This window comes from Chitinophaga sp. H8, assembly GCF_040567655.1.
In the GTDB taxonomy this organism is placed as follows: domain Bacteria; phylum Bacteroidota; class Bacteroidia; order Chitinophagales; family Chitinophagaceae; genus Chitinophaga; species Chitinophaga defluvii.
The window spans coordinates 346,029-403,699 of record NZ_JBEXAC010000002.1 but is presented as its reverse complement, the minus strand read 5'-3'; the positions used below and the strand labels follow the sequence as shown (position 1 = coordinate 403,699).

45 protein-coding genes, 1 tRNA gene, 1 pseudogene and 1 riboswitch (1 of these 48 only partly in view) are annotated in these 57,671 nt (G+C 40.8%); of the genes and pseudogenes, 30 read left to right on the top strand and 17 right to left on the bottom strand.

Translation table 11 applies throughout. From position 1 onward, the window contains the following. From ABR189_RS15420 to ABR189_RS15390, 7 genes are all read left to right on the top strand, one after another. Positions 1 to 2,207, top strand: the 3' portion of a protein-coding gene (locus tag ABR189_RS15420; protein ID WP_354661412.1) for a methylmalonyl-CoA mutase family protein. Its footprint begins 1,207 nt before the window's first position; 2,207 of the gene's 3,414 nt are visible here — the last part of the coding sequence; its start codon lies off the left edge, out of view; its stop codon occupies positions 2,205 to 2,207. Between the two features lie 600 nt (positions 2,208 to 2,807). Further along, the gene (locus tag ABR189_RS15415; RefSeq protein WP_354661411.1) at positions 2,808 to 4,238 is read left to right on the top strand and encodes a glycoside hydrolase family 125 protein; all 1,431 of its coding nucleotides are present in this window, start codon (positions 2,808 to 2,810) and stop codon (positions 4,236 to 4,238) included. Positions 4,239 to 4,260: 22 nt separating this feature from the next. Further along, positions 4,261 to 6,042: a MutS-related protein gene (locus ABR189_RS15410; RefSeq protein ID WP_354661410.1), complete on the top strand. Its 1,782-nt coding sequence runs from the start codon at positions 4,261 to 4,263 to the stop codon at positions 6,040 to 6,042. Between the two features lie 26 nt (positions 6,043 to 6,068). Beyond that, a complete protein-coding gene (locus ABR189_RS15405) occupies positions 6,069 to 7,850 on the top strand; it encodes a MutS-related protein (RefSeq protein ID WP_354661409.1) in 1,782 nt (593 codons plus the stop codon). Positions 7,851 to 7,976: 126 nt separating this feature from the next. Beyond that, entirely contained in the window at positions 7,977 to 9,071 is a 1,095-nt protein-coding gene (locus ABR189_RS15400) for a PA0069 family radical SAM protein (RefSeq protein WP_354661408.1), read from the top strand. Positions 9,072 to 9,746: 675 nt separating this feature from the next. Further along, positions 9,747 to 10,313, top strand: coding sequence for a DinB family protein (locus ABR189_RS15395; RefSeq protein ID WP_354661407.1), 567 nt, complete (start codon positions 9,747 to 9,749; stop codon positions 10,311 to 10,313). 302 nt (positions 10,314 to 10,615) lie between these two features. Continuing rightward, the gene (locus ABR189_RS15390; RefSeq protein WP_354661406.1) at positions 10,616 to 11,830 is read left to right on the top strand and encodes a sterol desaturase family protein; all 1,215 of its coding nucleotides are present in this window, start codon (positions 10,616 to 10,618) and stop codon (positions 11,828 to 11,830) included. 95 nt (positions 11,831 to 11,925) lie between these two features. On the opposite strand, the gene ABR189_RS15385 is transcribed toward ABR189_RS15390, so the two are convergent. Both ABR189_RS15385 and ABR189_RS15380 read right to left on the bottom strand, forming a co-directional pair. After that, positions 11,926 to 13,053 (bottom strand): acyltransferase family protein, encoded by a 1,128-nt coding sequence (locus ABR189_RS15385; protein ID WP_354661405.1) that lies wholly within the window; start codon positions 13,051 to 13,053, stop codon positions 11,926 to 11,928. Positions 13,054 to 13,145: 92 nt separating this feature from the next. Continuing rightward, positions 13,146 to 13,646, bottom strand: a complete 501-nt coding sequence (locus ABR189_RS15380) for an RNA polymerase sigma factor (protein WP_354661404.1) — start codon at positions 13,644 to 13,646, stop codon at positions 13,146 to 13,148. A gap of 681 nt (positions 13,647 to 14,327) precedes the next feature. Between ABR189_RS15380 and ABR189_RS15375 the strand changes: the two genes are divergently transcribed. The 14 genes and pseudogenes from ABR189_RS15375 (at position 14,328) to ABR189_RS15310 (ending at position 34,879) form a co-directional block, all read left to right on the top strand. Further along, the gene (locus ABR189_RS15375; RefSeq protein WP_354661403.1) at positions 14,328 to 16,805 is read left to right on the top strand and encodes an SLBB domain-containing protein; all 2,478 of its coding nucleotides are present in this window, start codon (positions 14,328 to 14,330) and stop codon (positions 16,803 to 16,805) included. A 24-nt stretch (positions 16,806 to 16,829) separates the two neighbouring features. After that, positions 16,830 to 17,909 carry a Wzz/FepE/Etk N-terminal domain-containing protein gene (locus tag ABR189_RS15370; protein WP_354661402.1) on the top strand — a complete coding sequence of 360 codons (1,080 nt, stop codon included), beginning with the start codon at positions 16,830 to 16,832 and terminating at the stop codon, positions 17,907 to 17,909. Positions 17,910 to 18,020: 111 nt separating this feature from the next. Further along, positions 18,021 to 19,061: an NAD-dependent epimerase/dehydratase family protein gene (locus tag ABR189_RS15365; protein ID WP_354661401.1), complete on the top strand. Its 1,041-nt coding sequence runs from the start codon at positions 18,021 to 18,023 to the stop codon at positions 19,059 to 19,061. Beyond that, positions 19,058 to 20,599 carry a lipid II flippase MurJ gene (locus tag ABR189_RS15360; RefSeq protein WP_354661400.1) on the top strand — a complete coding sequence of 514 codons (1,542 nt, stop codon included), beginning with the start codon at positions 19,058 to 19,060 and terminating at the stop codon, positions 20,597 to 20,599. Before ABR189_RS15365 ends, ABR189_RS15360 begins: the two co-directional genes overlap by 4 nt. Beyond that, positions 20,580 to 21,518 (top strand): glycosyltransferase family 2 protein, encoded by a 939-nt coding sequence (locus ABR189_RS15355; RefSeq protein ID WP_354661399.1) that lies wholly within the window; start codon positions 20,580 to 20,582, stop codon positions 21,516 to 21,518. Before ABR189_RS15360 ends, ABR189_RS15355 begins: the two co-directional genes overlap by 20 nt. A 61-nt stretch (positions 21,519 to 21,579) precedes the next feature. Then, a pseudogene (locus ABR189_RS15350) lies at positions 21,580 to 22,575 on the top strand (glycosyltransferase family 2 protein); the annotation flags it as partial. Next, the gene (locus ABR189_RS15345) at positions 22,575 to 23,846 is read left to right on the top strand and encodes a hypothetical protein (RefSeq protein ID WP_354661397.1); all 1,272 of its coding nucleotides are present in this window, start codon (positions 22,575 to 22,577) and stop codon (positions 23,844 to 23,846) included. The pseudogene ABR189_RS15350 and the gene ABR189_RS15345, both read left to right, overlap by 1 nt. Before the next feature lie 22 nt (positions 23,847 to 23,868). Then, the gene (locus ABR189_RS15340) at positions 23,869 to 25,080 is read left to right on the top strand and encodes a glycosyltransferase family 4 protein (RefSeq protein ID WP_354661396.1); all 1,212 of its coding nucleotides are present in this window, start codon (positions 23,869 to 23,871) and stop codon (positions 25,078 to 25,080) included. Positions 25,081 to 25,201: 121 nt separating this feature from the next. Beyond that, positions 25,202 to 26,803 carry a right-handed parallel beta-helix repeat-containing protein gene (locus ABR189_RS15335; RefSeq protein WP_354661395.1) on the top strand — a complete coding sequence of 534 codons (1,602 nt, stop codon included), beginning with the start codon at positions 25,202 to 25,204 and terminating at the stop codon, positions 26,801 to 26,803. 171 nt (positions 26,804 to 26,974) lie between these two features. Next, on the top strand, positions 26,975 to 27,781 hold the full coding sequence (locus tag ABR189_RS15330; RefSeq protein WP_354661394.1) for a glycosyltransferase family 2 protein: 807 nt from the start codon (positions 26,975 to 26,977) through the stop codon (positions 27,779 to 27,781). A 163-nt stretch (positions 27,782 to 27,944) separates the two neighbouring features. Next, the gene (locus ABR189_RS15325; RefSeq protein ID WP_354661393.1) at positions 27,945 to 29,531 is read left to right on the top strand and encodes a hypothetical protein; all 1,587 of its coding nucleotides are present in this window, start codon (positions 27,945 to 27,947) and stop codon (positions 29,529 to 29,531) included. Between the two features lie 484 nt (positions 29,532 to 30,015). Next, on the top strand, positions 30,016 to 31,917 hold the full coding sequence (locus ABR189_RS15320; protein ID WP_354661392.1) for an ABC-F family ATP-binding cassette domain-containing protein: 1,902 nt from the start codon (positions 30,016 to 30,018) through the stop codon (positions 31,915 to 31,917). 272 nt (positions 31,918 to 32,189) lie between these two features. After that, positions 32,190 to 34,241, top strand: coding sequence for a GDSL-type esterase/lipase family protein (locus ABR189_RS15315; protein ID WP_354661391.1), 2,052 nt, complete (start codon positions 32,190 to 32,192; stop codon positions 34,239 to 34,241). A gap of 143 nt (positions 34,242 to 34,384) precedes the next feature. Further along, on the top strand, positions 34,385 to 34,879 hold the full coding sequence (locus ABR189_RS15310) for a SecDF P1 head subdomain-containing protein (protein WP_354661390.1): 495 nt from the start codon (positions 34,385 to 34,387) through the stop codon (positions 34,877 to 34,879). 67 nt (positions 34,880 to 34,946) lie between these two features. Here the strand turns inward: ABR189_RS15310 and gap are convergent, their stop codons facing one another. Next, the gene (gene gap / locus ABR189_RS15305; protein ID WP_354661389.1) at positions 34,947 to 35,954 is read right to left on the bottom strand and encodes a type I glyceraldehyde-3-phosphate dehydrogenase; all 1,008 of its coding nucleotides are present in this window, start codon (positions 35,952 to 35,954) and stop codon (positions 34,947 to 34,949) included. Between the two features lie 166 nt (positions 35,955 to 36,120). Further along, a complete protein-coding gene (locus ABR189_RS15300; RefSeq protein WP_354661388.1) occupies positions 36,121 to 36,645 on the bottom strand; it encodes a nuclear transport factor 2 family protein in 525 nt (174 codons plus the stop codon). Between the two features lie 122 nt (positions 36,646 to 36,767). Between ABR189_RS15300 and ABR189_RS15295 the strand changes: the two genes are divergently transcribed. Next, on the top strand, positions 36,768 to 37,775 hold the full coding sequence (locus ABR189_RS15295; protein WP_354661387.1) for an AraC family transcriptional regulator: 1,008 nt from the start codon (positions 36,768 to 36,770) through the stop codon (positions 37,773 to 37,775). A gap of 61 nt (positions 37,776 to 37,836) precedes the next feature. On the opposite strand, the gene ABR189_RS15290 is transcribed toward ABR189_RS15295, so the two are convergent. After that, on the bottom strand, positions 37,837 to 38,958 hold the full coding sequence (locus ABR189_RS15290; protein ID WP_354661386.1) for a lipid II:glycine glycyltransferase FemX: 1,122 nt from the start codon (positions 38,956 to 38,958) through the stop codon (positions 37,837 to 37,839). Positions 38,959 to 39,187: 229 nt separating this feature from the next. Next, positions 39,188 to 40,210, bottom strand: a complete 1,023-nt coding sequence (locus ABR189_RS15285; RefSeq protein ID WP_354661385.1) for a helix-turn-helix transcriptional regulator — start codon at positions 40,208 to 40,210, stop codon at positions 39,188 to 39,190. A 290-nt stretch (positions 40,211 to 40,500) separates the two neighbouring features. Here ABR189_RS15285 and ABR189_RS15280 point away from each other — a divergent pair, with 290 nt between their 5' ends. The 6 genes from ABR189_RS15280 to ABR189_RS15255 all read left to right on the top strand — a co-directional run bounded on the left by ABR189_RS15280 (position 40,501) and on the right by ABR189_RS15255 (position 45,581). Further along, on the top strand, positions 40,501 to 41,931 hold the full coding sequence (locus ABR189_RS15280; RefSeq protein ID WP_354661384.1) for an RtcB family protein: 1,431 nt from the start codon (positions 40,501 to 40,503) through the stop codon (positions 41,929 to 41,931). Between the two features lie 123 nt (positions 41,932 to 42,054). Then, on the top strand, positions 42,055 to 43,152 hold the full coding sequence (locus tag ABR189_RS15275) for a fatty acid desaturase family protein (protein WP_354661383.1): 1,098 nt from the start codon (positions 42,055 to 42,057) through the stop codon (positions 43,150 to 43,152). Further along, positions 43,142 to 44,218: a fatty acid desaturase family protein gene (locus ABR189_RS15270; protein ID WP_354661382.1), complete on the top strand. Its 1,077-nt coding sequence runs from the start codon at positions 43,142 to 43,144 to the stop codon at positions 44,216 to 44,218. Before ABR189_RS15275 ends, ABR189_RS15270 begins: the two co-directional genes overlap by 11 nt. 47 nt (positions 44,219 to 44,265) lie before the next feature. After that, positions 44,266 to 44,463, top strand: coding sequence for a KTSC domain-containing protein (locus ABR189_RS15265; RefSeq protein WP_354661381.1), 198 nt, complete (start codon positions 44,266 to 44,268; stop codon positions 44,461 to 44,463). A gap of 453 nt (positions 44,464 to 44,916) precedes the next feature. Beyond that, a complete protein-coding gene (locus tag ABR189_RS15260; RefSeq protein WP_354661380.1) occupies positions 44,917 to 45,132 on the top strand; it encodes a GDCCVxC domain-containing (seleno)protein in 216 nt (71 codons plus the stop codon). Positions 45,133 to 45,167: 35 nt separating this feature from the next. Next, complete coding sequence (locus ABR189_RS15255) at positions 45,168 to 45,581, top strand: bleomycin resistance protein (RefSeq protein WP_354661379.1); 414 nt, start codon at positions 45,168 to 45,170, stop codon at positions 45,579 to 45,581. Positions 45,582 to 45,638: 57 nt separating this feature from the next. Here ABR189_RS15255 and ABR189_RS15250 read toward each other — a convergent pair. Together ABR189_RS15250 and ABR189_RS15245 are read right to left on the bottom strand one after the other, a co-directional pair. Continuing rightward, positions 45,639 to 45,710, bottom strand: a tRNA-Arg gene (locus ABR189_RS15250). 112 nt (positions 45,711 to 45,822) lie between these two features. Beyond that, positions 45,823 to 46,389, bottom strand: a complete 567-nt coding sequence (locus ABR189_RS15245; protein ID WP_354661378.1) for a MarC family protein — start codon at positions 46,387 to 46,389, stop codon at positions 45,823 to 45,825. Positions 46,390 to 46,517: 128 nt separating this feature from the next. Here ABR189_RS15245 and ABR189_RS15240 point away from each other — a divergent pair, with 128 nt between their 5' ends. Together ABR189_RS15240 and ABR189_RS15235 are read left to right on the top strand one after the other, a co-directional pair. Next, on the top strand, positions 46,518 to 47,102 hold the full coding sequence (locus ABR189_RS15240; RefSeq protein ID WP_354661377.1) for a helix-turn-helix domain-containing protein: 585 nt from the start codon (positions 46,518 to 46,520) through the stop codon (positions 47,100 to 47,102). Positions 47,103 to 47,297: 195 nt separating this feature from the next. After that, a complete protein-coding gene (locus ABR189_RS15235) occupies positions 47,298 to 48,599 on the top strand; it encodes a DUF5690 family protein (protein WP_354661376.1) in 1,302 nt (433 codons plus the stop codon). 20 nt (positions 48,600 to 48,619) lie between these two features. Here the strand turns inward: ABR189_RS15235 and cobC are convergent, their stop codons facing one another. The 9 genes from cobC to ABR189_RS15190 all read right to left on the bottom strand — a co-directional run bounded on the left by cobC (position 48,620) and on the right by ABR189_RS15190 (position 57,653). Continuing rightward, on the bottom strand, positions 48,620 to 49,177 hold the full coding sequence (cobC, locus tag ABR189_RS15230; RefSeq protein ID WP_354661375.1) for an alpha-ribazole phosphatase: 558 nt from the start codon (positions 49,175 to 49,177) through the stop codon (positions 48,620 to 48,622). Further along, on the bottom strand, positions 49,162 to 49,938 hold the full coding sequence (locus tag ABR189_RS15225) for an adenosylcobinamide-GDP ribazoletransferase (RefSeq protein ID WP_354661374.1): 777 nt from the start codon (positions 49,936 to 49,938) through the stop codon (positions 49,162 to 49,164). The genes cobC and ABR189_RS15225 overlap by 16 nt, the downstream gene beginning before the upstream one ends. Positions 49,939 to 49,955: 17 nt before the next feature. Then, positions 49,956 to 51,008, bottom strand: coding sequence for a nicotinate-nucleotide--dimethylbenzimidazole phosphoribosyltransferase (cobT, locus tag ABR189_RS15220; protein WP_354661373.1), 1,053 nt, complete (start codon positions 51,006 to 51,008; stop codon positions 49,956 to 49,958). Beyond that, positions 51,005 to 51,520 (bottom strand): bifunctional adenosylcobinamide kinase/adenosylcobinamide-phosphate guanylyltransferase, encoded by a 516-nt coding sequence (locus ABR189_RS15215; RefSeq protein ID WP_354661372.1) that lies wholly within the window; start codon positions 51,518 to 51,520, stop codon positions 51,005 to 51,007. Before ABR189_RS15215 ends, cobT begins: the two co-directional genes overlap by 4 nt. Beyond that, positions 51,517 to 52,113, bottom strand: a complete 597-nt coding sequence (locus tag ABR189_RS15210; protein ID WP_354661371.1) for a DUF6580 family putative transport protein — start codon at positions 52,111 to 52,113, stop codon at positions 51,517 to 51,519. The genes ABR189_RS15215 and ABR189_RS15210 overlap by 4 nt, the downstream gene beginning before the upstream one ends. A 32-nt stretch (positions 52,114 to 52,145) precedes the next feature. After that, positions 52,146 to 54,098, bottom strand: coding sequence for a TonB-dependent receptor plug domain-containing protein (locus ABR189_RS15205; RefSeq protein WP_354661370.1), 1,953 nt, complete (start codon positions 54,096 to 54,098; stop codon positions 52,146 to 52,148). Positions 54,099 to 54,212: 114 nt separating this feature from the next. Further along, positions 54,213 to 54,433: riboswitch (cobalamin riboswitch) on the bottom strand. Positions 54,434 to 54,585: 152 nt separating this feature from the next. Continuing rightward, positions 54,586 to 55,236 carry a tetratricopeptide repeat protein gene (locus tag ABR189_RS15200; RefSeq protein WP_354661369.1) on the bottom strand — a complete coding sequence of 217 codons (651 nt, stop codon included), beginning with the start codon at positions 55,234 to 55,236 and terminating at the stop codon, positions 54,586 to 54,588. 172 nt (positions 55,237 to 55,408) lie between these two features. Then, on the bottom strand, positions 55,409 to 56,290 hold the full coding sequence (locus ABR189_RS15195) for an EamA family transporter (RefSeq protein ID WP_354661368.1): 882 nt from the start codon (positions 56,288 to 56,290) through the stop codon (positions 55,409 to 55,411). Positions 56,291 to 56,420: 130 nt separating this feature from the next. Next, entirely contained in the window at positions 56,421 to 57,653 is a 1,233-nt protein-coding gene (locus ABR189_RS15190; protein ID WP_354661367.1) for an MFS transporter, read from the bottom strand. Between the last annotated feature and the right edge of the window lie 18 nt (positions 57,654 to 57,671).

Sequence of the window (57,671 nt, the reverse complement as noted above, 5' to 3'; positions counted from 1 at the left end):
CCCAGTTTAATGATGCGGGTATTAACCTGCTGTTTGAACGGGTGATGGAAAAAATAATAGCAAAGACTGGTGTTGCATTTGGTACACTGGCACATGAAAGTATTAAATCTACCACTACCAAATCACAGATCATTCCACCTGCACGGGTACGCTATCTGGCAGAAATAACAGAAGCTATTGCAGATTACAGCAAATGGGTAAATGAACAATGCGCCCTGGCTTCCAAGCTGTATCAGCTGGAGGGGGTGATGAAGATGCCGGGTGTGCCGGAAGCACCACTGGCTGATATCAAAAAACACCTGGAGCAGGAACTGCATACAGATTGCAAAGCCCTGATAACAGGATGGCCTGCGCTGGTGAAAAAGTTTACCGCCGATTTTTATGAATTCCAGGTGCGGGATAAAGTAATCAAACTGCCTTTGTTTTCTGAAAGCTTATCGCACTCCCGTATTCCTAAAGTAAGCCTGCCTAAATACCAGGATTGGGGAGATATACTACGCTGGCAGCTTACAGAAAACCTGCCGGGAGAGTTCCCATATGCGGCTGGGGTATTTCCGTTGAAACGGGAGGGCGAAGACCCTACCCGCATGTTTGCCGGAGAAGGCGGACCGGAAAGGACCAATAAGCGCTTTCACTATGTGTCATTGGATCAGCCGGCAAAACGCTTGTCTACCGCTTTTGACAGCGTAACCCTTTATGGAGAAGACCCTGCTTACCGCCCCGATATTTATGGCAAGGTGGGCAACTCCGGGGTGAGCATTGCCACAGTGGATGATGCTAAGAAATTGTACAGCGGTTTTGATCTCTGTGATCCTAAAACATCGGTGTCCATGACCATTAATGGTCCGGCACCTATACTGCTGGCATTTTTTATGAATGCAGCCATTGATCAGCAATGCGAAAAATATATTGCAGCGAATGACCTTACCGAAAAAGTAGCCGCTACCATAAAAGAGAAATTTAAGAACGAGGCGTTACCGCACTATAATGGTGAGCTGCCAGCTGGCAATGATGGCCTGGGCTTACAGTTGCTGGGTATTTCCGGTGATGAGGTGCTGGACAAGGCAGTGTATGAAAAGATAAAAGCACAGGCGCTGAGCACCGTGCGCGGTACTGTTCAGGCAGACATCCTGAAAGAAGACCAGGCGCAGAATACCTGTATCTTTTCTACAGAATTTGCCCTGAAATTAATGGGCGATGTACAGGAATATTTTATTCACCAGCAGGTAAGGAATTTCTATTCTGTAAGTATCTCCGGCTATCATATTGCAGAGGCAGGTGCTAATCCGATTACCCAACTGGCGTTTACCTTGTCTAATGGGTTCACGTACGTGGAGTATTACCTGAGCCGGGGTATGCATATAGACGATTTTGCGCCTAACCTGTCTTTCTTTTTCAGCAATGGGATGGATCCCGAATATGCGGTGATAGGCCGGGTAGCCAGAAGGATCTGGGCCAAGGCAATCAAGTACAAGTATAAAGGAAATGACCGCTCCCAAAAACTGAAATACCATATCCAGACATCCGGACGCAGCCTGCACGCACAGGAGATCGACTTTAATGATATCCGTACTACGCTACAGGCATTGTACGCGATTTATGATAACTGTAATTCCCTGCATACCAATGCTTATGATGAGGCTATCACCACTCCTACAGAAGAAAGTGTAAGGAGGGCCATGGCTATACAGCTGATCATTAACCGTGAACTGGGTACCGCGAAAAATGAGAACCCGGTACAGGGATCTTTCTTTATTGAAGAGCTGACAGACCTGGTGGAAGAAGCGGTGTTAATGGAGTTTAACCGTATTACAGAACGGGGTGGGGTACTGGGAGCAATGGAACGTATGTACCAGCGGAATAAGATCCAGGAAGAAAGCCTCTACTACGAATCCTTAAAGCATACCGGCGCATTTCCGATTGTAGGGGTAAACACCTTCCTCAATAAGAATGGTTCTCCCACCATTATACCAGCAGAGGTGATCCGCTCTACCAGGGAAGAAAAAGAGTTCCAGATCAGTACCTTAACGGCTTTCCAGCAACGACATGGGCATAAAAGTGCCGCAGCCTTGAAAAAACTACAGCAGGTAGCCATTAACAATGGCAACTTATTTGCCGAGCTGATGGAAACAGTGAAACATTGTTCGCTGGGGCAGATTACACACGCATTATACGAAGTAGGCGGACAATACCGCCGCAATATGTAATTACCGCATTATAAGGCCTTAAAAACGCTGATATGCTCATTTAGACAAAACCTCCAGTCTGTTTAAATACAGGCTGGAGGTTTTTTTTAAGCGGTTAGCTATTAGCGGGTTAGCTGTTAGCTCAAATGCAGCGAAGGAGAGAAGCGGTTAACCCTTAGTCTTTAGCCCTTAGTCTGTTTATCTATTTGTGTAAAGTCATAATAGTATCTAAAGGTTAGCATGTAAAGTGCTTTCTGGAGAAGAAAAAGGCAAGCCAAGCCTACCTTAGAGCATGGTTAAAGCATAGTTAGAGCATAGTAAAAGCATAGATAGAGCATGGATAAAGCATAAAAGGCTATAAAAAAGGGTATCACAAAAACCGTAACCTGGTACAATTTTAACCCATAGGCGAGCAACTCATTAAAGCTCCTTCATCCGCTGCATTTAAGTTAAAAGCTAATCGCTCCTCCATCCACTGCATTGAGCTAAAAACTAACCGTTCCTCACCTTCGCTGCATTTGAGCTAACAGCTAATAGCTTACTAAATGGTCCATTTTCTTTATTTTACACCCCTGTTAGCAGCGGAAGGATAAAACAGCATCGTAAATTTTAATACTTGTTATGACATCGAGAAGAGATTTTTTACGCAACAGCAGTGTGCTGGCGGGAGCCGTAGGGCTAGGACTGCCAAAGGTGGTTTTTGGGAAGAGTAATTATACCTCACAACGGCCTCCGTTGTCCCAGCGTAAATTTACCAGTGAAGCGGTAGAAAAAACCATTGTAAACATCAAAAAACAAATAGCAGACCCTAAGCTGGCCTGGATGTTTGAAAACTGTTTTCCCAATACACTGGATACCACCGTCAATTTTAAAATGATAGATGGCCGTCCGGATACCTTTGTGATCACAGGGGATATAAATGCGATGTGGCTGAGGGATTCTTCTGCACAGGTATGGCCTTACCTGCCTTTGGTAAAGGATGATGCCAAACTGCAGCAAATGGTGGCAGGGGTGATTAACCGTCAGACGAAATGCATCCTGATAGATCCTTATGCCAATGCTTTCAATGATGGTCCTACCGGTAGTGAATGGGAAAAGGACCTGACAGATATGAAGCCGGAACTGCATGAGCGCAAGTGGGAAATAGATTCATTGTGTTATCCGGTGCGCCTGGCCTATCATTACTGGAAAATAAGCGGAGATACCAAGGTGTTTGATGATAATTACCGTAAAGCAGCGCGCCTGATCGTAAAAACATTTAAGGAGCAGCAGCGCAAGGAAGGGAAAGGACCTTATAAATTTCAGCGGGTTACTGCCTGGCAGTCAGATACGGTGCCTAATTCCGGTTATGGGGCGCCTATGTTGCCGGTAGGGCTGATTGTATCTATCTTCCGCCCGTCTGATGATGCTACGGTATTCCCTTTCCTGATCCCTTCCAACATGTTTGCGGTAGTATCCCTGCAGCAATTGGCTGAGATCAGTGATAACGTGCTGCAGGACGCTGCCTTTGCCAAAGAATGTGCTATGCTGGCCGATGAAGTGGACAGGGCCATTAAAGCTTATGCTATTGTAGAACACCCTAAGCTGGGCAATATGTATGGATTTGAGGTAGATGGATATGGGAATCGCTTATTTATAGATGATACTAATGTACCTAGTTTGCTATCCATCCCTTACCTGGGATATACTACTGCTGCTGATCCTTTATACCAGGCTTCCCGTCATTTTGTATGGAGCAGCTTTCATCCCTGGTTTTACCGGGGGAAATATGGTGATGGTGTAGGTAGCCCACACACCGGCGAAGATTACATATGGCCTATGAGCGTTATTATGCGGGCGCTTACTTCCAATGATAAGGAAGAGATTGCAGAATGCCTGCATGCGCTGCGTAATACCGATGGCGATACCGGTTTTATCCATGAATCTTATCATAAAAATGACCCTACGAAATTTACCCGGAAATGGTTTGCCTGGGCTAATACCCTCTTTGGCGAACTGTTGATGAAGGTAAGCCAGGATCATCCTGAACTGTTGAAAAGACAATATAGCTGATAGCAGGCACTAAGAAAATACTATGCAACCCGGAAATGTTTACCAGCAGAGAATCGTTCAGTTTCAGGCACAGATTGCAACCGCCAAAGGAGTATCCTCCTGGTTGGCGCTGGGTAGATTGGTATGTTTTCTGGCAGCCCTGTGCTGTGGATACCTCTATTTTTGGTACAATATGGAGTGGAGCTGGCTGCTGGGGGTACTGGCTTTTTTGGCCGGCTTTGCTTTTTTTGTAGCACGTTATCAAAAAGCGCAGGATCATCTGAGGCTGCTGCAGGTATTGCTCCAATTGAACGAAAAAGAGCTGTTGCAGGTAACTACGCACCAGGCTACTTTTGAAGATGGTAGCCGTTTTATAGATGAACAGCATGATTTTTCCGGGGACCTGGATGTGTTTGGGCCATCCTCCCTGTATCAATATGTCAACCGTACGGGCAGCCTTTCCGGAAGTGAGCAACTGGCACAGGCACTGCAATTTCCTTTGCAGCAGGCCGGCGCAATTAGTGCTACGCAGGAGGTGATCAAAACCTTGTCAGGTAAAGTCGATTTCCGCCAGTTACTTACCGCACAGGCTACACTGTCTGATGAACGGGCCGGGGATAAACAGGCTATCCGCCACTGGCTGCAGGTACCATTGGAATTTTTACCCAATAAATTATTATATGCTTTAAGCTGGGGACTGCCTGTTTTGCTATGGGGCGCCATTTTGTTTTATGTCTATGGAGGAAGCTACTACCCCGCACTTTTTTTGGTAGTGGTAAATCTGTTGCTGCTAAGGAAGCATAGCAAAAAAGTCAGTAAACAGCATGAGTGGATTTCCGGTAAGGAAAAGATCCTGCAAAAATTTTCCCAGCTGTTGCAGTTAGTAAAAAAAGAATCTTTTGGCAACAGCACTTTATTACTGGAGCAGCAAGCCTTAGCCGTGGCTGCAGCAGCACCGCTGGCACGGCTGTCCCGCATTAGCAATGCCCTGAACCAACGGAATAATATGGCAGTAGGATTTGTATTAAATACCTTCTTCCTTTATGAACTGCATTGTATGTTTAGCCTGGAAAAATGGAAACAGCAGTATGAACACCAGGTAGATAGCTGGCTGGATGTAGTGGCCCGGCTGGAAGTGTGGAACAGCTTTGCAACATTTTCGTTTAATCACCCGCAGTATACGTTTCCGGTAGTAAGTGAGCAGGATACGGCATTGAAGGCAACCGGGCTGGGACATCCGCTGATAGCTGCTGAAGAATGTGTTACCAATGACTGTACCATCGGACAGCAGGCGAATTTCCTTATCATTACAGGCTCTAATATGTCAGGGAAAAGTACTTTTCTACGTAGTGTAGGCAGTAATTTGTTGCTGGCATTATGTGGGGCACCGGTATGTGCTGTTACTTTTACATGCAGCCCAATGCATATTATGACTTCCATGCGGATCAAGGACTCCATTGCCCGGCATACTTCTTACTTTCAGGCAGAACTGCTGCGGTTGCAGCATATTGTACAGGTACTTAAAAGCGGTCGCCGCGTTTTTATTATATTGGATGAGATCCTGAAAGGAACAAATTCAGAAGACAAACTATCCGGTTCCCGTAGTCTGATAGAACATTTCCTGCACTATAACTGTCTGGGTATGATTGCCACGCACGACCTGGAACTGGGGCATCTGGAAACAGTGCATCCGGGGCGGATCAGGAATTATTGTTTTGAAAGCACGATCCAGCATGATCAGCTGTATTTCGATTACCGTATCCGCGAAGGGGTGGCGCGTAATAAAAATGCTACTTTCCTGATGAAGCAAATGAGAATTATTTAACTGTTGACCCGGAACAAAATTACCTTATGCATCCCAAGGAAGTATATCAGCAAAAAATAGCACAATTACAGGTACAGGTAGCTGCAGCCAGGCGTAAGTCCGTCTGGTTGTCCTGGGGCCGCCTGGCAGCTTTTCTGTTGGCCGCAATTTGCGGATACTTTTATTTTCATTGGAACCTGCCATTAGCATGGTCGCTTCCATGTCTGGCAGGATTGGGATTATTCGTTTATTCCATTGCGCAATATCAAAAGAATGAAGATGATCTGAATCTGCTGAAAACATTATTAGACCTGAATGAGAAAGAACTGTTGCAGGCTACTACCTATAGATCCACTTTTGAAGATGGCAGCGATTTTATAGATGATCAGCATGACTTTGCTGGCGACCTGGATGTATTTGGTCCTGCTTCCTTGTATCAATATATCAACAGGACCGGTACACTCAGCGGGCGGGAATTATTGGCGGCTACCCTGCGTAAACCTATGGCAGAAGTAACGGCTATTGTCAGCACTCAGCAGGTAGTGCAGGAGCTGACAGGTAAAGTTGAATTTCGCCAGCTACTTACCGCACAGGCAATACTCGCGAAGGAGGGTAAAGAAGATAAACCTTCTCTCCTCTACTGGTTAGATCTGCCATTGGAGTTTTTACAGCAAAAAGGATTGCATTTACTGATATGGGCAAGCCCTGCATTACTGCTGGTGAGTCTTATACTTTTCATGTACACCGGCAATTTTATGCCGGCTTTTATTTTCCTGGTCATTAACTGGGCAGTGCTGCTATGGAACATTAAGAAGGTGAATAATCAGCATCAATGGATGTCCAACAAGGAGAAGATCCTGCATAAGTTTGCAGTGCTATTGAAATTGATAGAGAAAGAACCAGTGGGTAATATCACACTCCTGAAACAGCAGCAGGAAATAGCAGCAGAGGCAGGTCATGCCCTGCACCGGCTGGGACGGATCAGTAATGCGCTGGATCAGCGGGTAAATGTGCTGGTAGCGATCGTTCTCAACTCCATCTTTTTGTATGACCTGCACACCATTTTTAACCTGGAAAGGTGGAAAGTACGTTACCAGCATAAAGCAGTGGGCTGGTTTGATGTTATTGCACAGCTGGAAGTATGGAACAGCCTGGCAACTTTCGCCTTTAATCATCCGCAGTACACCTTTCCTGTATTACAGGAATCACCGGCTATGCTGGAAGCTACCAGTCTGGGGCATCCCTTGATACCGGAAAATGAATGTGTGAAGAATCATGCAACGATCGGGCAAAAGGCACAGTTCCTGATTATTACCGGTTCCAATATGTCCGGCAAGAGTACTTTCCAGCGGAGTGTAGGTACTAACCTGCTGCTGGCCATGTGTGGCGCCCCGGTATGTGCGGCCTCATTTACATGTAGCCCGGTGCGGATGATGACCTCTATGCGTATCAAGGATTCTATTGCCAAACATACCTCTTATTTTCAGGCAGAACTACAGCGTTTGCAACGTATTATTGAAGTATTGCAAAGTGGCGAACGCGTGTTTATTATCCTTGATGAAATTCTGAAGGGCACTAATTCTGAAGATAAATTGTCCGGCTCCCGCAGTCTGATAGAACATTTCCTGCAATATAACTGCCTGGGTATGATCGCTACACACGATCTGGAGTTGGGCAGCCTGGAAACGGCCTACCCCGCGCAGATCAGAAATTATTGCTTTGAGAGCACTATCCGTGAGGATCACCTGTATTTTGATTACCTGATCCGGGAAGGCATTGCCCGGAATAAGAATGCCACCTTCCTGATGAAACAGATGGATATTATCTGATGAGGTAATGCCGCAGGCACGTGGCGGAGGTTCATACCTTCCCTGGGCATGTATTCTTTTTTTATCGGTAAACTATTATTTTAAAATACTAATATATTTAGCTAGTTTTACTAAAAATATTAGTGTATGACTTTGCCTTTCCAGGAAGGTGTACCAGAGAACCCATATTATAAAGGCCGGGGTGCACAGCTGAATCCTAAAAATAAATACCTGAAAGGGGAATATACCCAGGAATATACAGAGGGCATAGATGAATGGTGGCAGGCAGATGTCCCCACTGCCATCCTGGAAGAACATGCTAAAACACTGGTGAATAAGGTAGAAAGCCCGGATGTAGGGATGTGGTATTCTATGAATCCTTACCAGGGCTGTGAGCATGGCTGTATTTATTGTTATGCGCGTAATGCGCACCAGTATTGGGGCTTCAGTGCAGGGCTGGATTTTGAACGGAAGGTAATTGTAAAGCAAAATGCGCCGGAACTGCTGCGTAAATTCCTGGATAATAAAAACTGGGTACCCAAGCCTATCTCGCTTTCTGGTAATACAGACTGCTACCAGCCAGTGGAGCGGAAAATGTGGATCACCCGTCAGTTGCTGGATATAGCGCTGCAATACAAACAACCGGTTGGGATTATCACCAAAAACTCATTAGTACTTCGGGATAAATACCTGTTGCAGCAGCTGGCGCAGCATAACCTGGTATGTGTGTATGTATCCCTGACGACCATGCAGGAAGACCTGCGTCAGAAAATGGAGCCACGGACTACCACAGGCGCACAGCGTTTAAAGGTGGTGAAGGAGCTGAGTGAACTGGGCGTACCAGTAGGAGTGATGACGGCGCCGCTGATACCAGGCCTGAATGATCATGAAGTGCCCCATCTGCTGGAGCTGGCAGCCCAAAATGGCGCTAAATACGCTGGTTATACTGTAGTACGATTGAATGATGCGGTGAAGATTATTTTTAATGACTGGTTATATAAGAATTTCCCGGACCGGGCGGATAAGGTATGGCACCTGATAGAAGGGATGCATGGGGGGCAGGTAAATGATAGTGAATTTGGCAGGAGAATGCGGGGGACAGGTAATGTAGCAGACATTATCCGGCAGCAGTTCCGGGTCCATACCAAGAAAAATGGCCTGAACCAGGAACGTTTTGAGTTCAATACGGAACTGTTCCGGCGGCCACAGGTACAGCTAAGTTTGTTTGATAATCAGGCATAAGAGTACTGCAGCAGATGATAGTAACCAGTGTCCTGAGAAAGTAAGAAGGAGTACTGCAGGAGGTATGGGGAGTAGGGAATGAGAAGTAGTGTCGGAAAAAGTAAATAAATTGTTAAGTCCACAAAAAATGTAGGATAGAATGTTGTGTAATCAGAAAAATAAAAATTATCTTTGCAACAGTTATAGATAAAAAAATGCAACATCATTCAACATATATTATTTATGCGAAGTCCTGTAAGCAAAAGAAGCAGGTCAGAGGAGCGTTGCGGGCATGTTGCACCAATTGTTAACAAAAGAAGTTATCAAGCGATAAAAACAAAAGGTCCCGCAGGAATTGCCGGGACCTTTTGCTTTATAGCAAACTGAAATGATAATAGTAAAAGAAATCAGAGAGAGAGCTAGTATACGTATATACTTATCACGAAAGAGTGATAACAGTATGCGAAAGGATTGCTTTGTATTAAAGAAGTATCCTGGGCATGGTATGTAGTAAAACAAGTATAAAAAGACTTGCGTTTATTTAAAACCCGGCCCTTACAATGGCGCCGGGTTTTTTTATTAGAGAAAAAGCAAAGCCGGCACAAAAATGGATCAGGAAACAATCATTTTTTAATAAGTTATGTACCAACCCACCCATTAAAGCAGGTAAAGTGCATAACCCCAAATAGAAGTACCATGAGGAATGTTATTAAAGTAGTCAGAGAGGCTTTGCTGAACAACTTCAAAGAATTAGACCAATGGTTTGAAAAGGATGCCGCATTGCTGCATTTTAAACCGGAGCGTGATCAATGGAGCGTAAGGGAAGTATTGGAGCATATTACGCTTACCAACTATTTCCTGCTGCTGATCATTAATAAAAGCACCCGGAGGGCATTAGATCGTAAAAGTGCCGGACACAATGTGATTGTGCCTGGAGACTACGAAGATAAATTCCGGCAGATAGACGTAATAGGCAGCAAATCCTTTGGCTGGATCAGAGCGGAACATATGGAGCCTACCGGCTTCAAGGAAATGGCTGAAATAAAAGCATTGCTGAAACAGCAGTACGCACAATGTATGTATAACCTGTCTTTGCTGAAAAATGGAGAAGGAAGACTGGTATTTACCAATATGTCTGTCAATCACCTGGGTAAACTGGATATATACCAGTATATCTATTTCCTGACCAAACATATTGAACGGCATATTCACCAGATGGAAAGACTGGAAAAACAATTCGAGGAAAGTATGATATTGATATAAATGGGTCGACCAATCACATCCATCATTGTTAGTCCTTTTTTAGTTTGATTACATTAGTAAGCCGGTAGTATTCACTGCCGGCTTTTTTATTGGAGGCCATCACTAATTAATTAGTCTACAAAAATAGTAGGATAAGTAAAATTTTATACTTAATATTGCTTTTGTTTACCACCACCATTTTATACCCGGTCAGTAGTACAGGCATACCATTACATGGGTGTTGTGCATACTGATACTGCCATCATTACTGTATACAGACAGCATAAGCATACTATTCATTCGAAGATTCAAAACATTCTAAAGTGCAGTTAAATTATCTGGCATTGGCTGTTCCCTTGTTCCTGGCCTTCATGGGACTTGAGTATGTAATAGCACGCAAAACGGGGAAGAACTATTTTAGTTTTACCCATTCGGTCACCAGTATTAATACCGGGATTGCTGAGCGGTTACTGGATACGTTTACGGTAGGCATCTTTTATTTTGTGTATGATTATTTGTATCATCATTTTGCTATCTGGCATATACAGCCCAGTATACTGTTGTGGATAGCCTTATTGCTTTGTACGGATTTCATCTGGTATTGGTATCACCGGTTAGCACACGAAGTAAATGTGCTTTGGTGTGCGCATGTAGTACATCACCAGAGCGAAGATTTTAATTATACCGTATCAGCCCGTATTACTGTTTTTCAGGCATTTGCACGTACTGGATTCTGGGCAGTGCTGCCCATCCTTGGTTTTCCACCAGCAATGATCACCAGTGTATTATTAGTGCATGGCCTGTATCCTTTTTTTATACATACCCGTACCATAGGGAAATTGGGGATATTGGAATATGTCCTGGTAACGCCTTCTCATCACCGGGTACATCATGCTTCGAACCCCCAGTACCTTGACAGAAACTATGGAGATGTGCTGATCGTATGGGATAAGTTGTTCGGTACTTTTGCGGTAGAGGAAGAAGAACCCGTGTATGGATTAACCAAACCACTGGACAGTAATAGTTTTTTGTGGCAGCATTTTCATTTCATCCTGGAATTAATGTATGCCGTCCGGCGGGAACGGGGATGGAAGCAAAAGCTGAAGCTGGTCTTTGGCAAGCCGGATTATATAGACCCGGAAATCCGGAATATCCTGGAGCAAAAGTATTTGCTCCGTAATAGTACGGTACCGGCGGTACGCAGATTGAATGATTATGTGATATGGCAGGTAGCCGTTACATTACTGGTATTGTTTGCCTTCCTTTTGCTGGAATATTATGTACCCGCGATGGTGCAGGTATGTATTACCTTATTGATATTGCTGACATTGGTGAATATAGGTGCCATTCTGGAACAACGTAAATGGGTCTTTTATCTTGAATACAGCAGGATCATCTTATTGTTTATAGCTGTTTTTTATTGGTGGCCCAGTCCGGCATTGTTGTTTATTGCAACATTGGCACAGCTGGTGGCGTTTTTTTTCCGGACCAACATCAAACAACATTACCTGCGCCTGGTATATGGCGCAGCCAGTTAAACTTAGCAGGTTATGTGGCCGAGAGACGAGGTAAAGGTCCGCAAAACCTTGACGACGGTTTGAATCCGTCCGTAACCTGCTGGTTTAATTAGCTTTTACACCCGGATGTATATTTTCTTTTTATCCATCCACCATCCTACCAGCCAGAAGAAGGCAACATGAAAGATGGCAAACAATAAAGAGCCATTCATATTACCGGCCAGGGGCTGGAATATGTGGGTATAAAGCCAGCTATAGAGGTTTTGGCCTTCCGGAAGGCGTGCCAGCAGGTATAACTTGACTACCACACCTGCAAGGAAATAGATAAAGAGCGGATTTTTTCCAAAAGGAGTAAAAAGCACTGTCCAGGCTGTACGGCCTTTAAATTCTACTACATACATCAGCACAGATAGGAGGAGCAGGGCAATACCCACCGTGTAAAGTACGTAGGAGCTGGTCCATATCTTTTTATTGATAGGGAATACAAGATCCCAGCATAAAGCCGTAAAGATCAGGATACATCCGGTAATCATCAGGCGGGAAAGCATTTCGTAGGTTTTACCCTGTTGCTGGATGAATACACCAGCCAGGTAACCAAATATCACATTACAGATCGCAGGGAGGGTACTTAAAATACCTTCAGGATCAAAAGGCACTCCTTCCCCTTTGTACATATGGTTTTCTCCCAGGATGAGCTTATCGAGTGGCAGGCCTGCATATCCTTCCAGGCTGTAAGGATCTCCTGTTCCAAAGGCAATTAATAAAAACCAGTAACCAAGTAATAATATGCCTGCTGCTACAAAAGCACCTTTATCTTTCAGGTAGTGAATAATAAATGCGGCTACGCCATAGCATAGTGCAATACGGGGTAATACTCCCAGTATCCGTAGCCCGGAAAACGGTTTTCCAACGAGTAATCCATCGCTCCATTTGACAAACGGAAACCAGTTGAGCAGTAATCCGATAACAAATATCAGCAGCGTACGTTTGAGTATCTTCTGTATTACGGCACCATTGCCCAGTACTTCATACTTTTTCATGGAGAAGCTCATGGCATTCCCTACTGCAAAGAGAAAAAACGGGAATACCAGGTCGGTAGGCGTGCAGCCATGCCAGGGAGCATGTTCCAGCGGGGAGTATACATAAGACCAGCTGCCTGGATTATTTACCAGGATCATGCCTGCTACAGTAAGTCCTCTGAATACATCCAGCGATAGAAAGCGTTGTGGTGTTTCAGTTTTCATGATGATTGGTACAATTGAGAAATGGCTGAAAGTATTCAGTGAATGTACCAATATAAACCGGAAAATTGATGTGTAGGAAATATGTAGGCGCCTTAGTACCGGCTTACCTGTGCTTTTAACATTCTGCGGGCAAAATGTATCCTGCTTTTAATAGTACCTAGCGGTTCTTTCAGTATGGACGCAATTTCAAAATATTTGAACCCCTCAAAATACAGGAGAAAAGGTTGTTTAAAGATGACCGGTAATTGATATACTGCATACTGGATCTCTTTTATCTGCAGGTTGGTTGCTGCACGGTTTGTGACAGCGGTTTGGTGATGATTCAGGAGATAATCACTGATGGAATGGTCAATGATCAGGTGTTGTTTAGCACGTTGTCTGTAGTTATTAATAAAAATGTTGCGCATAATAGTGTAGAGCCAGGCCCTGATGTTGGTGCCGTCCAGGTATTTCTCCTGGTTGGATAGGGCGCGGAACAAAGTTTCCTGTAACAGGTCTTTAGCCAGTTCCTGATCTTTGGTGAGGTTAATTGCAAAGGGTTTTAAGAAATCAGCATTGTTTAGCAGCAGGGAGTTAAATTCAATAGAGGACATATATTTGAAGTTTTGCTATGATTAGTTAAAACAAAAACCATCCTTCAGCGCATTCCGACAGCATTATTGAGGGCTTTTATAGGGTATTTGGTTGATTAATAAGTACTTATGTGGAAAATTTCTTTAATGAAGACAGGATGCACTTGTAAAATGAAATGGCAGCTGCTGATTGAAACCAATATCAAGTGCACCAGGGCTTGTTAAATTACATAAGTACAGTACCTTAATAAACGGAAATAAGCGTTTAATAGATTTAGGAAGCCGGTAATTCTATAAAGAGGGTAAAATAGTATTAGTTTGATGATCTCAGTAACCAGGAGAAACAAGGATAATAATGATAATAGAAATTTAGGCAAGCTTATTCAGATAACGTGTTTTATTGAATGGACTATTTTTTAATTGATAATCAGTTGTTTGGGTGACTGTTGACAATAGACAGGATAAGCTTACGTTATTATGTGAGGTTATTGAAGGATTATTAATTGTACATTTTCTGTTGGTTTACCAAAACCAAAGTATGATTTATGACGTATTTTCAGCTATTATTTTACTGATTTACATTAACTTAACATTTATATGTTATTTTTAATAGATTTGCACCTGATTTAATGGGACCTTATTTTGAAGTGGTGGGCCCCTGTTTATTTTTCAAAGATTTGTGAAGTTTTATCCAAAAAATACATGTTGAAGAAATTAATACTGATTCAGCTGTTCCTGTTTGTAAGCTTTTGTGTGGTTGCACAGATTCCATCGCTTTCTCAAGAACAATTAAGGCAAGTACAGATAGATAATCTTTCAGATGACCAGATAAGGCAACTTGTAGCAGAGATGAAGCGTAATAACATTGCTTTTTCTCAGATAGATCAGTATGCACAACAGAAGGGGATTCCATCTTCTGAAGCTGCTAAACTGAAAAACAGAATACAGCAGCTGAATCTGGATAAAGAGTTAGATAGTAAATCAGAAAGTACTTCTAAACAAAAAGATCAATATAATAATCGGGAAATTGAAGATGCAACAGATGAGCAAAGTATAGACGCTAAGACTTCTGAAGAGCGGAAGCAGGATATGCGCAAGAAGAAGATATTTGGTTCGGACCTGTTTTCCAATAAAAACCTGACTTTTGAGCCTAATCTCAGAATGGCTACTCCTCCTAATTATAGGTTGGCTGCAAATGATGAGGTAATAATAGATGTGTATGGGTATTCAGAAGTGCAGCACACATTAAAAGTAACGCCGGATGGCTATATACGTATTCCCAATTTGGGACCTGTGTATGTCAATGGACTTACAATGGAAGAAGCTAAGAACAGGATTACCAAGCAACTTTCTTCTATTTATGGTGGCATTAAATCAGGGAATACTTATGTACAGGTATCATTAGGTAGTATCCGGAGTATCCGAGTGCTGTTAATTGGCGAAATAGAGCGACCTGGTTCTTATACAATTCCTTCACTGGCCACAGTAGCTAATGCATTATATGTATCTGGTGGCCCTAATGAAAATGGTTCTTTCCGAAACATACAGGTGATACGTAATGGACAATCCATTGTTACTTTTGATCTGTATGATTTCCTGGCCAATGGTGATTTGACGAATAATATTGTATTGCAGGACCAGGATATTGTAAAAATTAATCCTTATAAAACCAGAGTAGAATTATCCGGTGAGATAAAACGGCCGGCTATTTTTGAAGCAAAAGATAATGAGACCCTGCAAAATATTCTCAACTATGCAGGGGGGTATACAGATGTATCTTTCCGGGATAATATAAAAGCCTACAGAGTTAATAATAAGGAGAGGGAGGTAATTAATATTAGTGCTGCTGAAGTGGCTGGTTTCAAATTGAAATCAGGAGATCAGTTTTTTGTGGATTCCATTTTAAACAGATTTAGTAATCGGGTGACCATCACTGGGGCTGTATTTCATCCGGGGAATTATGCATTGGAGAGTAATATGACAGTGGGAGCGTTGATAGGTAAAGCGGATGGCGTAAAGGAGGTAGCTTCTCTTTCCCGTGGGATTATCCGGAGGTTACAGGCAGATTTTACACCTGCCATTATCAATTTTAATGTACAGGATGCTATAGCCGGTAAGCAAAACTTGCTATTGCAAAAAGAAGATAGTGTAGTAATTTTTTCTAAGCTCGAACTGAGGGAAGAATATCAGGTAAAGATTACTGGTGAAGTTAATCAGGCAGGGTATTTCAATTATGCAGACAGTATGCGGTTGGAGGATCTCATATTGCTTGCGGGCGGATTAAAGGATGCAGCTTCATTAAACCAGGTGGAAGTTTCCAGGAGGATACGTACCGGTGCTTATGATCCCAATGATACGATGAAAGCGATTATTCAGCGGTTTGATATTTCAGCAGACCTTAAGAGTAATCCAGAAGCAGGAGCTTTTGTGCTGCAACCATTCGATGAGATAACTATCCGGAAATCGCCAACTTACTCTGAACAGGCAAATGTGCAGGTGGATGGGGAAGTTGTTTATCCTGGTCTATACACTATTAATACAAAGCGAGAACGTATCTCACAACTGATTCAGCGTACAGGAGGATTAAGACCGGAAGCTTATCCTGAAGGAGCGGTTTTATTGCGTAAAACATTTATTAATAGTGGAGACAGCGCTTTGTTAACTAATAAGCTGGAAGTCTTTTATAATAAGCTGAAGGATAGTTCTGACATTGAGCGGGTAAAAGGAACTGTAGAGCGTAAGGAACAGTTGTTGGGTATCAATCTGGAGCAAATTATGGCGAAACCGGGTTCCAAATATGATTTATTACTGGAAGAAGGGGATGTCATCAAGATTCCGAAGAAGCTGCAAACAGTTCAAATGTTTGGAGAAGTATATTTTCCTAAGAAAGTAAGGTTTGATAAAAAATACACATTCCGTGAGTACGTGAGTGGTGCCGGCGGATTTACGACTTCTGCCCTTAGAAGACGTAGTTATATTGTATATGCAAATGGTGAGGTGAAGAATACCCGAAAGGTATTATTTTTTAATAGCTATCCTAAAGTGAAGCCGGGAGCTGAAATTTATGTACCGTCTAAAAAGGAAAAAAAAGGATTGAGTGGACAGGAAGCTATTGGATTTGCTAGTGGATTAGCATCAGTAGCATTGATTATTGTGACTTTATTGGATAAGATTAAGTAAAATAACAGCACAAAGAAAACTTACATGGAAGAAATGGGTAAAACTCCTGGTGCTAGTAAGGAAGTGGATGAGATATCCCTCAAGGAACTTATTTTAAAAATACAGGGATGCTGGAAATATGCATGGAGTAAATGGAAAGTAATTAGTTTTTTTTGTTTGCTTGGAGCAGCCATTGGCATTGCAATAGCTTTTATTGTAAGACCGAAATTTGAAGCAAGCGTCACCTTTGTAGTGGAAGATAATAATAGTAATCCATTAAGTGCATATATGGGGCTTGCCAGTCAGTTTGGTTTTGATTTAGGAGGAGGGAGCAATGGAATATTTCAAGGAGATAATGTTCTAGAGTTTTTAAAGTCTCGCGTAATGTTAGAGAGAACCTTACTTGCACCTGTTAGAATAAAAGGAGAAGATATAAGCCTGGCAGAACTCTACATTGATTTTAATAATCTTAGAAATAAATGGAAAGACGATTCTACTTTACTTGCAATTAAATACCCTCTTGGTCTTAACCGAAGTAAATTTTCATTATTACAGGACAGCCTACTTAATATAATTCAGGCAGATATTCTTAAAAAGAATTTGGATATTGATAAACCGGATAAAAAATTAAGTTTTATACGCGTAAGGTGTACTGCAGCTAATGAAATGTTTGCTAAAGTATTCGCAGAGCGGTTGGTTAAAGAAGCCACTGATTTTTATATTAATACTAAAATTCAAAGAACAAAGTCCAATGTGGATAGGCTACAGGAGCAAGCAGATTCATTAAAGATATTATTGGATCGAAAGACGTTTTCTGTCGCAGCATCACAAGATATGAATGTAAACCCTGCCAGACAAATAGCTGGAGTGAATACAGAGTTGATAATGAGGGATAAACTCGTTCTTCAAACTATGTATGGGGAAGTAGTTAAAAATCTAGAGCTTAGTAAGATTGCAATGTCTCAGGAAACTCCAGTAATTCAACTTGTTGATGGTCCGATCTTGCCATTGGAAAAAGTGAAAATTGGTAAACTAAAAGCATTAATAATAGGAGGTTTTTTAGGGGTATTAATTACTATTTTATGTTTGATTGTACGGAAGATGTACAATGAGATAATGTCCTGACAAGAGGGACATTTTTATGTACTGATCTTCTGTTAAAACAGTTCTATTGGTCTAATTTTGAGCTTTTGAATGAGGCTACATTGTCACTAAATATTAAACGATTTTTGTTAAATGAAGGTACTAATAACCGGAGCAGCTGGATTTATAGGATATCATCTGGTAAAGAAAATGTTGGACCTGGAGTTTGAAGTAATTGGCTTGGATAATGTCAATGATTTCTATGATGTAGATTTAAAATATGCCAGACTCCAAGAAACTGGAATCATGGCTTCACAGATTGAAGAGGGGAAATTTACCCAAAGTCGGACGTATCCTGCTTACAAATTTGTGAAGATGAGCATAGAGGACAAAATGGGGATGTCAGAATTATTTGCGAATGAACAATTTGGGGTCGTTTGTCATCTGGCTGCACAAGCAGGTGTGCGTTATTCATTAGAGAATCCCTTTGCCTATATTGATAGTAATCTTGTTGGGTTTGCTAATATACTGGAATGCTGTCGTCATAACCATGTTAAGCATCTGGTCTATGCAAGTTCAAGTAGTGTTTATGGGTTGAATGAAAAGGTGCCATTTTCCGAAGAAGACCGTGTTGACTACCCAATTAGTTTGTATGCAGCGACAAAGAAAGCAAATGAATTATTGGCGCATTCTTACAGTCACTTATATCGTATTCAATGTACTGGCCTACGTTTTTTTACAGTATACGGGCCATGGGGAAGACCTGATATGGCTCCGTTTTTATTTACCAGAGGGATTATTAATAAAGAGCCGATAAAGGTATTTAATAATGGAGATATGTTAAGGGATTTTACTTATATAGATGATTTGATAGAGGGAGTATTTCGTGTAATAAAACTTCCGTTTCCTGTTAACGAAGAAGCAACTTCTCCAACGGGTGCGCCATACCGGATCATGAATATAGGTAATTCCAAACCTATTAGGTTATCTGATTTTATTTCGTGTATTGAGGAGGCGACGGGAGTTCCGGCAGTTAAGCATATGTACCCAATGCAGCCCGGTGATGTGACAATTACCTATGCTGATACAAGTCTGTTAGAAAAGAATACAGGGTATCATCCTTCGACACCACTTTTTGATGGAGTGAACAAATATGTGGAATGGTTTAAGACATATTATACATTGCAAGGATGATATTACTAAGAGTTGAATCTTATAAAAGAGGGATTCTGATTTCTTCTGCACTTAATGTGATCAGTAAACTATTTACGTTTGGCTACACAGTAGTTATCGCTTACTATTTTGGAACTCAAGTAAAAACTGATATATACTTTTATGTAATTTCAACATTCACATTTTTAGCTCTTTTTTTTACTGCAATTGATTCCTCCGTTCTTATTGTAAAAGCAATGGAGTATCGGGAAAAGGTAAGCAAGGAAATGGCAATGAAGTTCTTAAATTTCTTTTTGTATTTCTTTTCATTGATTTGCTTGGTTATATCTTTTATTATAATATCTTTTCCTATTGAGATATTCAGTGCCTTTTCAAGGTTTGAACTGAAATTATTGAGCGAAAACAGAACAGTAGTTTTACTATCTGTCCCCTTTTTTTTCTTGACCGTAATTAATACATTTCTAACAGATATCCTTTTCTCATATAAGTTTTTCACGATCCCTTCAATTGCAGGATTGATTAATAGCATATTTATCTTACTCTTTATTATTTTGTTTCATAAAAGTTTAGATATTTCAAGTGTGCTTTTGGGGACTATATTTGCAAACCTCTTGAATCTAGTGCTACTTTGTTATTTGATGAAGAAACAATTGGGTTGGAGTTTCAAATATGAGAAGACAAAAATTGAAAAAGAGGTATGGAAAAATATCTTTTTTGCACAATGTGGAAATTTAGCTACTACTCTTGCAACTTATTTTCCATTGTTTTTATTAAGTGGGTTTAATGCTGGTGTAATTGCAGCATTGAATTATGGTAAAAGGATTGCTGATTTGCCAACCACTTTTATTACATCGCAGTTTTCTACTGTAGTAAATATTAAATTCAATGAATCATACTCTAAAGGTAATTTGGAAGAGTTAAATAATTCATATATAAGAACAATAAAATTGTTGCTCTTTATTATTACCCCTCTAGCTTCAATATCATTCATTTTTTCTGAAGAAATGATTTCAATACTTTATAGTAGAGGAGCTTTTGATAGTAAGGCGATTTCGGTAACGGCAGATTTTTTTAAATATTTTGTAATTATGCTTCCCTTTGTTTGTATGGATGCAATTAGTGCAAGACTATATGCAACTACTCAAACAATAAAATATTCATTTATTTATCAGATCATTGGAAATGTATTAAGGATTGTGCTTATATATGGGGGGTTGAAACAGTATGGCTACATAGGTTATCCCCTAGCAATGTTAAGTGTAAGCATTCTTAGTATTTTTATCTTTTATATCTATACCTTAAAGCTATTTCCTTTTATTGAGTATAAACGAGTCTTGAGATATCTTCTTGGCATTATTCTTTTCAATCTTGCAATAAGTATAGGCGTCAAATTTGCAACATCTCTTTTTAGTAATTGGTACGTAATTTTAGGAATTGGAATAACACTGTACTTTTTTTTGTTATTACTGCTTAATCATATTTTTCTAATTAATTCTGATATAAAGAATTTTATTTTGAACCTCTTGTTAATTAATAAAGATGGCGCTAACAAATCCTAGAGTTACTATAATGATTCCAACCTATAACCAGGCAAGTTTTATTTGCCGTGCTATAGAAAGTGCTTTGGCTCAGGATTATTTGAATTTGGAAATAATTGTTTCGGATGATTGTTCTTCTGATAATACAAGAGAAGTGGTCGCTGGTTATCTACACGATCAACGACTTAAATATTATAAAAATGAAATAAACATAGGACGTGTTGCAAACTATAAACATACACTAACAAACCTGGCTAGTGGTGAATGGGTAGTTAATCTTGATGGTGACGATTTTTATTGTGACAACACCTTTATAAGTTATGGAATTTCACGTATTCAATATTATAATAGCGAACGAATAATATTTATACAGACTGGACGAAAGCGTAAAGAATTTGATAGGTTAGACGAGAATGGTGAGGTTGATTTGCCAAATATTCTAAAGGAAGAATTGCTTTTGGATGGCAAAGACTACATCTTTAATTTTTTAAGCTATAAACATTTCTCCCATCTTACTACACTTTATAATAGAAGAAAAGCGATAGCAATAGATTTCTATAGATATAATATTGAATCATCTGATATGGAATCAATATTAAGATTGGCATTATATGGGGATGTATTACTATCAAAGCGAGTATCAGCTGTATGGGTAGGACATGAAAATAACACTATTAGAAAGAAAGGGTTACCGGATTTTGATAAGAATATGTTGTGGATTGATGGAGTATATAATGAAGCTAAGCACCTGGGAGCTGACTATGAAAAACTGTATAAATGGCGGAAAAAAATGATGATTCATTGGTTAATCATTATGTTGGATTGGGGTCGGAGAAGAGGTCAAATAAATTTGGTATTAAGATATTTATGGCGTAATCACAGATGGATTTTTCTTAATCGTACTCTATATGATAAGGCAATTAAAGCATTGTTGCGCTAATTAAATAAACTATTATCAATTTTAACAATATGATGATATGAAGATATATCCCATGGTTTCCGTTATAATCCCTTGCTTCAATTCAAGCATGTTTATGCGGGAGGCTATTGAATCAATTATGAATCAGTCTTATCCTGAATTGGAGATTCTCCTAATTGATGATGGCTCAACAGATAATACACTTGATATTATACAAGAGCTTTCTGCATTAGATGGCAGGATAAAGCTAGTTAGAAATGAACGGAATTTAAAATTAGTCAATACACTTAACAAGGGAATTTCTTTATGCAATGGTAAATATATTGCTAGAATGGATGCAGATGACATTGCTTGTCCGCTTCGAATTGAAAAACAAGTAGCGTATATGGAGACACATCCAGAGATTGGACTTCTTGGCTCATTTATAGAGGAATTTGATGATAAAAGAATTATAGGTAGAGGTATTCAACCTATTTCAGATGAAAGAATAAGAGCTTATATTTTTACTGCTTCAGCATTTTTTCATCCTGGTGTACTTATCAGAAGGGACGTTCTGTCTGCACATAATTTGCAGTACGAAGAACAGTTTACTATTGGCCAAGATCATGCATTATGGATCAATATGTTACAGCATACCAAAGCGGCTAATATTCCAGAAATCCTTTTGAGGTACAGAGTTAACGCTCAAAGCCTTACACAGGTTTCTAACAGAAACAGAAGCTCAAGGCGGGTGGTGCTTAAGGCTATTTACAGATCTGCGATTTCCAAGGCAGGGCTTCAGCTTTCTGATGAAGAATTATCTTTATATTCTTGCAGCATGGCAAAGCAGGATGTTATAGAAGTTGTAGATGCAGATGTTTCAGATCTAATTAAACTGTATGATAAGGTAATAAAATATGCAGTAAAAAACCAGGGCATTAATAGGAGTTATCTTAAAAAGTATCTGGCGATTAGGTTTATAGCATTCTTATTCTATACGAATGCAAAAAAGCGGCCATATCAAGTAGTTAAATCTATCTTTTCTTCCTATTTTTATGTAGGAATATATGCTTTTATTATGCGTAAATATCAGCTTTGATGTTTTTATTCCAAGTGATAATATCTTTCCTAATCATTTTTAACTTTCCAGTTCCAGTTGTATATAATTCTGCAATTGTATCGTTTTTACTGGCAAGCATATATTATTTTCTTACAAAAAAAAATGCAGTTTCCTATTTTTCATTAAAGTATAATGTGCATATACTAATAGGTTTGGGCATTGTGATCCTAGTTTCGACATTTCCTCCAATTCTGCATCTCACGTTTGATTTTGGGATATTAAAGGCATTTATTCTTCAATTTTCTCTACTTATTATATTGATTTATTGTTTACCAATTTTATTAGGGCCGCTAAAGGATAATACTAAATCAAACTTTAGGACTGCAGCCAAACTAATAGTCTGTATTTTTGTAATCCAATCAATTATTCAGGTTTTGGGTTTTATTTTTCCTCCTTTTGCAGATTTGATTCATTTTTTTCAAAAGGAATCTATTTCAAGAAGGGATTACGGAGGAATACGGGCACTTGCACTTTCCGGAAATCCTTTTTTTGACTTATCTACTGGCTACGCTGTTTGCTTTTTGATATATACCAAATTCATCATTGACATAGATCGGACCGAGATTAAAATTAAAAATATTTTATTTTTTTTGATTTTGATAATAGGAACTTTTTTTGCAGGGAGAACTGGATTTATAGGCTTGGGCTTAACATTAATAGCTATGATACTATATTTAAAACCCTTTACCTTTAAACTTTTTTCTTTCCTAAAAGTGCTTATTATTTCTCTTTTAGGTGTGCAAGTAGTTTTGTTATTATTGCCTTCTAATATACGTGAGCTATTATTTGATAAGCTATTGCCTTTTGCTTTCGAATTTTTGTACAGCTATCTGGACCAGGGGAGTATTACAACAGAATCGACTGATATTCTTTCGGAAATGTATTTTCCAATTAGTGTCCAGACATTTTTTTTCGGGGAGGGAAAGTACATTGGCCTCAATGGTAGTTATTATATGTATACTGATGCTGGTTACATGAGGCATATTCTATACTATGGTCTGATTGGACAGATAATATTGATTTTGTATCAGATGGTGTTTTTTTTAAAGCCATTGGGTATATGCATAAGATCAAGTTTTACAACTCAAAGATACAATGACTGCATCTTTTGGGGGGGACTGTTAGTTTTGTTATTCGTTTTACATTATAAAGGAGAAGTCATAGGGTTTATGCCAACTGTTGAATTAATGGTTTTATTGATTGGTGTGGGCTATCTAAAGGATGAAAGAAATAATATGTCTAATGATTAAGATAATACATATATCTGAAGGAATGGAGAAAGGAGGAGCAGAAATTGTATTTCGGAATACAATTAGCGTGCTTAATAGGGAAGAATATAAAAACAGATGTATAAATTATGTTGTTTCCAAAAAAGGGAAAAGCTCACTTAATGTTGATCTTGATCTTGCAACTTCTTCAGGAGCTGAAACTGTTTTAGGAAATATTTATTCTTGGAGAAATTTTAGGAAGCTAAAAAAATTCCTTTTTGAGATTCAGCCAGATATAATTCACTTGCAACATTACGCTAATCTATCTCCTGCAATTCTTCACGCCATATACGTGTATAAGAAAAAAAGAGCTGTCCGGGTGATTCAGACATTGCATACCTTTGAACGTGTATGTTCTAATTTTTCAGGATACGACTATCACCTCAATAAGCGTTGTATTGATTGTGCTAAGGATAAATACAGATATAAGATATTTTATAGGCATTGTAGTCGGGGAGGTATTCTTCATTCTTTGGGGAAAGGAATAACAGCTTTAATTGCTGACTTTTTTTATAATCGTGGAGTAATTGATAGTATAGTTGCACCCTCTGATTTCTTAAAGAATACACTGTCTTCGCGTATTAATGATACTAGTTCTATTCAAACTATTCGGAATCCCATTAGTGATACATTTTTAAAGCAAAGAGCATCGGTTGAGAAGAAAGAAGATTTGCTTGTTAGTTATGGCCGACTTTCAGAAGAGAAAAACTGGGATCTCTTAATAACTGCCTTGAGTGAATATAAGATGTTATACTTTAATGAACTTCCAATTAGGGTTAAACTGATTGGTGATGGTAAAGAAAGAGAATATTTAATCTCGCTTGCTCGGGAAAAAGGCGTTGATTTTATTGAGTTTATACCTTTTTTGAAACAAGCAGCCCTTATTTCAGAAATAAATAGTGCAAAAGTTGCTGTTTTGCCATCAAAATGCTATGAGAGTTTTTCATTATTCGTGATAGAGACTATAGCACTAAATATTCTACCTTTGGTGGCAGGACATGGGGGGATGTTGGAAGCAGTAGAGAGGTTTAAATGTGGTGTTACTTTTGCAAGTGATAATATGCAAAGCCTCGCGGAGCAAATTTATTATTGTATGAAAAGTTATAGCAAGTTGGATAAAAACTTTGTGGAAGCAAAGAAGGAAGTTGAAGCAGAACTCAATGAAAGGGAATATGCTCGAAAGTTATGGGAAGTATATGATTGTAAAATGGAATAATAATGATGAACATTCAATGAGTTTGTTGTAGAGTATGTAAGTAGTTGAATAGATTTTAGGTATTTAGTTTTTTATCAAGTTAAATCTCAATAAAATGTATTTCTACCAGTACTATTATTGTATGAAAAAGGCAATGGTTGCAATTGCAATCTGTTTAATTACTAGTTGTGTATTTGTAATGGAAGCTATAGCTGCTTCTAACATAATTAGAATGGATGTATATGCGAATGCTGTTAATAAGCATCCTGAAGAATTTTTGGGGAATGGAAATGAATTCATAAAAGATAGTGTATTGAGTGTGTTAAGTTTTGGAGCTCGTGGGGATGACAGTAGTGATGATCTCCCTGCTTTTCAGGCTTGTATTGACAGAGTTGCTGCTAATGGAGGCACATGCCTTATACCAGCGGGAAAATATATTATTAATGGAGATCTTTGGGTGAATTCTAATGTTAAGGTTAAAGGTGAGGGGGAAAAAAGCTTGTTAGTGTTTAAGAAGGGAACATTACGAATACTTAAGAATGGGTCAAAATCTTTTTATTATACGGAAAATTATAATAATGAAATAGTACCAAATGCTAAGGTCACTCAACTAAAAGAAGATGCGATAAAGGGAAGTTCGTTTTTGCAGTTAATAGATGCAAGTAATATTGTACCCGGGCAGCTTATATATGTATACAATAATAAAAAAGATAGTTGGACTATATTGGAAGATTCTAAAGCTAAAGATTCATGGAATTCTGAAGAGAACGAGATGGCGAGAAAAGAACTTTTTATCGTAAAGGAGAAGCGTGGAAATGTATTAACTCTTGATAGCCCATTAAAATTTTCATATAATGCTTCAGCAACAGTCGGACTGCAAGTAGGGGCAGAAAATGTAGTTATAAGTAATTTCGCTATAGATAATCAAACTGCGCCTTATGCTATTATGTTTGAGGAACCCAAAGAAGTAACGGCCGATAATCTTAATATAAAAGGAAGGGGGGGGATATTATTCAGCCATATGGCATATAAATGTTTAATTCGAGGGTGTGTCATCAACACTAGCGAAAATCGTGCAATTAATATAGAAAATTTTTCTAAAGAGAATAAGGTTATTAACAATACTGTGGATTATGTACGCGGTGGAGATGCAGCAATAATAATTCTAATGTCATCATCCAGCAATATTATCTCAGATAATAAAATAATTGGGCATGGTGTAGGTAGTTCAAATGAGGGGGGGATTTTTATTCACGCACTGTGTTATGATAATAAAGTGTTTAAAAATACAATAATTGGAACAGCAGAAGGTGTAGGGGCTTATTTCGGAGCCTTTGAAAATGAGTTTTACAATAATACCATTAAACAAGTACGAGTTGGTTTAGTGAGTTTTCATTCGAGGAACAATACTTTTAATAAAAATGATATCCAGATACAAACTAGTAGAAAAGGAAATGCAATAGGGGCATTAGTATTTGAATCAAGTGGCATAAATGTCACTAATAATAACATTGCAGGGGATATGGTGTTTGGGATACAATTACAATCAAGTGAAAACCATAATATTTCATATAATGATATCCAGGGGATATCTGATGATAAATATTCTTTTGGAATAAAGGTAATAAATGGGGGGGATAAAAAAATGGTTAACGCAAGATTGAATGCTGGAAAAGAAGGAGATACAAATGGAGTGCAGAATAATAAAATTAGTAAGGTTAAATTTAAAATCGGGACGAATTAGTTTCGAGATACAACTGATTACATTTTTCAATCAATAATGACGGTTAATAATAATTCAGTTATTGATACTTTGTAAGTTTATGAGCAATCTTTCCTATTGTTCTTTTTAAGATAGGGTAAGTATTTACGGTCAGGAGTTTAAAAGAGTTTTGAAATTAATATTGTTAATGAAATGAATGTGTTAGTTTCCATAATTACGCCAATGTTTAATGTTCAAAATTTTTTATCAGAAACATTAGAATCTGTAATAGCACAGACTTATGATAATTGGGAGCTAATAGCTGTAGATGATTGTTCAATGGATAATACTTTAGAACTTGCAAGACAGTTTGAAAGCCGGGATGCAAGAATAAAGGTTGTAAAAGCGCCAATGAATGGTGGTGCTGCTGCAGCTCGAAATATTGGAACTAAAATAGCTAAAGGAAACTTTATAGCCTTTTTGGATAGTGATGATACTTGGGAGAAAAACAAGTTGGAAAAGCAGATTAAGAAGATGCAGGAAACTAATGCAGTTTTTTCTTTTACAGCTTACAGTATTATTGATGAATCTGGTAATTTCATAAAGACTTTAAAAACTCCTTCTCATACCAACTATAAAAAATTGCTAAGAGGCTGTGATATTGGTTGTTTAACAGTTATCTACAATGTAGATAAACTAGGAAAACATTATTTTCTAGAGCCTATTTCAGAGGATTATTATTCAGGATTGCCTGAGGCCATTTTGCGAAGATGGGGTAGAGAGGATTATGTATTGTGGCTGGAAATTGCCAAGAATTGTGAAGGAGAAAAAAGTATGCTTGGGATAGAAGAACCTCTGGCATTTTACCGTAGAAGGAATGGAGGAATCTCTTCTGATAAAAAAAGAGCTGCATGGTATCAGTGGTTAGTATATAGACGGGTGGAGCGACTTAGTATTTCAGCTTCAATCATCAACTTTATATTTTATACTATAAATGGATTTAAAAAACATTATTTGTAAGTTTATATAATTTGGTATTAATGATATAAGATGCTGTTTTGCAGTATTGAGATCTTATATTAATAATATAGAAGATTATTTCCAATCAATTTAATATACTACATATCGGAAGTATATTTATGGTCAAATTACATTGTTAATCGGATCACCAAATACTTATTTAATGAAGCATATTTTAATGCTATCAGCAGTTTTACTGCTATCCATTGTAACCAGTGCCCAGGAAAAACTCCCGGTTATTGCTCCTTACCACTCCCAGAATATCAGGGAACTGTATATGGATACCGTTAATCATCATACGGCATTGGGCCCCATCCTCCATGAGGACACAAGTACCATATATACTAATCCTGATACCACTAAACGTAGTTTGCTATACAGGAAACTCTTCAGGGAACATTTATTAGAGTTCAGAAATGAGGATTATAATGTATTTATTGACTTTTTGCCTGATTTTCAGATCGGTAAAACCCGTAATGGCAGCAAAAACACCTGGTTAAATACAAGAGGAGCAAGAATACAGGCCAATATTGGAAAGAATTTTTATTTTGAATCCTCTTTTTATGAAAATCAAGGCGTGTTTCCGTACTACCTGGATAGCTATATCCGAAATCAAAGGGTAGTGCCAGGTCAGGGAGAGGTGAAGGACTACAACAAAGGCAAAGGGTTTGATTACAACTATGCCTCAGCATTATTATCCTTCACCCCTAATAAGTATCTCAATGTTACAATGGGATACGGGCAAAATATGATAGGAGATGGCTACCGCTCTCTATTGTTGTCAGATATTTCTTTTAGCTATCCATATTTAAAAGTAACAGGAACTCTCGGAAATGTGCAATATACCTCCATGTGGGCCCAGTTTATGGACTTACACAGCAAGGATTTCTCTCAGGCATACCGTGATATGGGGTATATTAAAAAATGGGGTGTTTTCCACTTCCTGGATTGGAATGTAAGCAAAAAGTTGACAATAGGATTATTTGATGCGGTTATCTGGCCTGATGCTGACTCTACCGGACGTAAAAGAGGATTTGACTGGAGTTATATGAATCCTATCATTTATCTCCGCCCGGCCGAGTTCTCCGCCGGGTCATCAGATAATGCCCTGGTAGGGATGAACCTGAAGTATAAAATGTTACCGAAAACTACTATTTACGGGCAATTATTACTGGATGAATTTAAGCTGAAAGAATTTTTTGGAGGCAAAGGCTGGTGGGCAAATAAATGGTCCACCCAACTTGGATTCCGCTCTTTTGATGTGTTCAAAGTAAATAAATTAGACCTGCAGGGAGAGTTTAACCTGGTAAGGCCTTTTACTTATTCCTATAATACCACTCTCATTAATTATGAACACTACAATCAGTCGCTGGCACACCCCTTAGGTGCAAATTTTTATGAAGTGCTGGGCATTGCTACTTATCGCTTAAAGCGCTGGTATGCCAGGGGAGAGTTAATGTATTCCCAGTATGGCTTGGATCCTGATGCAAAAACAAGTTATGGGGGAGATATCTCGAAATCTTATGACCTCCGGGCAAAAGATTATGGCAATAAAATAGCTCAAGGTATCAAAACAGATCTGTTGTATGCACAAGGTACAGTGGCATATGTACTTAATCCTAAGTACAACCTTCGTTTGGAAATGTCATTAGCTGGCCGGCAGGTGAAAAATGATATAGGTAAAAGTACAGACCTCATTTTCAGCTTTGGATTGAGAAGCTCCTTCCGTCAACTCTACTATGATTTTTAAAGCAATTATTAGCTATACAAGGAAGCCCTCCGCGCAGACGGAGGGCTTTTTTTGCGTTATTGGGAATAAGGGGAACAAGATCAAAAATGGATAAAGGCCGATCCCATCTACTAGCTGTAGTTATATATGAGCCTATATTACAGCTACTTGTATACTTAAAGCAGGCAAGTAGCCGCCAATACAGATAACAAACAGGATAATGACTGTTTCATTGGTAAGGGAGATATTAAAACCTTTTAGATCTTTCTTTTTGTGCGGTGCTACACAGATACTACACTGCCTGAAACAGTGCTCTGAAAGGTTTTACTATAGGATATTCTTATGTGCAATCTACCTGGATACCTATGATAGGATTAATCATATAAATATCTGGTATAAATGCGTTATTGAATGTACAAAAAAAAGTAATAAGTTCCCCGTTTTTATTCAATATTCTTAATGGGATTCCCACTTTTAATTAAAATTATCCTTTTAACTTCGCCGGATGCATTATGTAACGGTTGAAGGATTAACAAAATCCTATGGCGTTAAGCCATTATTTAATAATATTTCTTTTCATATAGAAGAAGGGGATAAAATTGCGCTGGTGGCACTGAATGGCACTGGTAAATCTACTTTGCTGCGTATTTTATGCGGAAAAGAGACCCCTGACGAAGGGAAAGTATGGATCCACAAAGGCGTAACTGTTGTAATGCTTGACCAGCAGGCTGATTTTGATATGTCAAAATCGGTAATTGAAAACATTTTTGACCACTCCCACCCAGTATTGAATGCCATTAAAGAATATGAACTGCTAACTGATGAAGAAGGCCCGGAACCTGACGTGGATAAACTGTCAGAGGCGATCACCAGGATGGATGATCTGAATGCCTGGCACTTTGATACCAAAGTGAAGCAAATCCTGGGAAAGCTGAATATACACCACCTGGACCGTATCATGAGTACGTTATCAGGAGGGCAGCAAAAGCGGGTGGCATTAGCTAAAGTGTTGATAGACATAGGTTTTGAGCATAAGCATACCCTGCTGATCATGGATGAACCTACCAACCACCTGGATGTAGCCATGATTGAATGGTTGGAAAATTACCTGGACCAGGAAAAGGTAACCCTGCTGCTGGTAACGCACGACCGCTATTTCCTGGATAACGTATGTAATGAGATCCTGGAAATTGATCAGGAACAACTCTTTGTATATAAAGGTGATTACCTGAATTACCTGGAAAAAAAGGCGGCCAGGGAAGAAAGTGAAAGAGCCAGTGTGGAAAAAGCCCGGAATACCTTCCGGAAAGAGCTGGAATGGATGAGGAAACAACCCAAAGCCCGTACCACCAAATCCAAATCCCGGATTGATGCCTTTTATGATGTGAAGGAAAAAGCTACAACCAGATTGCAAAACCAGCAACTGGAGCTGAATGTGAAAATGTCCCGATTGGGAGGGAAGATCCTGGAATTAAAAAAAGTATACAAGTCTTTTGGCAATCTGGTGATTACCAAGGGATTTGACTATACATTCGCAAAAGGAGAACGGATTGGGATAGTGGGCAAAAACGGGGTGGGTAAATCTACCTTTATAAATATGCTACTGGGTCTGGAACAGCCCGATTCCGGCAAAATCAATGTTGGGGAAACGATTATTTTCGGTGATTATTCGCAGCAGGGGCTGGTGGTTAAGGAGGATATGAGGATTATTGAGTTTGTAAAGAATATTGCGGAAAATTTCCCCCTGGCGGATGGTACTAAAGTGAGTGCTGCCCAGTTCCTGGAATTATTCCTCTTTCCCCCGGAAAAACAGTATACCTACATTTCCAAGCTTAGTGGAGGAGAGAAAAGGCGGTTGCACCTGTTATCTATACTATTCCGTAACCCTAACTTCCTGGTACTGGATGAGCCTACCAATGACCTTGATTTGCCGACGCTGAGTATCCTGGAGAATTTCCTGCTGGATTACCAGGGCTGTATCATTATCGTTAGCCATGACCGTTACTTTATGGATAAGCTGGTGGATCACCTGTTTGTATTTGAAGGAAATGGGGAAATAAGGGATTTTCCTGGCAACTATACCCAATACCGTGAGTGGGAGAAAGATCAGGACAGAGAGAGGGCAGATAGCAAAAAAGAAGTAAAACCGGTAGAAAAGCCCATAGAAGCGCCTGTTCAGCAAGTAGCAGAAAATAAAACCCGTAAACTGTCTTTTAAGGAAAAACGGGAAATTGAATTACTGGAACAGGAAATTGAAAAGCTGGAAGCAGAAAAGAAAGATATTGAAACAAAACTGGCCAGCGGAGAAATTGCTTTTGATAAACTGGAACCGCTTACACTCCGGATCGGCGAGATTATACAACTATTGGATGAAAAAGGAATGCGTTGGCTGGAGTTAAGTGAATAACATATTTGATTAGTTTAAATATGAAAAACAGGCGGTGCTCGTAGAGCATCGCCTGTTTTTCGTTTAGCCTTATCGGAAATGACCATTTTAATAAGATAAGGAGGTTATACAAGAAATTGCATATATTTACCACCTTATACCGAGAATGTATATCCCTGTAGTTGTTCTTAAGTTAGTTCTTCATGAGAAAAATATTGTTGCTGATTTTTTTTTCAGCGTTTAGCCTATGTGTATATGCACAAGTTTGTAAAAACCCATATCGTGTAGTAATAATGGGGTCATCCACAGCAGAAGGATATGGTGCCACGTTTAAAAAAGGATGGGCTCAGCTATACTTTGATGAATATTTGAAAGGACTCAATCCTGCGAGCGAACTAATCAATATAGCTAAGTACGGTTATACCACCTACCATCTTAGTGAGAATGATTTTGTTCCGCCCGCAGGCCGGCCATTACCTGACCCAGCATACAATATCACCAAGGCGCTCTCTTATAAGCCAGATGTAATTATTATTAATCTGGGAAGTAATGATCCTGCCAACAATATCCCGCTTTCAGAGCAGCAGGATAATTACAAAAGAATTGTAGCGCTTGCCAATGCCCAGGGGGTACAAGTGTGGGTTACTACCACACAACCAAGAAGAGGGTTGAATACTACGCAGGTGCAGTTACTTACCGGAATACGCGATTGGATCCTTACTTACTTTGGTGATAAGTCAATAAATTTCTGGAATGGCATTGCCACCCCAAAAGATTCTTTGTTACAGCAATATGATAGTGGGGATGGGGTGCACCTGAATAATGATGGACACCGGTTATTATTTAACAGGGTAGTGGCGGCTGGTGTAGTGGAAACATTATGTAAAGAAGAAATTGCATTGACAGCTTTTACAGTAAAGCCGGTAGAAGATAAACTACAACTGGACTGGTCCACGGGCAAAGAAAAAAACATGGCCCAGTTTATTATTGAAAGAAGTACCGATTCGTTGAATTGGAAACAATTAGGACAGGTGGCTGCAGTGGGAAATGCTGTTACGACTAGCACTTATACCTACAAGGATACCGAAATCTTATCCCAGGCAGTGTATTACCGTCTGAACATGGAAGCACAGAATGGTAATCGCTCTTATAGTAAAGGCGTAAAAGGAATTCCGGACACCTTATATACCAAACCTTTCCGGTTAGCTTCCTTTACGGTTACTCCCCAGCAGGATAAATTGCAACTGGATTGGTCTACGAGTATAGAAAAAAATATGCTGCAATTTATTATAGAACGGAGTGCGGATTCGCTGGATTGGAAAAAGATAGGCCAGGTAGCAGCAGTAGGAAATGCTGGCAAAACCAGTACCTATAAATTTACAGATAATGAAGTACAATCTAAGCCCATGTACTACCGGTTGAACATAGAAGGGAAAAATGGATTGCACCATTATAGTGATGGTGTAAAAGGAATTCCGGATACCTTGTATACCAAACCTTTCCGGTTAGCTTCCTTTATGGTTACTCCCCAGGAGGATAAACTGCAACTGGATTGGTCTACGAGTATAGAAAAAAATATGTTGCAATTTATTATAGAACGGAGTGCGGATTCATTGAATTGGAAAAAGTTAGGACAAGTAGCAGCAGTAGGAAATGCCACCAAAACCAGCACCTATAAGTTTACGGATACTGAAATACAAACAAAGGCCGTTTATTACCGGCTAAATATAGAAGGGAAGAACGGATTACATCATTATAGTGATGGTGTAAAAGGCATTCCGGATACTTTGTATACCATACCATTTCGCTTAACCTCATTTAATGTTACGCCTAAACAAAATAAGCTGGAACTACAGTGGGCTACCAGGGCTGAGAAGGATATGAAAGAATATACCGTGGAACGCAGCCTGGACAAACTGGTATGGGTAAAAGCCGGGGTAATACCAGCTGCCGGTACTTCTAATGTAAACAAAGCCTATTCTTTTGCGGATGATATTCCCAAGGCCATATATGTATACTACCGCTTGAACATGTCTGATAAACAAGGCCGTAAATTTTATAGTGATACTTTGCAGGCGTCAGGACTTATTACAGGAATTCCTGGTGTACCTGATGAGGCATCAGCTGTACGTATTACTCCTAACCCGGTAATTAGCCAGTTCCAGATTGATCAGCTTTCAGGATATGTACATCAGGTAAAAATATATAATCAATCAGGAGCATTGGTATATGTAAAGCAGGACTATCAGAGAGGAAATAGTATTAATGTAAGCACATTACCTGCCGGATTGTACATGGTTGTAATAGACGATGGTAAATACAGGCTTAAGCTGATGAAAATGTAAGAAAGTTGATGCTGAAAATATGAATGGGATAGTTGCCTGAAGGATAATTATCCCATTCTTATTTCAGGTAATAAAAATCGCTTTGGTAAATCCTGTAAACAGCCTCAAAACCCCTATCTTTGAAACCATAAAGATGGTTTTACATGAGGTGTTTTAAGTGCATTGCAGGCATTGGGTTATTGCTTTTAGGAAGCACTATTTGCCTGCAGGCCCAATCAAAGGAAAAGGCGCCTTCCGGTATCTATACCGTGGTAAGAAAGAGCACTTATGTTTTTAAAGACAGGATATCAGGCAAAAGGATATATGTAGCTACCACCCCTGATATTAATGTGAGTTATATAGAAAAAGTAAGTAGTGAAACCGATGTGAATGGGCTGCCGGCGTTAGTCATGAAAATGGATGCTGAGGGAAAGGAAAAGCTTACTGCGTTTACTACCCGTATGAAGGGCAAACAAGCTGCTATTATCGTAAACAACAGATTGCTGATGGCCCCTACAATTACCAGCCCTATATCTGGTGGCCGCTTATCGATCAGAGGCGGCTTTACACTTACAGAGGTAAATGACCTGAAAAATGCGCTGCAAAAAGAAATGGATAGCGTAAAACAATTACAAATCCCGACTCGCTCGCTGCAATAACAGTATGAGAAGATATTTATACCCCCTGGTGGTGAGCAACATCCGCTCATCACCAGGGGGTATAGTTTTATACGCTTTGTTGAAGTGTTTTAATACGCGCTATCAGGTCGGCCATACGACTGGAATAACCATATTCGTTGTCATACCAACCCACTACTTTTACTAATCCGCCCACAACAGAAGTTAAAGGCGCATCAAAAGTGCAGGAATAAGTGTTGCCCAATATATCTACTGATACAATAGGATCTGTGGTATACTTTAAAATCCCTTTCAGAAAACCGTCCGCAGCTTGTTTAAAGACCATGTTTATCTCCTCCACTGTGGTAGGTTTGCTTAGGGTACAGGTGAAGTCAGTGAGTGAACCATTTAATACAGGTACCCGGATACCTGCTCCGCCGATTTTGCCATCCAGGTGTGGGAATATGGTAGTAACTGCTTTAGCTGCTCCGGTGGTAGTAGGTATGATGGAGGCAGAAGCGGCACGGGCACGACGTAAGTCCTTGTGGGGGGCATCGTGTAGGCTTTGGTCTCCTGTCATGGAATGTACAGTGGTGATATACCCGTCTAATACTCCCCAATTATCATCCAGCACTTTTAGCATAGGGGCTACGTTGTTGGTAGTGCACGACGCATTGGAAAGAATAGGGGAGAGCAAGTCTATCTGATGGTCATTTACACCTAAAACTACGGTGGGGATATCCTTTTCAGAGGAGGGGGCTGATAATATCACCTGTTTGGCCCCAGCGTTGATATGCATGGCTGCTTTAGCACGGGTGGTAAACTTACCGGTAGATTCAATCGCTATGTCTACCTGTAATGCTTTCCAGGGTAGCTGTTCCGGCGAAGGAAAGGATAATACCGGAATGTGATGTCCATCTATCACCAGTACATTGTCATTTTCAACGGTTACTTCCCCTGGGTATATACCATGTATGGAGTCATATTTAAATAAGTGTGCAAGTGTAGCCGCGTCTGTCAGGTCATTGATAGCTACTACCGATATCCCCTCCTTAGTGAGTAACCTGCGCAGGGTGATTCTTCCTATACGGCCAAAGCCGTTTATTGCTACTCTCATGGTGCTATTGTCAATTTTGTAGATGCAAATCTACTTCAATTATCAAATACGGTAAGGTTTTCACTTTGGCCCGACCAGAGTAGGAAGAATTAGCAGGACAGATAATCAGCCATCAATTGAATAAGGGGGAGCCGCTTGGTTCCCCCTTAACAAATAGTAATGATATTTATTTCCCCCAGAAATCATCTTCCTGATTAAGGTCTGCTGAATAGACCTTAGCGTTTGTTATTTTACCATTTTCTACGGTGTATACATCAATGTTATCTACGTTTAATATTTTTCCGGTAGGCTGCGCTGCATTCCAGTGAATAAGACAGGCTACGCTGTTGCCATTAACCGCCACTACCTGAATGTTGGTCAAAGCGAGGGTATTGGCGGCCACTTCAAACATGCCTCCTACCATTTGGAATACTTCCGTAATGTTCTTCTTGGTGCCTGAAAAGCGGTTATTTCCTGGTTGTTCCCATTGTACTTCCGGGTGCAGTAAAGTGCCCAGCTTTTCAGTATTACCTTGTTGAACTGCGGTTAAAAAAGTAGTCACTACATTGATTGCCTGATTTTCCATTTTTTCTGTTTTTAAGTGGTGAATATTGATTGGATGATTTATTACGGCTGTTTCTTTTACCTGCTGTGCATCACTTGTTGAGATAAGTGTAACCAGTAATGCCACGGAAAATAGTATCGCTTTCATGGTGTTTTATTTTACTGTAAAATTACCGGAGGGCAGTGCCAGTGGAGTTATCTTAACACGACAAACAATTACCATTTTACGACAGCCTGTTTTTTGAAAAGATTTGATAGTAACTTTATAGTATGGCTAATCAACAGAAAAGTTTGGTGCTGGGAATGCTGGCATATGCTGCACAAAAAGATGTTGCTCCCCAGCAATTATGTAAGCTTTCAGGGATTGATCTGAAGACCTTTTTAAAGCGGGAGGATGTGGTCTTAACTCAAAAGCAGTTGCATGATCTTTGGTATAATGCCGGCCATCTTAGTAAAGACCCTTTATTTGGATTACATTTTGGAGAATCATTACAATTGGCTGCTTTGGGAATCGTCGGAGAGATTGTTAAAAGTAGCAGCACCGTCGGAGAGGCGGTTACGCATGCCGCTGCCCTTGCTCACCTGCTTACAGCCCTGTTCCGGATAGAAGTGGAACAATCAAAACACCACTTCACGATTCGCTTTATTCCTTTTAAGGATGAAGCGAAGGCGCCTTCATTGCCATTCCGGCATACGATGGACTTGTTTATGGTATTTACGGTACATGAGCTGGATGGATTACTGCTGACTAAAGTTAAGCCTCATGCCGTGCGATTTTCCTATAGCATTCCGGACATAACAGAATATGAAAGGGTATTGCGTTGCCGGCCGGTAAAAAGAACCGGAGAGTATGCACTGGTGTTTGAAAAAAAGTATTGGGATATGCCTATATTGACAGCCAACTATGAATTGCAGCATGTGCTTTTGCAAAAAGTAGGGGTTGTTCCTCCGCAGTTAAATAATAACCAGACTTATCAGGCTAAGATCTACAATTATTTACTGGCCAATTCCTACCTGGGCATTGTTTCCCTGGAAACCGTTTCTGCTAATTTCAATGTAAGTGTACGCAGCCTGCAAAGGAAGCTAAAAGAGGAAGGCGTAAAATACCAGGAGGTGACAGAAGAGGTACGGAAATCCCTGGCATTGAATTACCTTTCTTCAGGCAGCTATAATGTGAAAGAGGTTTCACATATACTGGGGTATAATGAGATAAGTGCCTTTACCAGAGCCTTTAAAAGATGGACGGGCACCACCCCGGTAAGTTATCAGCATAAATAAATACACCGGGAGCCTGGTATGCCCCCGGTAGGAAACATAATATGAGGAATGAGTAAGGGTATCAAATATGATACCCTTTGTTTTGCATTTCTGCGGCAATGTAGTAACTGTATTTTTCCTGATGCAGAGGATAATCCCAGCAACCCATACGGTGATATAATTCACCACCAAAACCCGTTTTGAATTTGTATAAACCATACAACGGGTGGTTTTGATCCGGCCTGGGGGCCACACCAAAAAAATCGTATTCCGTACATCCTTTCATTTGAGCAGTCGTGATTGCCTCCCATTGCAAAGCATAGGTAGCCATATAATTCCGGTTAGTAGAAGAAGAGGCCCCATATAGATAAGTGCCCCTGTTGCCGGATATTACTAAAAACATGGCGGCAAGCGGAGTGCCATCCACTTCTGCTAATAACAACTCTACTTCTGCCGGAGAGCAGGAGTCATTTGCCCTGGCGGTAAGCACCGTACGGAAATAGTGGATGTCATTCAGGTGAATACGGTTCCTGTTGGCAGTTTGTTTGTATAACTCATACCAGATATCCAGGTCTTCCAACCCGGTTTTTCTTACCACTACTCCCTTTCTGATGGACAAATTAATATTGTACCTGGTTTTAGGTTTCATCTTCTCCAGTAAGTTTCCCTTATCATCCTTCAGATTCAGGAATATCGTATTCGAAGGCAGTATATCTGAATTGGCCTTTTTAAGGTTCCAGTTTTGTGTGTTAAAGTTGAAGCGGAATTCCTGGTATTTCTTTTCCGGTGGGCCATTCCAGTTGCCTTTAAAGTCATAATGATCACTATCCTGCGCCCAATGGGATTCCCAGGCCAGGTCATACCGTATCATAATACATTTGTTGGGCAGATAACTGCGTAAAGACTCAGACAATTCTTCCAGAAACAATCCCTGGTTTTCCCTGGCGGGTTCTATTTCCGGGCCGTAGGGAACATAGGCAATGGTATGTTCATCATCTATTTGCTGCAGCAATATCAAAAGATCTGCTGCTACATATTGTCCACCTGTTGATCCTGTAAAGAGATCCTCATTTTTTACTTTGAAATCAAATGCACTGGACTGAATTCCCTGTTTCATCTTTACTTCAGACCAGAAAGCTGTTTGCTGTATAATAGCCGTTTTGTGTACTTCTTTGATTTCCTTTTTATCAACCTCAACATTCATTTCATTACTATTTGTAAACCATTGAATAATCAGATATTAGCAAAGTAATATGGCACTTTCCACGATTATTATTTGACGCTTCACGGATATTGAATAGCATGGAAAAGGGACTGTAGCCAGCAGTTTTATATTGCTGGTTACAGTCCCAAGTGAGCCAAGCCACAAAGATACCAAGCTTTGTAGTGTAAACCAAAAGAAAAGGCGGAATGCGGGGCTAAATATCTGTTGGTCAGGATAATTTATCAGAATAACGTTCTGCTGCTTTTTTAAGACGGCGTTTTATCCTGGAGGCAAGTAACCGTGGTCCCAGTACTTTTACACACTCACCAAAACTAAGGACCTCCTTTTCCAGTTCAAAATTCAGGACTACATCAATACGGATAATGATGCTTTGCTCTTTTTCTGCTACCACACTTTGCGAATGATGCAAAGGTTTAGTGAGTATATAGGGGGCATGTAGTTTATCTACTTCCAGTAATACTTTTTGGGCGCGGTCATTGGCAGATTTGGTTACACCCAGAAGGTCGTCATAATATTTTTCAAAATCAATACCATCATACTCAACAAACTTTTCTTTGGTCAACTCCTGGAAATCAATGATCCTGTCCAGGGCAAGGGTAAGTAAAGTTGCTGCCTTTTTGGATTTTGCAATCAGGAACCATCGATTACGATATTCCTTCAGTAAATATGGATAATAAATCTGCTGCTGTGATTGTAGTGCTTTGAAGGATTTGTATTCAATCAGCAATGGTCTTTTATGCAGGATAGCCTGGTATAAAGGACTTATGAAGGATAGCCCTTTTAGCTGTTTGTTATTCTCAAACTGAATGCAGTTTTTGCTTTGATGAGTGGACTGATAAAGATTGTTTTCCAGGCGGGCAATAATATCACTCATGTCATCAAAGTAGGTAAAGCCGTTGAATTGCTTGAGTAGCCCCACAATCTCTTTCATCTTGTCTACATCCGCGTCGTTGATAGGAGCATTGGTAATACTGTATGCAGGGTCATCATAGGCGTAATACTTTTTATTTAAGACTACAATAGGAGCATTGTAACCCAGTTTGTCACTGCGCATTAATTGTATGTCTGCCTGTATCGTACGTCTGCTTACACCAGAAGCTATACCTTCACTTTCATACAATACATCGGATACCTTTTCGATCAGATCTTCCAGCGTCCATTTTCTGTACCTGTTTTTTAGACAGGTATCAATTGTTTTATAGCGGATAAGGGCAAGTTTATTAACGGACATGTGCACTTATTTTTAATAAAGGTATAAAAGTACTTTTTTATTGCGCAATACAGCTGCGCAGATGGTTGGTTTTAAAAGGATTGTGAAATTAATTTTGATAATAATAGTATTGTAATCAATTAGTTATAAAACATGGTTAAACATGGTTACAACTGCGTAGGTGGACTGCGCATTTGAGTGTGCATCTTTGTAGCGCAGCAGTAGCCTGGTGAATGTCAAAAAAGTAAAAGGGCCAGGCCTTGGATACAGCAGCTGTTATAAAATGATTAATTGATTAAAGAAGATTTGAAATGGAACAGAAAGATAAAATAAACGGATATGACCTGCTGGCGGCGGGTTATAATGCAGGAGAGATATTGGGATTGGCCTTATCGGTTTTGGAGGAACATTTTAATACTTTATCCAAAGAGGTAGCATTGGTATTAATGAAAAAGGTGCTAACGCGTCCGGAAGATTTTTTGGATGATGAAGTATTGGAGAAGCTGGCTACTAAAATAATAGAAGCTGCAAATAGGCCGGCAGATGATACAATTGCACTATTAAATAATGTCAGTGACTATACGATGTATGGTGCAGGCCATATTGAGGAAGGAGCAAAACAACAAATGTCTGTTGCTATGAAACTGCCGGTGGCGGTAGCCGGTGCATTAATGCCGGATGCACATCAGGGATATGGATTGCCTATCGGTGGGGTGTTGGCGGTTAAGAATGCGGTAATCCCATACGGGGTAGGTGTAGATATTGGATGTAGAATGGCGTTATCTGTTTTTGATATTTCGGAAGTACACTTCTTTGAAAATCAGGATATGTATAAAAGAGAATTGATTGCACATACCAAATTTGGTGCGGGTCATGGTTTTCATGGTAGGTATAAAGCAGATCATGCTGTATTGGATAACCCGGCATTTAACATGACCCCTTTTGTAAAACAATTACAAGATAAAGCAGCTTCTCAGCTGGGAAGCTCCGGGGGAGGAAATCACTTTGTGGAATGGGGAATTATTGAGTTTGAAACCAGTAATGAAGAATTGAATATAGCGTCGGGAAAATACCTGGCATTACTGACACACTCCGGTTCCCGTGGGTTTGGTGCTACTGTTGCCGGACATTATACCCGATTGGCAAAACAACTTTGCAAGCTGCCTAAAGAAGCAGTCAATTTGGCCTACCTGGATATGGATACTGCTGCCGGACAGGAATATTGGCTGGCTATGAACCTGGCTGGCGAGTATGCGTCGGCTTGTCATGAGATTATTCATCAGAAGCTGACTAAAGCAATTGGTGCGCAGGTACTGGCGAGGGTAGAAAACCATCACAACTTTGCATGGAAAGAATTTTGGAATGGAGAAGAAGTGATAGTGCACAGAAAAGGGGCTACTCCGGCAGGAAAAGGAGTAATGGGAATCATTCCCGGAAGCATGACCGCGCCAGGATTTTTGGTAAGTGGAAAAGGAGCAACATCAGCCATTAATTCTGCATCCCATGGGGCAGGACGGCAGATGAGCCGTACCAAAGCCATACAGCAAATCTCTAAAGCAGAAATGCAGGCTGTTTTAAAGGAGCATCAGGTAACGTTGATAGGTGCAGGATTAGATGAAGCACCTATGGCCTACAAGGATATTAATATAGTCATGGATTCCCAAAAGGAACTGGTTGATATTATTGCGAAATTTACCCCAAAAATGGTGCGTATGGCAGACGATGGAAGCAGAGAAGATTAATACGCAACACAATAAAAGCCACAAGTTTTTTGTGGCTTTTTTGTTTTAAATTACAGGTATTATACCCGGATGGCAGCTACCTTGCTGCTTTCCCTATGCCAGATAAATTCACTTTGCCTTAGTATGAAAAAACTGAAATTTTCAAAAGATGAAGGCGCTCAATTCTATAAGGAATTGAATGAACAGTTAGAACTGTATTTTAAAGAAAACAATCTTCGGAAAACCGGGAATAGCACCATGTATTTCAAGATAGCAATGTATTTCTTTTTTGACATACTGTTCTATATATTGATGATTACCAGTGAATCTGTGGGGGCCTTTTACGTTTTTTACCTTTTAATGGGACTGGCTGTTTTACTTACCGCATTTAACATTTCTCATGACGCTGCCCATGGAGTAGCCGTGAAAAGTAAATTCTGGAATAAATTACTTTTTCAGATCAGTTTTAACCTGCAGGGGAATAACGCCTATGTATGGGGTAAAAATCATACAGAATCCCATCACCTGTATACCAATGTAGAAGGGAGCGATATTGATGTGCTGAATAATCCTTTGGTAAGGATGACGGTACATCAGCCCTTAAAATGGTATCACCGGTTCCAGCATATTTACACACCGGTATTGTACCTGTTGTATTCTATTAATTGGTTTTTCTTCCGGGAAACATTGTTGCTGTTTAATTATTCCAGCAGAACCATTAAAATAAAGATTCCACCAGGAGAAGTGGTGAAGCTGATCCTATTCAAATTACTATACATCGGATATATGATCCTCCTTCCCGTTTATCTGTTACCCTTTGGGTGGGGGAATGTATTGCTGGCTTTTGTACTGAATCATTTCCTGATTTCTATACTGTTTACTGGTGTATTGGGCGTTTCTCACCTGTCAGATTATGTTTCTCATCCGGAACCTGATGAAGATGGCAAACTGGACATGAGCTGGGCTAAGTTACAAATGTGTACTTCTGTAGATTATAATGCAGACAGTGTTTTCTTTAACTGGACTTTGGGAGGATTTAATGCACATACTTTACATCATCTGTTGCCTAATATCTGCCATGTACACTACCTCAAAATATTACCTATATTCCGGTCGCTGGCAGAGAAGCACGGTTTGATCTATATGGAGATGCCTTATCATAAAACACTGGCATCGCATTTCCGGTTTCTGAAAGGAATGGGTAATAATACGCAGTTTAATCCGGCTTCCTTTGAAAAATAAACATATTCATATCGCAGCAGACAGCGAGTTGCTGAAGCTGATCCACCAGGAGGTAAATGCAAAATTGGTTATTGACCAACAGGCAGCTGCACGGTTTCTTGGATGGAAGTTTGCTGTTTACTTTTCACTAACCTTACTCAGTTATCTTGCATTGTATAGCATCGATAGTGCACCGCTGTTTGTAAGTTGTTTTATATGCAGTGGTTTTTGTGCCTTATTACTGGCCTTTAACTTTGCACATGACTTTTCGCACAACACGGTTTTTAAACATAAACAATGGAATAACCTGGGATTTATTTTTATTTATACAATCGTAGGTGCACATGCAGAAGCATGGAAGCAACGGCATGTTAATTCCCATCATTATGCACCTAATGTAAAGGACTATGATTCAGATTTGAAGATATCAAAGTTGATTAGGGTGATTCCCGGAAGTGACTATCATTGGTATCACCGGTTTCAACATTTGTATGCCCCATTAGCCTATACTACGTATTCTTTTTTTTGGGTCTTTATCAAAGATTTTGTGATCCTGTTTTCCGGAGATGAATACACCAGCATAAAAGGGAGCAGGTATCATCTTTCGTTCTGGGTACAGAAGTTGAGCTACCTTACTTATATGTTATTACTGCCCCTGCTGTTTGCAAAACAATCGTGGGGTGTTGTGCTCACAGGTTTTGTTCTGATGCACCTGCTGATGTCCCTGTTTCTGCTGTTTACGTTTTTTATGACACACCATGTGGAAGCCACTGCGTATCCTGTTACGGATGAAAATGGATTTATTACCACTTCCTGGCTGATGAATCAGGTGAAGAGCTCAAATGATTTTTATCCATTCAGCAAAACCGCTAATTTTATTTTCGGAGGATTTAACAACCATATTGCACATCACCTTTTTCCTCATATACATAGTATACATTACCCTGCACTAAATATTATCCTGTATGATGTATTGATTGCGCATCATATTCAACCCAATCAGACAACCTATATTGGAGGGATGATTTCTCACCTGAAATGGTTAAGAAAGATGGGACAGCAAGAAGACCGTTTGGGACTTGCTTAATTGGCATTATTTTTTGGGCAATAATATCGGATCAATGTATTGTAGACATGCCATCCACAGTTATTGCCAATATATCCTATGATGCTGCTACAGCAGCCTTACGGGTCATATTTCTTTCCGGGGCGGTATATCTATACCGTGAAGTGCCGGGAGAGGTATATGAGGCGATGAAAAGAGCTACTTCTAAAGGAAGATATTTGAACAGATACATAAAAGGAAAATACTCCTTTGTAAAAGTAAAATAGCGCTTCCAGACACTGGAAGAACGATAAACAAGTATTTTTGTAACCTGACTAGTTACACTGGCCCAGTGCTACGTAAATAATGATAAATACAACTACCGTACCGAGGCAGCCACCCCCTAGTTTTTTAGCGCCATAACCAGCTATTAATGCTCTGAAGAATTTGTTCATATACAGGTTTTTATAATGTTCTTCTAATTACGTGCCAGTATTGGGGGAGAAGATAATACTAAAGATAAGCGTTTTTTCAGGAGAAGATAAAGCACTGTAAAAGCGTTCTTAAAGCATAGTTAAAGCATAGATAGCATATAAAGAGAGCATGAAAGGCATAAAATGGGTACGGAAAAGGGTAATCTATTAAGTAGTGGATATTAAATAATTAAAAACAGTGTTAATCAATGTGTTAGGTTTGTTTTATGGTCAATTGAAGCATTGCAGGTATATTTAAACTGGTATATGGAAAAAGCGCTCATTTTTCAATCAATAGTTACTTGCCCTCATTGTGGGTTTCAGAAAGAGGAAACAATGCCCTTGAATGCCTGCCAGTACTTTTATAAATGTACCAATTGTGAGGTAGTACTAAAGGCAAAACAGGGAGATTGTTGCATATTTTGCAGTTATGGTACAGTAAAATGTCCGCCAATACAAATGGATAAACCTTGTTGCAGGTAGCCTTGTTAATCAATCCTGGTATAAATCATACATGTATGAAGATGAAAAAAACAATTCCGGCATTGCCCGTTCAGGATATCAGACAGTCAATGGAATTCTATACTACAAAGCTGGGCTTTGTAGTCCGGCATCATGAAGAAGGTTTTTGCATTGTAGTGCGTGATGAAGTGGAAATACATTTATGGAAATCGGCAGACGAAAGCTGGAAAAATAAAGGGATGGCGTTGGTGGCTGAACCAATTTGCAGTGGTGCGGAGAGCTTTTTGGCGGGTACGGCCAGTTGTAGAATAGAAGTGCAGGGGATCGATGAGCTGTATAAAGAGTATAAAACAACAGGTGTATTGTACAATGCGGATACAGTTGTGGTGGATCAGCCCTGGGGAGATAGGGAATTCCCGACTTTAGACCATCACCGGAATCTGCTTACTTTTTATGAAGTGATCAGGTAATTAGCTGTACAGTAAATGAAAAAGCCCAATCCTGATTTGTCGGATTGGGCTTTTTTGTGGCCTCGCCAGGAATCGAACCTGGATCTGGAGCTTCGGAAACTCTTATACTATCCATTGTACTACGAGGCCTTACGAAGGGGGTAAATCCCGCGAAAGGAATGCGAAGTTACATTTTCTGACAAGAAATTGAAAAAAAGTTGACATTTTCTCCAAAAATAAGTTTTCAAGGCTATTGGGCTACCTACAGGTTCACGTTACTTTTGAATATTTTCACTGCAATAGCCAGCAGAATCACGCCAAAGAACTTACGTACCACCATCAGCCCCGACTTACCCAGCAGGCGCTCTATATACCGCAGGGAACGCAGTACGATGAATACCACCACCAGATTTACCAAAATACCCGCAAATATGTTGGATTCTTCAAAGTTGGCCTTTAGCGACATAATAGTAGTAAGGGTCCCCGAACCTGCAATCAGCGGAAAGGCAATTGGGACGATACTCCCGGTTTTCAGGTCTTTCTCACTCTTGAAAAATTCAATGCCCAGGATCATTTCCATGCCTATTACAAAGATGACAATGGAACCGGCTACTGCAAAAGAGTGTACATCCACACTCATGAGCTTTAAAAAAGGTTCTCCCACCAGTAAAAATAATACCATCAGAAACCCCGCGGCCAGTGTAGCTTTGCCAGCATCAATATCCCCCAGTTTTTCTTTCAGAGATATCAATACAGGGATAGAACCGAGAATATCTATTACAGCAAATAGCGTAAAGGAAATGGTGATGATTTGGTCGATGCTGAACATAGTGAGGAATTTTTACAAATATAACAGCATGTTAAATATTTCGGCCAACCATGGAATTTGATTGTTAGTTGAAAGGCAATTCGTTTTCTTTGTAAAGGTTAACCCATTACATTATAATATATTGCAGTATGACAGAAGACATCATTATTCAGATCAGCAATAAGATTAAAGAAAAAAGAAAGGCCAAAGGAATTACTATACAAGAGTTAGCGGATAAAGCGGATGTCAGCAAAGGCCTTATTTCCCAAATAGAAAATAACCGCACAGTACCTTCTTTGCTGGTACTCATTAATATCATTAAATCCCTTAATCTGGATATGAATGAGTTTTTTAATGAAATAGACCAGCAATCCCAGCATGCTAAAGTCATCATTAAACAAAAGGCCTCCTACCAGGAATTTGAAAAAGAAACGGCCAAAGGATTTCAATACAAACGGGTACTTACGAGGAGTGTAAAAAACTATCCGGTAGATATCGTACTGCTACAACTGAAAAAGGGAGCACACCGTGCACAAACCGTAAAAACAGATGCCTATGAGTATAAATATATCATTAAAGGCACTGTGGAGTACCAGATTGACAATGAAAAATATATCCTGGAAGAAGGGGACTCCCTTTTCTTTGATGGCCGTTTAGGGCATAAACCCGTCAATATAGGCGAAAATGATGCAGAGATCCTCGTGGTTTATTTCTTCCTGGAAAGTGACCGGTAAAATCTTTCAGCTTCTCCCTTCCTGGTGAGATCGTGTTGATGCCCCTCCAGCAATAGCCCCAAGCCACCGCATAAACGAATATTTAGTAATACTTAACATTAAGTTCAGTATTTGTTAACAATGCCTTCATATAAGTGCCGGATATTTGTTCTCATCTTCTATACATTTTTATTATCTTAATGGGGGGGACATCGTATGTTGAATATTTCCTGGTTGCAAAAGCGGCTTCAACGCGCACATTATTTGTCTTTTTCCTTGTATGCGGCATTAGTGTCGTTTGGGACCTATTCGTGTATGTATGCCTTCCGGAAACCCTTTACATCCGGCACTTTTGATGGCATGTCCTTCCTGGGCATCGATTATAAAATATGGCTGGTTATCACCCAAACTATCGGATATGCCTGTAGCAAATTCTATGGTATCCGCTTTATCGCAGAAATGCAGGGCAACAAACGGGCCCGCAGCATTATCCTGCTTATTCTGATATCCTGGATAGCCTTACTGCTGTTTGCTGTTACACCAGCACCCTACAACATTGTTTTTCTTTTTATTAACGGATTCCCCCTGGGAATGATATGGGGATTGGTATTTAGCTACCTGGAAGGACGGCGTAGTACCGAGTTTATGGGGGCAGTATTATCTATTAGCTTTATCTTTTCTTCCGGATTTGTAAAATCAGTAGGCAAGACTGTTACGGTCCACTGGGGAGTGAGTGAATTCTGGATGCCTTTTACCACAGGATTAATCTTTATTGTGCCCATCCTGATTTTTATTCTGCTATTGGAACAGATCCCGGCACCCTCTGCTGAAGATGAACGTTTACGTACCAAACGTGCTCCCATGAGCAGACTGGACCGCAAAAAGTTTCTGCAACTATGTATGCCCGGCCTGGTACTGCTGATTGCCAGTTATGTATTGTTAACTGTACTACGGGATATGCGGGATAACTTCGCGGCGGATATCTGGACAGATTTAGGATTTGGCAAACAACCCGCCATCTTTACACAAACAGAGGTACCTATTTCCATTGCTATCCTGGTAATGATGAGCCTGCTGGTATTTGTGAAAAATAATGTAAAAGCGCTGTTGTTAAATCACCTTATTGTAATAGTAGGTTTTATAGTGGCAGGTGTGAGCACATTGCTTTTCAGAGAACATCTGATCAGCCCCGTTTGGTGGATGACCTTAACGGGCCTGGGCCTTTACATGGGATACATTCCATTTAACTGCATCTTCTTTGAACGCCTCATTGCTGCTTTTAAATATGTAAGCAACGTGGGCTTCATTATTTATGTAGCAGATTCTTTTGGCTACCTCGGAAGTGTAGGCGTACTGCTATTTAAAAACTTTAGCGGTATCAGCCTTTCCTGGAGCCAGTTTTTTATGGATGTAGTACTGGTAGTAAGTGGGGTAGGAATTATAATGATGTTTATTTCCTCTGTTTATTTCAAACGTAAGCTGCAGCCGGCCTCCCCGGGAGAGCTGGCTATTCCGTAAGGCTGCCTGTAGTGGTGTTGTTACTGGTTAAAAAAAGCAACTTCTATTTTATCAGCAGTAACCAGCAATTTACTTACACGCCCGTATTCTACCCTTATATCAAATGATTTTTCGAGCGGCGTATTGGTAACATAGGACAGGATCGCTCTTATTACACCTCCATGTGCTACTATAGCCGCATTTTTTCCGGTTGCCACAATTTCAAGGAAAGCGGCTATACTACGCTGGTATAAATCCTCATAGCTTTCACCTCCAGGTATCCGGGCATGTACATAATCATTCATCCATACCTGTAATGCATTTTCTCCCAGATCATCCCAGCGTTGCATTTCCCATTCACCAAAGTTCAATTCTTTCAGCCGGGCATCCGTTTTAAAGGGTTCACCAAATAAAAAAGTAGCCAGTTTGCTACAGCGGATCAGCGGACTGGAGTATACTTCCAGGGGCGCTACAGGTAAGAATTGTTTGGCGCGGGCTGCTTCTTCCGGAAAGCTGGCGGCGAGGTCCAGATCGGTAAAACCATAGCAGGTGCCGTATTCAATGTCGGGTGTTGTATGTCTGATCAGATATATTTCCATTCCACAATGCAAAAGCACAAATATATGATTGTTTCAGCTACCTGTTGCATAGCCCCCAGACAGTCGCCGGTATAGCCGCCAATCCATCGCTGCATCAGGCGCACCATATACCAGCGTGCCAGCAGTAATGCAGGGAATATGATCAGTAAGAGGTAGTGCTGCAGATAGAGGGTGACTACGATAAAAGGTGCCAATCCCCAGATAGCGGCTATCCCCAATGAGGAGGCCGTAATGCCTTTGGCCAATGGTTTAGCTTTACTATCTTCATTTTCTCTTACATAAGTATGCGTATAAATGATAGTGGCGGCAGTAAATCTGCTCAGGGGATGGGCTACCGCTATGGCAAGCATTATTTTTTCAAGCGGGAGCACTTCCAGCGAAAAGAACTTTGTAAGCATAAGCAACATTAATCCCAACATACCGTAAGTGCCTACACGGCTGTCTTTCATAATGTCCAGTATTTTTTCTTTCGTCCACCCGCCACCAAAACCATCGCACATATCAGCAAAACCATCTTCGTGAAAAGCACCGGTCATCCAGATACCCAAGACAAGACTTAGTAAAATGCAAATGGTGAGTGGTGCTATGAAGGAGAATGCCCATAGCAGCAGGGCCATGGCAGCCCCGGTGATCCAGCCGATGAAGGGAAGGTAACGGGTGGCCTGGTTCAGTTTTTCTGCAGCGTGATCAATATTGCTACCCACAGGTATCCGGGTATAGTACATGACTGCCGTCAGAAATATTTGCCATTCTTTTTTCATGTAAAAAGGAACAGGTTTTAATGCTGGCGATTGGAAATATGGGCCGAACTAAAGCTGGCCATATGTTGCATAAAGGCAATGGCATTCTGTATCACCGGCATGGCCATGGCTGCGCCGGTACCTTCACCCAGCCGCATATCCAGCATAAGTAGTGGTTGCACTTCCATATGTTGTAATAAAGCCTGATGCCCTTTTTCGCTGGAACAATGCGCAAATACACAATAGTCTGTTACTGCGGGCTGCATATGTGCTGCTGCCAGCAATGCAGTAGTCACAATAAAACCATCTATTACTACCAGCATCCGCAAGGCTGCTGCTTGCTGTATTGCACCGCATATCATCGCTATTTCGAAACCGCCATAGGTAGCTAAGATCTGTAGCGGATCCTGCATGGGAGGATGGTGGGCTAATGCCTGCTGCAGGATGCCCGTTTTTTGTATCAGCTGCTGGGTATTACAGCCGGTACCAGACCCTATACAATCTTCCAGGGGGCGGCCGGTAAAACAACTCATCAATAAGGTGGCAGAAGAAGTATTGCCAATACCCATTTCACCAAAACCAATGAGATTACAGCCCTCCTGGTGTAATGCAAGTACCGCTGTTGCCCCTGCTTTCATAGCCAGTTTGCACTGGTCTAACGACATAGCGGGGCCATGCAGGTAATTGTGCGTGCCCATCGCTATTTTGTGATCGGTCAATAAGGGATGAGGGCCAAAAATATGATTCACACCGGCATCTACGATCTTAAGTGCCAGCTGCTGTTGCTTACAAAATACATTGATAGCAGCGCCTCCATTTAAAAAATTGTAAACCATCTGAGCTGTCACTGCCTGGGGATAAGGATTTACCAATCCTTCCGCAGCAATGCCATGGTCGCCGGCAAATACGATGATCGCAGGGTGACGCACTTCAGGCTGCAGGGTTTGTTGTATCAACCCCGCTTGTAAGGCGATTTGTTCCAGCCGGCCCAAGGATCCGGGCGGCTTGGTTTTCTGATCTATTTTTTCCTGCAGGGCCCCGGCCAGTTTCCGGGATAGCGGTGCCACCGGCGGCATCAATGTAGTATTCATTTTTCACGATGTTTTATCACTACTGGAATACCTGAAACCATAAGTACTACCTGGTGGGCCAATCCGGCTATATACTGATTGGCCCACCCCTGGAGGTCGGTAAATTTCCGGCCCACTTCGGTTTCCGCATGTACTCCCATACCAATTTCATTGGTTACAATGATAAAGGTGCCTGTTTTTTTGAAAAGGGCAATGATTTCCTGTTTCAGTGCTTCCAGTGCTGCATGAATATCATATTGGTGCAGGACAAAAAAATTAGTGAGCCATAAGGTAACGCAGTCGATGACTACGGTACAGTTGTCTATAGGCAGGTGGCTAACGTGAAGCTGCTCTTCATAAGTAATCCACTCCGGGCCCCTGTCCAGTTGATGCCGGTGTACCCGGTGTGCAAAACCATCATCCCATATTTTGGCGGTAGCAACATATACCGGTTGTGAGGATAACGATAAGGCAAGGTGCTGTGCATAGCTGCTTTTCCCGGATCGTGCACCACCGGTAATGAGGTGTATCATATTTTAACCGCCAGCGCCGGAAATCTGCGCTGGGCTATTTCAAAACCACCAAAGAAAATAGCTCCATAGATGAGGTTGCCTATCAGCATATTCTTCATATATGGGATGGCCAGTGTATAACATTTGATAAGCCCTGCTATATCTCTCGTGTAGGGCTGCCCGGTAGTGATATCGGTACCACCACCTAACCATACGCCAAAGTCAGCTATCAGCCAGTGTGTTAACGCTGCCGCTACAGCTGCAAGTATCACGCTGCCTGCACTTACTTTTTTAATGATCAGCTGACCCACCAGCACCATCGCCGCAAACGATATATAGGTCCATATCCAGCCGCTGTAAAGCAAGCCCTGGGTATACTCCCTGTAAAACAGCTGCATCATGATCACATCACTTAAAAACAGGGTCAGCAGCGGAAAACCATAGGATTTACCTTTACTGGAAAAATAAGCACCACCAAAAAGCGCCATGGCGCCAATAGGAGAAATATTAGAAAATGGAGTGACCTGCCCGCCTGCCAATACCCGTATAAGCCCTGCGGCAAAGATGAAAAGCAACAGTACGCCTAAGCGTGGATTTAAACTTTTAAGTGACATAATATTTTAGTTTGCGGTCAAATAATAAATCATTAAAAATTGCAGGAGATACCAGCTGTAAAGTTAAACTTACGATTATTATACCCCCTGATAGTAAAGTATTCCTGATCGGTAATATTTCTGAAATCAGCGAAGACCTTTACGCCTTTACACACTTTGTATTCTCCATAAATATCAATGGTATAATACGGATCCAGCGAGCGGGTATTGCCTGGTTCCCATCTTTTGGTCAGGTATTTGAATTGTGTACTCAGGTATAATGCTGGCGTTGCCTGGTAACCAAGTGCTGCGTTTACCGCATGTTTGGGCATACGGTACAGGTTGTAGTAACTGGTATCCTGCAAGGATATTTTACCATCGGTATAAGTATAATTAGCTTGTAACTTTACCTGATCTGTAATATTCCAGGTGGCTTCCAGTTCTGCACCATAAGCTGTTTGCTTATCATTGTTGATATAATAGCTTTTGTAAGTTACCGGCTCTGTGAAGAAAACAATCAGATCACGGGTATCGCGCTTAAAGCCTACTACTCGGAAGTTCAGTCTGTCTTTTAATACCGAAGCCTGGTATCCTCCTTCATAGTTAACAGAAGATTCCGGTTTCAATAATCTGTTACCAAACTCGGAATATAACTGATACAGGGAAGGTACCTTATAGGCAGAAGACAGATTGATAAAGAATTTATGCTGATCATTGATCAGGTAAGAAGGATTAAAGGAGATGGTTTGATTGTTACCATAAATGTTATGGTAGTTAAACCGGCCACCCAGCTCAAGATTAAATCCTCCCAGGTTGTGTAAGAGGAGGGAGGCGTAATGACTGAACTGGTTGCTGTGTGCACTGTCTTTACCTAAGCGGGTGGTTTCCATCGCAGCTCCGGGATAGGTGCCTATGTAACTGTAGTGCTGATCCGTGCTGGAAGTTCTGTAATCTGCACCTGCCAGCAATTGTATTTCACGCGTAACATCCCAGTTCACAAAAGTTTCGATCTGGTGGGTATTTGATACGTATTCTCCATCCACATATTTGGTAGGAAACGGACCTACAGGAATATAACTGGAATCTTTGGAGAGGTTACGTTGATTACGCTGATAGCTGTATACAATATTCCAGGATCCTTTTCCAAAATCCAGCTTGCTGCTGATGGCATTTTGTATGTACTTGTTATGTGCGTTGTAAGCCTTGTCATCAGTAAAAGCTCCTGCGTCCAGGTCTGTTTTGTAATCACTCAAATTGAGCATGTACTGCACCTTCCACCGGTCGGTAGCCTGGAAAGCCAGCTTGGCGAACACATTATTTTGCTTAAACCCGTCTTTATCAAAATCATTTTTGCCTAAAGAATCGTTTGCAGTAGAAAACCCGTCAGATTTTTGGTACTTGTATCCCAATATATAAGAGAACTTATTGATGGTGCCGTTCAGTGCAGCGCTACCCTGGTAGGTGTTGAATGTGCCATATGAACCATTGGCATAGATGCCTGCTTTCTTTTCACCTGGTTTTCTTGTAATGATATTAATCACACCGGCTACTGCATCGGAGCCATACAAAGTGGACTGGCTGCCTCTGAGTATTTCTATTCTATCGATCAGTTCCGGATTGATGAAATTAAGATCAAAGGAGTTGGCTATCTGGGAGGCGTCATTTACGGGGATACCATCTATCAATATGAGGGTATTACCAGTAACCCCACCACGGAGATATACTTCCTGGTTGTTACCTAATGGGCTTTCTGCACCATTGATCATTAATCCTGCCTGGTTGTTCAGAATAGCAGTTAATGATTTGCCACTGTTTTTTTCCAGGTAATCACGGGTAAGGACAGTGATCACTTTCCCCGTTTCTCCCTGTTTCTGGGCAAATTTGGATGCCGTGACGATCACTTCGTTTAAATGATTTGTTTGAGCAGTGTCTTGTGCGTTAGTGACAGTGTTGATGGTAAATAAGGCTGTAATAATAGCAGCGTAAGTGTAAAGATTCCGGCGCATAATACGGATAAGCGTTTTTTGATGAGTAAATGCGCGCTCCTGGGAGAAATAAATAAAGGAAAGAAAATAATGCCTGCAACAGCGTTAAATTCCTGGCTTTTCACCCGAAAGCACTGAATAAAATGGCAGGTGGCAGGTCTTCTGACTTACCCGCTTTCCTGGACCGCCTTCCCACACAGCATCAGCTGTGAAGTGACATAATTGGTCCGGAAAACCAGCTGTTCGGTAAAAACAGCGCGGGATTACAGCTACGGGGATAGTTCCGGAATTACACCGGATTCCCTTTTTAATGCGCCCGGTTTTACCCGGTAGCAACCAAATGCGCAGCAAACCTACGGCAATTTTGTGTAATGCACAAAGGGACTATGGGGGAGGGGCACTTAAAACCACTCTCTGCCACATCAGGTACCCCAAATAAAAAAGGTGCCTCAAAAGTAGAGACACCTTCCTGTTGTATTAATATGATGATCCTGTAACCGGGAAAGAATCAACCCGGCATACGGGAAATGTATTTATCCATTTCTTTGATCTGGCTAACGATTTGATCAGTGGTAGGCTTTTGTGCCTTAGCCCTGCGAAAATAATCTTTGGCAGATTTAAAGTCCCGGCGGCTCATCGCAATAGACGCTACGGTAAGCAATGCGGCGGCAGTATTTTCCTTATCAGGTAATCCCATGCGGATTGCCTTTTTCAGGTTCTGATCTGCCGTTTTCAGGTCGTTCTTCTGGTAAGCAATAGTACCCAGCTGAAAGTATTGCATCCCTTCATACTCTTTCATAGGGCTGCCGGATTTGATACTCTGCCGGATAGTGGCCTCAGCCTTGTCCAGATCTTTGTTGTACATCGCCATATTGCTCTGCATGAAAAAATAAACAGAACGGATAGGCTTGTATAATAATTTAGGAAATTTTACCTGGTTCATCAGCGCGGTAGCCTTTTCGATATCTCCGGCTTCTACTGCTTCCTGTACCAGGCGCATAGGTCCGAACATCAGGTGTGTAACCAGGCAGATCACGCCCAATACAAGCAAAATGGTAGCTTCCCACCAACCAATAGTAATACCCAGGGTAATACCCACCAGCAATAATAGGATACCAATTGGAAAACGGTATAGAATAAAAATGTTAAATGCTTTCATCCAAAAAAATATTAATCTGAGTTGTCGTTATCTTGCGCCACTGCCGCATGTGATGGGTTTATTGCAGGTTGTCACGCCTTACAATAACCCGGAGGTATAATGAATACCATGCTGGCGGGGAGCAAAGATAAATAAAAACTACCATTTAATGATGGCTTCCCGGTAGGCTGCGCTATAAAGCAGGTACGCGCTTACGCAAATTAGCTGCCGCAATGGCCAGCAGTATAATAAAAATGCCTGCTACCTGTATCAGGGAAACTGCTTCTTTCAGCATAATGGTGGCTGATAATACAGCTACCGGCAATTCTACCGCGCTGAGTATAGCCCCCAGGGCCAGTCCCGTTTTAGGCATTCCTTTGGAAAATAACAGGGGAGGCAATACCGTCCCGAAAATAGCCAGCGGAAGCCCCCAAAGCAATAATGGGGTGGAGGTGAGTTTTCCATTGAAAATAAAGGCAGGCGGAAAAATACAGCAGATCAGTACAAAAGCACCTGTTACCATCCAGGCACTTTTAACTACTGGCGATAAGGTGCCGGAGGCCTTACTGCTGGCTACTATAAAGATCGTATAACACAGCGCTGCGAGCAGGCCAAAAACCAGGCCCTGCCAATGAAGCGTGGCATTGTTGTGGTTAAGTATACCACTTGCCATCAGCGTACCGGTAAGAATTAATGCTACTGCTACCCATTGGATGGGGGAAGGCCGTTTCTTATAAATGATCAGTTCGGCCAGCATACTCATCCAGGTAAACTGCATCAGCAGGATGATAGCTACGCTGGCAGGAATATATTGTACACTCAGGTAATAGGTGATGCTGACCATCCCGGTAGAACTCCCCAGGATAAAGAAGGTACGGACATCGCGGTGCTTCAGGGAAGGGGTAGGAGCACGGGAGAAAAAATGCAGTAACCATAATATCACCATCCCGATACCGGCCTGCAGGGCACAAAGTTCGCCAAGTGTAAATCCTTGCTGATAGCCCAGCTTAACAATAGTGGATAAAATACCAAAACTACAGGCACCGGTCAACACCAACAAAATGCCTTTCCACATAAACAGTCAATTTATAATAATACCTCAGCAAAATGGCTGGGTACAACGGGGGAGCTGCAAAGATAGGACAATGATATTAGTAGCAGGCCGTTGCTGATAAAGACGTGTACAACAGCCTGCTACAGGAATATTATTTGCGGGCTTTATTGCCTTCTACATTGGGTAGGAAGCAGGCAAACAAACCAATTAACGGCAGATAAGCACATACCTGGTATACATAATTAATACTGGTCATATCAGCCAGCTTGCCCAGCAAAGCGGAGCCTATACCAGCCATACCAAATGCCAGACCAAAGAACAGGCCGGCAATCATACCTACCTTTCCGGGCATCAGCTCCTGGGCATACACCAGGATGGCAGAGAATGCGGAAGAGAGAATTACCCCAATGAACACACTTAATACTGCCGTCCAGAAAAGATTCACGTGCGGCAATAAAAGTGTAAAAGGAGCCACGCCAAGTATAGAAATCCAGATCACATATTTACGTCCTATACGGTCGCCTACCGGACCGCCGATAAAGGTGCCGGCAGCTACTGCAAAGAGGAAAATGAACAAATACATCTGCGCACTCTGTACGGATACATGGAACTTGTCTATCAGGTAAAAAGTATAATAACTGGTAAGACTGGCCATGTAAAAGTATTTGGAGAAAATCAGTACCAGCAATATACTGATAGCGATCGCTACCTTGATCGTACTTAGCTGGGGATGATTTTCCAAATGCTGTACACTTTTCTTAGGCTTGATACGATGCGTATTCTGTTTGTACCATTTACTGATATTGAGCATTACAGCAATAGCCAGCAATGCAGCAAGGGAAAACCAGATAATGTGAAACTGTCCCAACGGTACTATAATCAGCGCTGCCAGTAAGGGGCCAAGTGAACTACCGGCATTACCGCCTACCTGGAAAAGTGATTGTGCCATACCATGTTTACCGCCGGATGCCATATAAGCCAGCCGGGAAGCTTCCGGATGGAAAATAGCGGAACCTACGCCTACTAATGCTACAGATGCCAGCACCAGGGCAAAAGTGTGTGATACAGCCAGGCAGATCAGTCCCAGCAGGGTAAAACCCATACCAATAGACAGGGAATAGGCCTGTGGCTTTTTATCAGTGTAGAGGCCCACCAGTGGCTGTAGTATGGAAGCCGACATCTGGTAGGTGAGTGTAATCAGCCCCACCTGTGTAAAATTAAGGTGGAGAGAATCTTTGACCAGCGGATAAATGGCTGGTATGAGCGATTGGATCGTGTCGTTGACCAGGTGAGAAAAACTAAGCGCTATCAGCACAGAGAAGACCGTTTTTTCGGCCACGCGCTGCGCAATAGCACTTTGTTCTTGCTCCATCGTTGTTTCCATGTCTGTTGTTTTGTTGGT

What these genes read in the sequence shown, in the direction of transcription:
- ABR189_RS15335 (WP_354661395.1), top strand. Translation starts at nt 25,202, where the DNA reads ATGAAAAAGGCAATGGTTGCAATTGCAATCTGTTTAATTACTAGTTGT.
- ABR189_RS15320 (WP_354661392.1), top strand. Translation starts at nt 30,016, where the DNA reads ATGCATTATGTAACGGTTGAAGGATTAACAAAATCCTATGGCGTTAAG.
- ABR189_RS15400 (WP_354661408.1), top strand. Translation starts at nt 7,977, where the DNA reads ATGACTTTGCCTTTCCAGGAAGGTGTACCAGAGAACCCATATTATAAA.
- ABR189_RS15225 (WP_354661374.1), bottom strand. Translation starts at nt 49,938, where the DNA reads ATGAAAAAAGAATGGCAAATATTTCTGACGGCAGTCATGTACTATACC.
- ABR189_RS15205 (WP_354661370.1), bottom strand. Translation starts at nt 54,098, where the DNA reads ATGCGCCGGAATCTTTACACTTACGCTGCTATTATTACAGCCTTATTT.
- ABR189_RS15395 (WP_354661407.1), top strand. Translation starts at nt 9,747, where the DNA reads ATGAGGAATGTTATTAAAGTAGTCAGAGAGGCTTTGCTGAACAACTTC.
- ABR189_RS15340 (WP_354661396.1), top strand. Translation starts at nt 23,869, where the DNA reads ATGGAGAAAGGAGGAGCAGAAATTGTATTTCGGAATACAATTAGCGTG.
- ABR189_RS15290 (WP_354661386.1), bottom strand. Translation starts at nt 38,958, where the DNA reads ATGAATGTTGAGGTTGATAAAAAGGAAATCAAAGAAGTACACAAAACG.
- ABR189_RS15330 (WP_354661394.1), top strand. Translation starts at nt 26,975, where the DNA reads ATGAATGTGTTAGTTTCCATAATTACGCCAATGTTTAATGTTCAAAAT.
- ABR189_RS15355 (WP_354661399.1), top strand. Translation starts at nt 20,580, where the DNA reads ATGGCGCTAACAAATCCTAGAGTTACTATAATGATTCCAACCTATAAC.
- ABR189_RS15255 (WP_354661379.1), top strand. Translation starts at nt 45,168, where the DNA reads ATGAAGATGAAAAAAACAATTCCGGCATTGCCCGTTCAGGATATCAGA.
- ABR189_RS15240 (WP_354661377.1), top strand. Translation starts at nt 46,518, where the DNA reads ATGACAGAAGACATCATTATTCAGATCAGCAATAAGATTAAAGAAAAA.
- ABR189_RS15360 (WP_354661400.1), top strand. Translation starts at nt 19,058, where the DNA reads ATGATATTACTAAGAGTTGAATCTTATAAAAGAGGGATTCTGATTTCT.
- ABR189_RS15310 (WP_354661390.1), top strand. Translation starts at nt 34,385, where the DNA reads ATGAGGTGTTTTAAGTGCATTGCAGGCATTGGGTTATTGCTTTTAGGA.
- ABR189_RS15315 (WP_354661391.1), top strand. Translation starts at nt 32,190, where the DNA reads ATGGGGTCATCCACAGCAGAAGGATATGGTGCCACGTTTAAAAAAGGA.
- ABR189_RS15235 (WP_354661376.1), top strand. Translation starts at nt 47,298, where the DNA reads ATGTTGAATATTTCCTGGTTGCAAAAGCGGCTTCAACGCGCACATTAT.
- ABR189_RS15405 (WP_354661409.1), top strand. Translation starts at nt 6,069, where the DNA reads ATGCATCCCAAGGAAGTATATCAGCAAAAAATAGCACAATTACAGGTA.
- ABR189_RS15300 (WP_354661388.1), bottom strand. Translation starts at nt 36,645, where the DNA reads ATGAAAGCGATACTATTTTCCGTGGCATTACTGGTTACACTTATCTCA.
- ABR189_RS15380 (WP_354661404.1), bottom strand. Translation starts at nt 13,646, where the DNA reads ATGTCCTCTATTGAATTTAACTCCCTGCTGCTAAACAATGCTGATTTC.
- ABR189_RS15190 (WP_354661367.1), bottom strand. Translation starts at nt 57,653, where the DNA reads ATGGAAACAACGATGGAGCAAGAACAAAGTGCTATTGCGCAGCGCGTG.
- gap (WP_354661389.1), bottom strand. Translation starts at nt 35,954, where the DNA reads ATGAGAGTAGCAATAAACGGCTTTGGCCGTATAGGAAGAATCACCCTG.
- ABR189_RS15410 (WP_354661410.1), top strand. Translation starts at nt 4,261, where the DNA reads ATGCAACCCGGAAATGTTTACCAGCAGAGAATCGTTCAGTTTCAGGCA.
- ABR189_RS15325 (WP_354661393.1), top strand. Translation starts at nt 27,945, where the DNA reads ATGAAGCATATTTTAATGCTATCAGCAGTTTTACTGCTATCCATTGTA.
- ABR189_RS15285 (WP_354661385.1), bottom strand. Translation starts at nt 40,210, where the DNA reads ATGTCCGTTAATAAACTTGCCCTTATCCGCTATAAAACAATTGATACC.
- cobC (WP_354661375.1), bottom strand. Translation starts at nt 49,177, where the DNA reads ATGGAAATATATCTGATCAGACATACAACACCCGACATTGAATACGGC.
- ABR189_RS15215 (WP_354661372.1), bottom strand. Translation starts at nt 51,520, where the DNA reads ATGATACACCTCATTACCGGTGGTGCACGATCCGGGAAAAGCAGCTAT.
- ABR189_RS15345 (WP_354661397.1), top strand. Translation starts at nt 22,575, where the DNA reads ATGTTTTTATTCCAAGTGATAATATCTTTCCTAATCATTTTTAACTTT.
- ABR189_RS15245 (WP_354661378.1), bottom strand. Translation starts at nt 46,389, where the DNA reads ATGTTCAGCATCGACCAAATCATCACCATTTCCTTTACGCTATTTGCT.
- ABR189_RS15275 (WP_354661383.1), top strand. Translation starts at nt 42,055, where the DNA reads ATGAAAAAACTGAAATTTTCAAAAGATGAAGGCGCTCAATTCTATAAG.
- ABR189_RS15195 (WP_354661368.1), bottom strand. Translation starts at nt 56,290, where the DNA reads ATGTGGAAAGGCATTTTGTTGGTGTTGACCGGTGCCTGTAGTTTTGGT.
- ABR189_RS15385 (WP_354661405.1), bottom strand. Translation starts at nt 13,053, where the DNA reads ATGAAAACTGAAACACCACAACGCTTTCTATCGCTGGATGTATTCAGA.
- ABR189_RS15200 (WP_354661369.1), bottom strand. Translation starts at nt 55,236, where the DNA reads ATGAAAGCATTTAACATTTTTATTCTATACCGTTTTCCAATTGGTATC.
- ABR189_RS15210 (WP_354661371.1), bottom strand. Translation starts at nt 52,113, where the DNA reads ATGTCACTTAAAAGTTTAAATCCACGCTTAGGCGTACTGTTGCTTTTC.
- cobT (WP_354661373.1), bottom strand. Translation starts at nt 51,008, where the DNA reads ATGAATACTACATTGATGCCGCCGGTGGCACCGCTATCCCGGAAACTG.
- ABR189_RS15280 (WP_354661384.1), top strand. Translation starts at nt 40,501, where the DNA reads ATGGAACAGAAAGATAAAATAAACGGATATGACCTGCTGGCGGCGGGT.
- ABR189_RS15375 (WP_354661403.1), top strand. Translation starts at nt 14,328, where the DNA reads ATGTTGAAGAAATTAATACTGATTCAGCTGTTCCTGTTTGTAAGCTTT.
- ABR189_RS15415 (WP_354661411.1), top strand. Translation starts at nt 2,808, where the DNA reads ATGACATCGAGAAGAGATTTTTTACGCAACAGCAGTGTGCTGGCGGGA.
- ABR189_RS15265 (WP_354661381.1), top strand. Translation starts at nt 44,266, where the DNA reads ATGCCATCCACAGTTATTGCCAATATATCCTATGATGCTGCTACAGCA.
- ABR189_RS15370 (WP_354661402.1), top strand. Translation starts at nt 16,830, where the DNA reads ATGGAAGAAATGGGTAAAACTCCTGGTGCTAGTAAGGAAGTGGATGAG.
- ABR189_RS15365 (WP_354661401.1), top strand. Translation starts at nt 18,021, where the DNA reads ATGAAGGTACTAATAACCGGAGCAGCTGGATTTATAGGATATCATCTG.
- ABR189_RS15295 (WP_354661387.1), top strand. Translation starts at nt 36,768, where the DNA reads ATGGCTAATCAACAGAAAAGTTTGGTGCTGGGAATGCTGGCATATGCT.
- ABR189_RS15260 (WP_354661380.1), top strand. Translation starts at nt 44,917, where the DNA reads ATGGAAAAAGCGCTCATTTTTCAATCAATAGTTACTTGCCCTCATTGT.